This is a genomic window from Mycolicibacter algericus DSM 45454, from assembly GCF_002086455.1.
Lineage (GTDB): Bacteria > Actinomycetota > Actinomycetes > Mycobacteriales > Mycobacteriaceae > Mycobacterium > Mycobacterium algericum.
In genome coordinates, this window is sequence record NZ_MVHC01000026.1 from 1 (window position 1) to 50,202 (window position 50,202).

Consider the following 50,202-nt stretch of genomic DNA (forward strand, 5'->3'; position numbering starts at 1 on the left):
CGTCTGGACCAAAACCGCCGACCAAATCCTGGAATCCATCGCCAACTACTGCCGACGAATTAATGACTCAGGACACTAGCGGGTCGCCACCGAGATCAGCGCTTGCGACGGCCGGTGCCCATCGCGCCCCGCGTGATCTGCCCGACGACCACGGTGGTGACCGCACTCACCACCCGCTTGCCCTCCCGGGTGGACAGGAAGTGGCTGAGCCAGCGCCCGAAGCGTTGCCACCAGCGCAATCGCTTCGGCTCCGGCACTGCGGCGCCGTCACCTTGTGGGGGTCGGCTGCCCTGCCCGGCCGCCAGCTTCTCGGACAGCAATTCGTAGGCCGATTCCCGATCGACGGTGGGTCCGTAGGTGCTCTGCAATGAACTGGCTTTGGCGGCTGCGGCGACAGCGTCGGCGCCGATGGCCGCCATCAATGACCGGGGCGCCCGCAACCGGGTCCAAGCGACCGGGGTCGGAGCACCGCGTTCGGAGAGCACGGTAACGATCGCTTCGCCGATGCCCAGTGACGTCAACGCCGACTCCAGCTCGTACACCTTGGTTTTCGGATAGGTGCGCACCGTCTTGCTCAGCGCCTTCTGATCGTCGGGGGTGAAGGCGCGCAGCGCGTGCTGGATGCGTGCGCCCAGCTGTGACAGCACCGCGTTGGGCACATCGGTGGGCAACTGCGTGCAGAACAACACGCCGACGCCCTTGGAGCGAATCAGTTTGACGGTCTGCTCGACCTGTTCCAGAAACGCCTTGGAGGCATCGGTGAACAGTAGGTGCGCCTCGTCGAAGACGAACACCAGCTTGGGTTTGTCGAGGTCGCCGACCTCGGGCAGGAAGGTGAACAGGTCGGCCAGCACCCACATCAAGAAGGTGGAGAACAGCACCGGGCGCGCCGCCTGGTCGCCGAGTTCCAGCAGCGAGATGATGCCGCGGCCCTGCGAGTCGAGCCGGATGAGGTCCTTGGGGTCCAGTTCCGGTTCCCCGAAGAAGGTGTCGGCGCCCTCGGCTTCCAGATTGACCAGTGCCCGCAGGATCACCCCCGCGGTGGCCGGCGACACCGCGCCCAGCTGCTTGAGCGCCGGCTTGCCCTGATCGCTGGTGAGGTAGCTGATCACCGAACGCAGATCCTTCAAGTCCAGCAGCAGGTAACCGTTCTGATCTGCCCAATGGAAAATCAGCCCCAGCGTCGACTCCTGGGTGGCGTTGAGTCCCAGCACTTTCGACAACAGGATCGGGCCGAAGCTGGAGATGGTGGCCCGCACCGGCACACCGATACCGTCGGTGCCCAGTGACAGGAATTCGGTCGGGAACTCAGTCGGAGTCCACTCATCACCGGTATCGGTGGCGCGTTCGGTGATCTTGTTCCCCGACTCACCGGGCCGCGACAGCCCGGACAGATCGCCCTTGACGTCGGCCATCACCACCGGCACGCCGGCCGCGGACAGCTGCTCGGCGATGACCTGCAGCGTCTTGGTCTTGCCGGTGCCGGTCGCGCCGGCCACCAGCCCGTGGCGATTCAAGGTGGCCAGCGGGATGCGGACCTGCGCGGTGGGGTCGGCGGCGCCGTCGATGACGACCGTGCCCAATTCCAGGGCCTGACCCTCGGCGGTGTAGCCGGCCGCGATCTGCTGTGCGGCGTTCGCCGCCGAATCGGGACTCACAGGCCACGACATTACTTGGCCGCAGGGCACCGGTATGCGGCCACGGGGGCGGCGAACGGCTAACCTGGGCTACTTGTGAGCGCTGCGCGAGACGAACTGGTCTGGATCGACTGCGAGATGACCGGCCTGGATCTGGGCTCGGACAAGCTGATCGAGATCGCCGCGTTGGTCACCGACGGCGAGCTGAACATCCTCGGCGACGGTATCGACGTGGTGATCCACGCCGACGACGCCGACCTGGACGCGATGAGCGACGTCGTGACGGACATGCACACCCGGTCGGGTCTGATCGACGAGGTCAAGGCTTCGACCGTCGACCTGGCCACCGCCGAGAAGATGGTGCTCGACTACGTCCGAACCCACGTCAAACAGGCCAAGACGGCTCCGCTGGCGGGCAACTCGATCGGCACCGACCGCGGTTTCCTGGCCCGCGACATGACGGCCCTCGACGACTACCTGCACTATCGGATGATCGACGTCAGCTCGATCAAGGAGTTATGCCGGCGCTGGTATCCGCGGATTTACTTCGGGCAGCCGGAGAAGGGGCTGGCGCACCGGGCACTCGCTGACATCCATGAATCCATCCGCGAGCTCAAGTTCTACCGCCGCACCGCGTTCGTCGCCCCTCCCGGACCGCCTACCAGCGATATCGCCGTGGTCGCCGCGGAACTGGGACCGTCAGCGGAGGCGTCCGGGGTAATCGATTCGGTTGCCGAGCGCCCAAGCGGCTAGTATCGACGACGCTGCTCGCTTCGGCGGGCAGCAATGGTGGCTGTAGTTCAGTTGGTAGAGCACCAGGTTGTGATCCTGGGTGTCGCGGGTTCGAGTCCCGTCAGCCACCCCGCAGGTCAGGCCCCCTTTCGAGGGGGCCTGACTCGTTTTTGCAGAATGGCGCGCCCGACTCTCACGACGCGGCTGCGAACGCAACGAGCACGGCTTTCATCAGGCGGTTCCCCTTGACGGCGGTCAGCGAAGGGTGTCGGGGCAGATCGTGTGTTGTGCGATGGAGATGACCCTTGGGCCGTCGCCCCCTTGAAGCGCCGTAGCGCGTCGCGCATGTGCATGGATGAGTTCTTCGGTTCGCGGTAGCCGATCTCGACCTCCAACGGCTTCGGGCTGTCTCCACGTGGGAGAACTCGATCCGCCTTGTCAATGGCCAAGTTGAAGTATCTGCCCGACATCCGACGTCCTTGCCGCAGGACCAGCAGTCCCGCCACCATCAAGGGTCAACATCACCTACGCTCCCTGATCGACGCTGGTCAGCGCCCCTTGTCGGGGCTGCCGACACGGGCTCGAGTCCGGCGAGCCCGCCCCCAAAACGTGTCACTGCGGCGCCTTTTTGTAACGGCTCCTGGCGTGCCGGGTTTGGTATCGAAGTTACATTTTGGTTACGGTTCCCTGCGTGCTCACGCAAGGACTGCTTGATCTGCGCATGAAATCCACGGTGCTAGCGGCGACGGCTGTGTTGCCCGCCGCCGTTTTCTTGGCCGGCGGTGTCGGCGCTGAGCCGCCCAACAATGACGAGGCCCTGCCTGCGGGTGCCGCCGACGCGCCGCCGCCCCCGCCGCAGGACTGGGGGCCGCCGGCGCCCGACCTGGTGACCAACTGGTCCATGCCGGCGCCGCAGGCGCTGCCGCCCGGCATCGCCAATGAGCGCGGCATGCAGGTCAAGACGATCCTCCTGTCGCGCAGCATCAGCGAGGCGTTCCCGCAGGTGCACAACATGATCGGCGTACGGCCGGACGGGCAGCGCTGGCACCCGTCGGGCTTGGCGATCGACATCATGATCCCCAACCCGGGCAGCCCGGAGGGTATCGCCCTCGGCGATGAGATCGTGGCCTACGCACTGCGCAACGCCGGCCGGTTCGCGCTACAGGACGCGATCTGGCGCGGCACCTACTACACGCCCGCCGGGCCCAGCGGCGGAGGCAACGGCCACTACGACCACGTGCACATCACCACGTTCGGCGGCGGCTACCCCAACGGCAGCGAAGAGTACCTGCGCGAAGAAGGCGAACCGGCCCCTGCCTGACGCCCGCTAGGGCATCAGCGAACCGGATCCTGCGCGTTGCCGGCTTCCCACTGCGACCAGGGCACATTCCAGTCGCCCAGGCCCTCGGTGCCAGGCAGCAGCGGCCCGCTCGTATTGCTGATCTGCACCACGTCGCCACGCTTGACGTGGTCGTAGAACCACAATGCGTTGCTGGGACTGACGTTGATGCAGCCGTGGCTGGCGTTGGAGTAACCCTGGGCGCCCACCGACCACGGCGCCGAGTGCACGAAAATCCCGCTGTAGGAGATCTGCGTGGCCCAGTCCACATCGGTGCGATAGCCGTTGGGTGAGTTGACCGGCACTCCGTAGGTCGAGGAATCCATCACGATGTGCGGGAAACGTTCGCCGACGATGTAGGTGCCGTTGTTCGTCGGCGTGCTGTCCTTGCCCATCGACACCGGCATAGTCTTGACGATCTCACCGTTGATCCGCACCACCATCGATTTGGTGTTGTCGTCGATGGTCGTGATGACCTCGTCGCCGATGACGAAGTGACTCGAGGCGTCGTCCTGGCCGAACACGCCGTTGCCCAGATCCACGCCGTAGGTGTTGACCGCCACGTCGATCCTGGTCCCGGGCTTCCAGAACGACTGTGGGCGCCACCGTACTTCGCGGTTGTTCAGCCAGTAGAACGCGCCCGCCACCGGCGGATCGGTGGTGATCTTGATCGCCTTTTCGGCCGCCACCCGGTCGGCGATGTTCTCGTCGAACCGGATCGCCACCGGTTGACCGACGCCGACTACCTCGCCATCGCGGGGCATGACATACGGCATGGTCAGGTTCTGCGGCGAATGGGTCTGGAACGTCATCTGCCGACTGGTCACCCCGCCCAGCCCCAGCGATTTGGCGTTCATCGTGTAGCGCTTGTTGTAGCCGAGCGGCTCGGTCGTCGACCACGTCAACCCGTCGGGGCTGAGCTTGCCGTCGACCACCGCACCGTATTCGTTGACCATGGTGACCGAATCGAGCACGCCGTCTTCGGCGGTCACCGTCACAGGTGCGTCCACGGCCACGCCGACCGCCTTGTCGGTGACCGACGCGGTGACCTTGGGCACCAGCAGATCGGCGAACGGGGTGCCCTTGTCGGCGATGATCTTCGCCGCCTCCGCGTCGGCATTGCCGCCGCAGGCGCTCAACCCCCACACCGCAACCGGCACCATCAGCACTGCCGCCAGCCGGGACCGATACCCCCGGCAGCGCTGTGTCGAACGAACCTGCCCCATGCTTTTTCCCACCTGACCCAGCTCAAACTGCTCGCCCGCAGTGTAATGGGTAATCGGGTGTGCCGCTCCGCCGTGCAATCCCGGCCCCGTGCCAGGTGATTTTTCTCCGCGGTGCGGCGCCTGTTATTGTCGTCCTCGCGGTCGTGACCGCCCAGCGCCGTTAGCTCAGTTGGTAGAGCAGCTGACTCTTAATCAGCGGGTCCGGGGTTCGAAACCCTGACGGCGCACAGCTCAGAGGCTGTTTTCGGCCTCACCAGAGTAGCCAGATCCATTGGATGTTCATTCTTTATGAGCCGCGCGGAAAAGCTGTCACAGCACTCCCACGAAGTGGCCCGGCTTGAAGAGGCTTCCGCCAGCCAGCAGCGGGCCACCGCGAACGCTTCGCAGTCAGCGCCATTTGACCCGACGGGCAAACCGGACATGGGGCGAATCGATGGCGCTGACGACGACCGCGACCAGACTGGCTGACGAGAGACGCACCGGGTAGCGCTCCACCCGATCCACCAGCTCTCATCGCGGCCGTCGTAGTTCAGCGGGGAACGGGAACGTGGTCTCTCCAGAACGCCCCCGACCAAGACGGCATAGATGTTCACTGCAACGCGATCGACCTTTTCTCTAACGCAACCTCGGAGAAACGGGAAGTGAACTACTGTCCATGCAGTGAGCAAGCCCGTGCGAATCGCGCTCATCTCCGCCATCGCCTGCGCGGTCTTCTTCTTTGCCATCGTCCTGGCAACAGACCACGGATCGACCGCCTCCACCGTCGTCACATCGAACTATCCCACCACCTCACGCGCAGTCGCCGCCCCCAGCCCCGCCCTGGCGAAGCTCAACACCCTTCCCATCAAAGGCCGCGCACCCAAAACCCACTACGACCGCGCGCTCTTCGGAAAGCCATGGTCCGACGACGTCACCGTAGAAGGCGGCCACAACGGCTGCGACACCCGCAACGACATCCTCCGCCGCGACCTCACCGGCGCCGGCTTCAAGCCCGGACGCCAAACCTGCATCGTCCTGTCCGGAGCACTCCGCGACCCGTACACCGGCGACACCATCCTCTACCAGCGCGGGCCCGGATCATCGAGCCGAATCCAGATCGACCACATCGTGCCCCTCCTCGACGCCTGGCAGAAAGGCGCGCAATCCTGGGACTACATGACCCGCCGCAACTTTGCCAACGACCCCGTCAACCTGCAAACCACCACCGCAGCGGCCAACCGCCAGAAAGCCTCCGGCGACGCCGCCACCTGGCTACCACCGAACAAGACGTACCGATGCACTTACGCCACCCGCATCATCGACGTCAAAACGCGCTACGGACTCTGGGTGACTCAGTCCGAGCGTGACGCCTTGGCCCGCGTTCTTGCCAATTACTGCTAGCCCAGCAGCTTGCCCAACGACCGCTCGGTGAGCTGTCGCTCATATTCGATGGATCGTTTCGGGTCGCCACGAAATCCGTCGTCATTCATCCTTGATGGGCGTTAGCGACACATACCTAGCCACATCTACACCCCTCCGTTCCGGAGCATATGCGCTGGTAGTCCCAGGTTTCCGTTAGCCATAACAACCTGCCGGAGCAGCAGCAGTCGGCCAACACATTCGCAGACGCTCCTGCGTCTGCCTCACACTTGCCTCAGGCCTGGTGCGACAACCTGAACGGTAAGTGTATTCGCTGGCCTTCTCATTTGCTGCTGTGCAGGGGTCCGCGACTAACGCGGTCCGGAGCCGCCACCTAGCTGGCCTCCACACTTGCCTGGGGTTTCGGGCGAGGGCCGTGACGGCGTCGCCGCCCGGGTTTGCTCCGCCCAACTGAGCGCCTAAGCACTGGGCATATGCCAAGGCAATACCTCAGGCATACCTAATGTTCACCCAGCGTTTCGAGAGTTAGGTTAGCTTTCCCTATGGATCGCCGTTATTGTCGGGCTCGCAGGGTTCTGTACTCAAACTCTCGGGTACCGTACAGCAAATCGACAAGGAGCTAGCTGTGGAGTTCGTCCTACATCTCGATACGACCCGGCGCAGTGCCGGGCAGGCGACCCGGATCGCGGCCGCCGGCATCGCGTTAGCAGGAGCGGGCCTGATCGCCGTCAACCCGGTTGCGCCGGCCCTGCAGGACTTCCGGCACCACGCTGTGCAGTTGACGGGCTGGGAATCGCTGTTCGAGCGGACCAATGAAAGTATCGCCGCGCTGACGGAGAACTCCAACGTCAACGCGCTGCTGGACCAGTACGCCAGCAACCAGAGCGACTACCTTCAGCTGATCATGGGCATGGAAAACGTCCCGCTGGACATGCGTCCCCAGGACCTCCCAGATGGACGGACCATCACCTCGGGCTTCGCCGGCATCGAACGTGCGGTCGACCTCTTGATCAACGGGGACGGCGGCCAGGCAATGGCCGAAGGTCACTTCAAGTACCCGGGGTTGGAAGAGCTGATGAGCCAGATCAGCGGGAGCGAAAACAGCTTCGAGGCCTTCAACTACGTGAACATCTGGCTGCTGTACGGCATCGAGGAGGCAGGCAAAGCCCTGGGCCCGGTGCTGTCCATCCCCGCACTGGAGGCGATGAACCAGTCCAGCCTGCTGAACGAGTTCATCGGCCCCCTCGTTGGTTGGGCCTTCATCAAGCAGGCCAGCGATGCACTGATGGCGCCAACAATCGGTGCCATATACCAGCTGGTTGAGAACATCGGCGCTGCATCCGGCGGCGACCTGGAGGCACTGTTCAACCTGCCCGCGGACGTGCTGAACAGCTACCTCAACGGGTACGTCGTGCCCGAGACCGGCGACGTCTTCACAGGTCTGCTCACCGAAGGTGGCATCGTCGACCTGCTGACGAATGAATGGGCGGCACGGGCGGCCGAGGCGATCACGGTGGGCACCGCGCATCTGCCGGTCAACGCCGTGGACGTTCCCGACCCCGGGGAGGCCGGAGCCGACCTGTTTGATGGGGACTTCCTGTCAAGCCTGTTCGACGGCAGTATCTGGGGCGCCTGACAGTTACGGTGCACGACGGCCGGGAGGGACTTGGTCCTTCCCGGCCGTTTGCATTAGCGCAGCTGGGCTCAGCGGTTGCGGACCCGGCGAATCGCCAGGACCACTAGCAGGCCGCCGATGCCGGCCAGCGAGGCCATCACCGCGGGTTTGGTGACGATCTCGACCGCGCGGGTCTTGGCGCGCTCGGCCAGGTGCCGGGGGTTTGCCCGATCGGCGAGGATGTCGACCGTCGACGCCAGCTGCTCGCGCGCGGCATCGATGTCTTTCTTGATCGTGTCGGGATCGCGCTCCGCCACTGTCGTCCTCCCTGTCCGCCTGATGCTGGCCCTGCCGAACTACCCTAGAGCAGCCGGGCGTGGTCTCACGCTCCGGCGAGCAGAAAGGGGCTTTCAGTGGAGGACCGAGCGACCGAGTCCGTACGCCTGACGCCCGGCGACGAAGCGCCCGCGTTCAGCCTTCCCGACGCCGACGGCAACACCGTGTCACTGGCCGACTACCGGGGACGACGGGTCGTCGTCTACTTCTACCCGGCGGCCTCGACGCCCGGCTGCACCAAGCAGGCCTGCGACTTCCGGGACGATCTGGGTGACTTCAACGACGCCGGTCTCGACGTCGTCGGCATCTCCCCGGATAAGCCCGCCAAGCTGGCCAAGTTCCGCGACGCCGAAGGGCTGACGTTTCCGCTGCTGTCCGACCCGGACCGCACCGTGCTGGCGGCCTGGGGCGCGTTCGGTGAGAAGAAGATGTACGGCAAGACCGTACAGGGCGTCATCCGCTCGACGTTCGTCGTCGACGAGCAGGGCAAGATCGCCGTCGCGCAGTACAACGTGCGAGCCACCGGTCATGTGGCCAAACTGCGGCGGGACTTGTCGGTATAGCCACTGCTTGGCAAGGAGCAGCTCATGCCCGTGACGCGGACCAGTTTGTGGTTCGACACCCAGGCGTTGGAAGCCGCCGAATACTACGTCTCGATCTTTCCCGATTCGACGGTCAGCGACATCTCGTACTGGGGCCCGGAGAATCCCGAGCGCGACGGCACCCCGCTGGAGGTGTTGTTCGATCTGGACGGCCGGGCGTTCTCCGCGATCAACGGCGGACCGGACTTCACGTTCAACGAGGCCATCTCGATCCAGGTCTACTGCGCCGACCAGGCGGAGGTCGACTACTACTGGGAGAGGCTGGGCCGCGGCGGTAAGGAAGTTCAGTGCGGCTGGCTCACCGATCGCTACGGCCTGTCCTGGCAGGTGATCCCGCAACGGCTGTCGGAGTTGATGACCGATCCGGACCGCGAGCGCGTGCAACGGGTGAAGCAGGCCATGTACGCGATGGTCAAACTCGACATCGCCGGGCTGGAAGCAGCCGCCGCCGGGCCGTGAGTGGCCCTACCCGGTCGACGTGCCCAGCTTCGCCAGCAGTAGCGCCTCGGCGGTCGCGGCGCGTTCCAGCACCCCCAGGTGCAGGCTCTCGTTGATGCTGTGCGCCTGCGCTGCCGGATCTTCCACCCCGGTGACGAGGATCGTGGCCTGCGGGTAGGCAGCGGCGAATTCCGCGATGAACGGAATCGAACCACCCATACCCATGTCGACCGGTTCGACGCCCCATGCTTGCCGGAAAGCGGCCCTGGCGGCCTCGTACACCGGGCCGGTGGCGTCGATGGCATACGGCTGGCCGATATCACCGGGGGTGACGGTCAGCTGCGCGCCCCACGGGACATGTTGTTCCAGATGGGATTTCAGCGCGTCCAAATGCTTTGCCGCGTCACCTCCGGGAGCCACCCGCATGCTGATCTTGGCGCGCGCCCGTGGGATCAGCGTGTTCGACGACGCCGCGATGCTGGTGGTGTCGATACCGATGACGGTGATCGCGGGCTTGGCCCATAGCCGCTGCGGCACCGAGCCGGAACCGATCTCGGCCACCCCGTCGAGCAGGCCGGTGTCGGCCCTCACCCGTTCCGGCGGGTAAGCCGGGAAATCCGAAGGCCCCCGCCCTTCTTCGTGAAGTCCTGCAACTGCGACGTTGCCGTCGTCGTCGTGCAGACTTGCCAGCAGTCGGACCAGTACGCTCAGCGCATCGGGCACCACGCCGCCCCACAACCCCGAATGCAGGCCGTGGTCCAAGGTGGCAACCTCCACTACGCAGTCGGCCAGCCCGCGCAGCGACACCGTCAACGCCGGAACCTCGGTGCTCCAGTTGTCGGAGTCGGCGATGACGATCACATCGGCGCGCAGCGCGTCGCGGTGCGCGGCGAGTAGCGCGCCCAGTGACGGCGAGCCGGACTCCTCCTCGCCCTCGATGAAGACCGTCACCCCGACCGGCGGTCGGCCGTCGTGTGCCCGGAAGGCCGCCAGATGTGTTGCGATGCCGGCCTTGTCGTCGGCGCTGCCGCGGCCGTAGAGTCGGCCGTCGCGCTCGGTCGGTTCGAATGGCGGCGACGCCCACTGGGTCGCGTCGCCCTCGGGCTGCACGTCGTGGTGGGCGTAGAGCAACACCGTCGGCGCGCCTTCGGGCGCGGGATAGCGGGCGATGACCGCTGGTGCGCCACCCTCGGCGACGATTCGCACGTCGGGAAATCCCGCTTGGCTCAGCAGGTCTGCGGACAGTTGCGCGCTGCGCTGCACTTCGGGCCGGCGCACCGGGTCGGCCCACACCGATTCGATGCGCACCAACTCCTCCAGATCAGCCCGTACTGACGGCAGGATGTCGTGAACTCGCTGAACCAGATCGCTCATGGCGTCGAGGTTAGCGGCTACCCCGCCCGGCGCGAGCGTGCGCAGAATGCCGATTTCGCGCGGCGCGCCGTGTGCAAACACGCACGCTCGCGGCAAAGGTTAGGCCTCCAGGATGGCGACGGCGGCGGCGGTGTCGGCCTCATGCGTCAGCGACACGTGGATCGTCACGTCCGCCAGGTGGCGCGCGATGTCCCCGGACAGCCGCACCTTCGGGCGCCCCCACATGTCCGTCACGACCTCGATGTCGCGGTGAATCGCTTCCGGCAGCACCGGTTTCTGGGCGAACCGCGACCCCGACCACGCCTTGATCACCGCCTCCTTGGCCGCCCAGCGGGCGGCCAGGTGCCGGGCCGCCGACGAACTCTTGTCGGAGGCGTCCCGGCGCTCACCCGGGGTGAACGTCTCGGCGAATACCGTCCCGGGCTGGTCGACCTGCTCGGCGAAGTCGGGAATCGAGACAAGGTCGATCCCGACGCCAACGATGCTCATAACGGCCGAGGCTAACCGATGTAGACGTCGCCGTCGCCGAGCCGTGCCGCCGGGTTGAGCAGCATCGCCGACTCCTGACGCTTCTCCGACGTGTCGTGGTCGAACCGCCGGTCCGCGGGCCGCTCGTACATCGGGCGGCCGCCGGCGATCGCCGAGGCGAGCCGACGCTGACCGTCGAGCACACGGCTGGAAGCCTGCTCCAGGTACGCCTCGCGCTGGCTCGGGTCGAGCGCGGCCAGGAACGCCGCCGGGTGCACCAGCGCCACCAGACCGGAGACGTGACCGAAGCCGAGGCTGGTGACCAGCCCTGCCTTGAGCGGGAACTTCTCCCCGAGGTGCAGCGGCTCACGCACCCACACGAAGTGCCCGGCGGTGGCCAGCTCATCGTCGACGCAGTCCAGGCTGCGGTTGGGCGGGATGACCCCGTCGCGCAGCACTTGGCACAGGCCCATCAGCTGGAAGACCGCTGCGCCGCCCTTGGCGTGCCCGGTCAGGCTCTTCTGGCTGATCACGAACAGCGGCGCGCCGTCAGAGCGCCCCATCGAGTCGGCCAGCCGCTCGTGCAGCTCGGTCTCGTTGGGGTCGTTGGCCAGCGTCGAGGTGTCGTGCTTAGAGACCACCGCGACGTCGTCGGGCCCGACACCGAGCTTGGCCAGCGAGCGTGCCAGCAACGAGTCCTTGCCGCCCCGGCCGGCGCCGAGGGCCCCCAGGCCGGGGGCCGGGATGGAGGTGTGCACGCCGTCGGCGAAGCTCTGCGCGTAGGCCACCACCGCCTGCACCGGCAGGCCCATCTTGGCCGCCAGGTCGCCGCGGGCCAGCAGGATGGTGCCACCACCCTGCGCTTCGACGAAGCCCAGCCGGCGGCGGTCGTTGGCGCGGGAGAACTTCGAGTCGCTGATGCCCTTGGCGCGCATCATCTCGGTGTCGGCGGTGGCCGCCATGTCACCGAAGCCGATGATCGCTTCCAGGGTCAGGTCGTCGTAGCCGCCGGTGACCACCAGTTCGGCCTTGCCCAGCCGGATCTTGTCGACGCCCTCCTCGACCGATACCGCCGCGGTGGCACAGGCGGCCACTGGGTGGATCATCGCGCCGTAGGAGCCGACGTAGCTCTGCACCACGTGCGCGGCAACGACGTTGGGCAGGACCTCCTGCAGGATGTCGTTGGGCTTGGACCGTCCCAGCAGGTTGCCGTGATACATGGTCTGCATCGAGGTCATGCCGCCCATACCGGTGCCCTGCGTGCTGGCCACCAGCGACGGGTGCACCCAGCGCATCAGCTCGGTCGGGGTGAAGCCGGCCGACAGGAACGCGTCCACGGTGGCGACGATGTTCCACAGCGCCACCCGGTCGATGGAGGTGGCCATGTCCTGGCTGATCCCCCACACTGTCGGGTCGAACCCGGTCGGGATCTGCGCTCCCACGGTGCGCGACAGCTTGCTCTTGCGGGGCACCCGGATCTCGGTGCCCGCCTTGCGGATCACCTGCCAGTCGGACGAGTCCGGCACCGGACGCACCACGGTGTGCTCGGGGTCGAACTCGACGAACGCCCGCGCGTCGGCCTCGCTGGAGACAACGAACGAGAAGTCCTTGTCCAGGAAGACGCTGACCAGCAGCGGCGAGGCGTGATCGGGGTCGATCGCGCCGTCATCAACGAACTCGCGAATGCCCACCCGCTCCACCACGGTGTCGTGGTAGCGCTCGACGAGCTCGGATTCGTCGACGAGCTCACCGGTTTCGGTGTCATACCAGCCGGGGGTCGGGTCGTCTTCCCACTTGATCAGTCCGGTGGTCCAGGCCAGTTCGAGCACCCCGGCGGCCGACAGCTCGCCGGATACCTCCATCTCGAAACGGGTGCGCGACGAGCCCAGCGGGCCCAGTTCGGCGCCGCCGACGATGACCACCAGGTCGGCCAGGTCGACGTCGAGGTCGTCCCAGGCCGGCGGCGGCGCCGGGGTGTAACCGCGCGGCGGGCTCGGCAGTGCCGCAATGGTATTCGCGGACTCCGCGGCCTCGGCTGTGTCCTCTCCGGCAGCCGCCGTCATCTCCTCGCGGGCCTTGGCGGCCAGCTCGGCCATGTCCAGGTTCGCCTCGGCCAGCCCACCGGTGAGGTCTGCCTCGATCGGCGCGTTGGCCGCGGCCACCTTGGATTCGACGTCGCACAACCCCAACAGCATGGCCGCCATCTGCTCGGTCGAGTAGGTGGTGACGCCGGCTTCCTCGACCGCGTCGACGATGACGTCGTTGTGGCCCATCAGCCCGGTGCCGCGGGTCCAGCCGATCAGCGCGTGCGCCAGGCTGACCCGAGACGCCCACGACGACTCGGCTTTCCAGCGCGCCACCACCGCGTCCAGCGCGGCCTTGGCCTCACCGTAGGCGCCGTCACCGCCGAACATGCCGCGGTTGGGCGAGCCGGGCAGCACCACGTGCAGCCGGGAGGCGATGTCGCGTTCGGCGCCGATCTTCGACAGGCCGCCGATGAGCCGCTGCACCGCCCACAGCAGCACCTTCATCTCCATCTCGGCCCGCGCACCGGCCTCCGACAGGTCCCCGGCCACGCGCGGCGCGGCGAACGGGAACAGCAGCGTCGGGGTCTGCGCGTCCTTGAGGTGAATCGACTGCGGCCCAAGGTTTTCGGACTGCTCTGTGCCCACCCATTCGACGAGGGCGTCGATGTCGGCGTAGGAGGCCATGTTGGCCGGCACCACCCACAGCGCCGCCCCGAACCGGGCGTGGTCGCGGTAGAGGTTGCGGTAGAAGCCCAGCCGGTCGTCGTCGAGCTTGGAGGTGGTCGCGATGACGGTCGCACCGCCGTCGAGCAGTTGTCCGACCACCGACGCGGCGATCGAGCCCTTCGACGCACCGGTTACGACGGCGACCTCGTGGGCGTAACGGCCCTTGCCGGGGTTCTCCGCGCCCGCGGCGATGCGGGCGAACAGCGAGGCGTGAATCTGCCGTCCCGCCGCCAGCGCTTTGCCTTGCCACCAGGTCGCCTGGGTGGCGACGACGTGGCCGGTGCCTTCGAAGCGCTCGGCGAGCCGCGGCCAGTCGGCGTCGATGTCGCCCTCGTCGGTCAGCCACAGCTTGACCAGATCCTCGCGGGCGCTGGCCCAACGGTCGTCGAACAGCACCGCCTTGCGCCCGTCGAACACCGGCGCCACCAGCCGCGGCCAATCCGACCCCAGCTCGGCGCTGACCAGGTCGATCAGCTCGCTGTCGCTAGCGCTGTCCGGCGCGATCACCGCGTCATCCAGGCCAAGCTGCCCCAGCACCAACCGGGCCGCCGAGGCGAGCACGCCGTCGCGGCCGGTGATCTGCTCGGTGAACTCACCCAGCGCGGCGGCATCGACTGTCGCGGCGCCACCGCCGGCCGACGGCAGGCCGACACTGACGCCGTGCCGCGCCGCGACGGCAGCGACAGCACTGTCCACAACCTTGTCGACCGCGGCCGCGTCGGCCAGCGCGCCCTCGTGCAGGCCGCCCAGGGCACCGCCCCGCACACTGCTGCCTTCGCGGGTGCCCAGCGCCACCTCGACGGTGACGTGCTTGGCCCAGCCGTCGCCGAGCTCCCAGGTCTTCTTGACCCGTTCGGCGATGGCGGCCGGCCGCTTGCCCGACGGCCCGAGCACGGTGCGCAGCTGGTCGTTGATGGCGTCGGTCAGCACCGGGCCGTACGGCTTGTAGGTGCGCGCCAGCTTGGTCACCTGGGACTTCAAACCGGCCAGGTCGGCCTCGGCGGCACCGTCGATGGCGCCCAGGTTCAGCTCCGAACCCAAGTCCACCAGCAACTGGTTGCGCCGCGAGGATGCCCCGTCGGTGATGGATTCGATGGAGTCCAGCGCCTCGATCTGGTCGATACGCATCTTGGCGCTCAATGCGATCAGTGCCAGCGTGGCGTCGGCGGCGTCGAAGCCGATGTCGTCGGGACGCGGGCCGCCGGACGGCGCCGCAGGCGCAGCCGCGGCGACGGCGGGGGCGGCATCAGGCTCAGTCCGCCCTTCCGGCGCGCCGGCGTCGGAATCCTCGGCAACCGGCTCATCTTCCGGCTCCGGGTCTTCATCCGTGGCGAACAGCACCGCGGCGTCGCGCTCTGCGTTGAGCACTTCCACTGTGCTGTGGGCGTACTCGGGCAGCTTGAGGGTGTTGGTGGCCAGCCCGGCAACCGTCGGGGCCGACTTCACCCCGATCTCGACGAACCGCTCCACACCCAGACCGCCGGCGGCTTCCTCGATGAACAGCAGATCCTGGGTCTCGATCCAGCGCACCGGGCTGGCGAACTGCCAGGCCAGCAGCTCGATGACGACCTTGCGGCACAGCTCGGCAGGCTTCTCGTTGCGCCAGGTGTCGTAGTCGGCGAGCACCTCGTCCAACGGCTCGGCCGGCACCAGATCCCGGATCTCCTGGATGAACTCGCGGTCCAGGCTGAACGGCTTGGGCACCAGGTTGGGGATGTAGCGGCCGATGATCAGGTCGGGGTCCTTGTCCCGCGGCATGACCCGCTCCAGCGAACGCCGGAAGTCATCCACGCCGATACGCAGCACGCTGGAGTGGAACGGCACGTCGATACCGGGCACCAGGATGAAGGATCGCTTGCCACCGGAGATCTCACGACGCCGCTCCACCTCTTCCTCAAGGGCCTCCAAGCCGGCGACCGTGCCGGCGATCGCGTACTGCGAACCACGCAGGTTGAAGTTCACGATCTGCAGGAATTCCCCGGTGCGCTCGGCGATCTCGGCGACGAACGCGGTGACGTCGGCGTCGTCGAGGTCGATCTGCGAGGGCCGGATGGCGGCCAACCGGTAGTTGGAACGCCCCAGGGCATCACGCGGCACGATGTCGTGCATCTTCGAGCCGCGGTGGAACACCACCTCCAGCAGCGCCTCCAGTTCGTAGACACCGCTGACGCAGGCCAACGCGGTGTACTCACCCACCGAGTGGCCGCAGGCGATCGCGCCTTCGACGAACGCACCCTGCTCACGCATCTCGGCGACCTGCGCGGCCGCCACCGTGGCCATCGCCACCTGGGTGAACTGCGTCAGGTACAGCACGCCCTCGGGGTGCTGGTAGTGCACGCCGGAGGCGATCAGGGATGTCGGGTTGTCGCGCACCACGTGCAGCACCGAGAAGCCGAGGGTCTCGCGGGTGAACTTGTCCGCGGAGTCCCAGACCTTGCGGGCGGCCTTGGAACGGGCCCGGACCTCCATGCCCATGCCCTTGTGCTGGATGCCCTGTCCCGGGAACGCGTAGACGGTCTTCGGGGCGGTCAGCCGAGCGGTCGCCGACATCACCAGATCCGAGCCGATCCTTGCCGACACCTCCAAAACCTCGGCACCCAGGTCGATTCCGACCCGGTCGACCCGGAAGTCGACGTCGTCGCCGGGCTTGACCATGCCCAGGAAGCGCGCCGTCCAGCCGACCAGCCGGGCCGGCGGGCGGGCCTGGCCATCGGTGGCCGTGACCACGTGCTGAGCCGCGGCCGAGAGCCACATGCCGTGCACGATCGGGCCCCCCTCACCATTGGCACCGCCCAGACCGGCCAGCAGCGCGGCGGCCCGGTCGGTGTGGATCGGGTTGTGGTCACCGGAGACCACCGCGAACGGCCGCATGTCGACCGGCGCGGTCACGGTGACATCGCGGCGGCGACGACGCGGGGTGTCGGTGGCGTTGTCGGAAACCGCACCGCCGGCCCGGACCGGGTCGGTCAGTTCCGCGGCGCCGGTGCGCCCGCGGATCGCGAACCGCTCCTTGAGGGTCGCCAGCACCGTCCCGTCGGCTGCGGCAACCCTCACCGAGACCGGGACGACCCGACCGACCTCGGTGTCGGTGGCCGCCGAAGCCGTTGCGGTGACGGACAATTCGGCCGGCTCGGCCGGCAGCGCGGCCAGCAGATGCGCGGCGTGGTCCAGGTGCACCAGCGACAGCAGACCCTCGACGACGGGGAACCCGGCGTCGGTTGTCGCCGCGCCGATGGCGGCGAACACCGCGGGCCAGCACCGGCCGACCAGCGCGTCGGGCACGGTGGACAGTCCGGGCGCCAGCGGTGCGCCGAAGGTGGCGGTCACCCCGGTGTGGTCGGCGACCTGCTCCGGGTTCCACTCCACCGTCACGGTGGCGGCGCCATCGACCACTGGTGGCAACGCCCCCGGTCCGTCGACTCCGGCCGCGATGGCCAGCACCGCGCGCATCGCGGCGGCAGCGTCCTCGGTGGAGACCAGCGGGGTGGCGCCGTCGGCGACCGATGGCGGCACGGTGAAGCGAATGGTGATCCAGACGCCGGACAGCGGCACGCTGAGCTCGACGTTGCGGTCCGAACTGACCTCGAGACGCGCCCCGGTCGTCGGGTGGGTGGCCGCCCGGTTCTCCTGCACCTGCCATTCATCGGAGGCGCCGATCCGGTGCACCGGGTTGGTGGCGGTACGGCCCGCCCACAGCACGTCGGGCGCGTCGAGCAGTACGGCCAGCGGGCCGGTCACGTCGAGGCGGCCCTGACGGCGCGCGGTCACCGGTCGGGGCTGCACCCCGTCGTTCTTCGAGGCGGCCAGCACCTGGTCGATCGCCGCCTGCTCGAAGCGGTCCAGCAGTTCGCCGACCGGCTCGTCGACCCGGGTGATACCGGCCACGGCGGTGATGCCGGGGATGATGCAGACCTGCTCGGCGGTGTAGCGGGCGTCGTGCGCCTGCCACAGCGAGTCACTGCGCCACCAGCGGCGCACGTCCTTGTCGATCACCGGCACGAAGTTGACCGGCTTGCCCGGGGTCTTGCACAGCTGGGTGAAGAACGGCGCGTCGGCCGGGTGCAGCACGACGGTCTCGGCGTCGGGGTAACGGGCCACCAGTGCGGCGATGGCGTCAGCCGGACGCTCCAGGAGCGCGGCGTCGCCGACGGTGAACAGCGTCTCGATCGGGCCGGACTCAACCTCGTTGAGCCGGGCTTCGGCGCGCTGCAGCATCGAGCCGAACCGCTCCCGCCAGGTGTCGGCCAGCCAGGGGCTGCCCGGCGACGCGGTGTCAGCGGTCGAGTCGCCGTCGCCGATCGCCAGCTCCACGTACCGGCGCAGCCATTGCGCGTACGTCATCTCGGTGACGTCACCGAAGTAGGGCTTGGCAGTGTCGGCCAGCGCGGCGATGATCTCGTCACGGCGGGCGGCGACCGCGTCGCCGTCACCGGCGACCTCATCGAGCAGCCGGCCGCACCGTGAGGCGGTGTTGTCGATCTCGTGGATGTCGGCGCCGAGCTGGCTGCGCGAGGAGGCCATGCCGCCCTGGGCTTTTCCTGCGCCGATCCAGTGGTCGGTGCCGGTGGTGTCGACGAGCATCTGCTTGACCGCGGGCGAGGTGGTGGCCTCCTTGGTGGCCATCGCCGCGGTCCCCACCAGGATGCCGTCGACGGGCATCAGCGGGAAGCCGTGGTCCTGCGACCAGCGTCCGGACAGGTATTCGGCGGCACGCTCGGGGGTGCCGATTCCACCGCCGACACACAGCGTGATGTTGGGCTGCGAACGCAGCTCGGAGTAGGTCGCCAGCAGCAGGTCGTCGAGGTCCTCCCAGGAGTGGTGACCACCGGCACGGCCGCCCTCGACGTGTGCGATCACCGGGGTGGTGGGCACCTCGGCGGCGATGCGGATCACCGACCGGATCTGCTCGACGGTGCCGGGCTTGAACACCACGTGGCTGATGCCCGCCTCGTTGAGCTCGCCGATCAGCTCGACGGCTTCCTCGAGTTCCGGGATGCCGGCGCTGATCACCAAGCCGTCGAACGGGGCGCCCGACTGACGGGCCTTCTGCACCAACCGCTTTCCGCCGACCTGCAGCTTCCACAGGTAGGGGTCGAGGAACAACGAGTTGAACTGTACGGTGCGGCCCGGCTCGAGCAGCGTGGTCAGTTCGGCGACCCGGTCGTTGAAGATCTCCTCGGTGACCTGCCCGCCGCCGGCCAGCTCCGACCAGTGCCCGGCGTTGGCGGCCGCGGCGACGATCTTGGCGTCGACGGTGGTCGGCGTCATACCGGCCAGCAGGATCGGCGACCGGCCGGTCAGCCGGGTGAACTTGGTGTCGAGCTTGATCCGGCCGTCGGGCAGCTGCACCACCGACGGGGCATAACTCGTCCACGGCCGGGCCACCTCCGGCACGGCGCCGATGGTGAACAGATTGCGCTGCCCGCCGCGGGTGGCCACCGGCACGATCCCGATGCCCAAGCCGCGGATCACCGGTGCGGTCAACCGGGTCAGGATGTCGCCGGGGCCCAGGTCCAGGATCCAGCGGGCGCCGGCGTCGTGCAGCGCGGTGATCTCGTCCACCCAGTCGACCTGGTCCACCAGGATCGACTCGGCCATCGAACGCGCCAGGGCGACGCCGTCGGCGTCGAAACCGATCTGGGCGGCCCACTTACCGACGATCTCGATGCCGTCGGACAGCCGCGGCGAATGGAAACCGACCTCGACCTGCACCGGTTCGAAGACCGGCGCGAAGACCGCGCCGCCGCGCAGCTTGTTCTTGCGCTCGGCGGCCTCCTTGTCGGCGATCTGCTCGCAGTACAGCTCGAACCGTGACAGCTGTTCGGGGGTGCCGGTGATGACGACCGCACGCCGGCCGTTGCGGATGGACAGCACCGGCGGCAGCACGGTGCGCACATCGGTGGCGAACTCTTCCAGCAGTTCCTGGATGCGTTCCGGGTCGGCGTTGTTCACCGACACCATGGGCGGGCGGTCCCCGAGGATCGAGATGCCGCGACGGCGGGCCACCAGCGTTCCGGCGGCCCCCACCAGCTGGGCGATCGCCAGCAACTGGACGTCGGCGGTGCCCCCGGCTTTCAGCGACTCGACGGCCAGCACGCCCTGCGAGTGGCCGGCCGCGGCGACCGGCGGGGCGGCCGCCAGGTCCAGGCCCTGGCGTTCCAGTGCCCGCACCGCGGCGATCTGGGTGAGCAACACGCCCGGTACCGACACCGCGGCCGAGGTCAGCTGCTTGGCCGACGGGATCGGGTCCTCGGCGGCCAGCGCACGCACCCACTGCAGCGGCTCGAAGCCGATCGGCCGGACCACGACGAGTTCCTTGGCGACCGGCTCCAGCAGCAGGTCCGCCTCGCCGGCCAGCGTGGCCAACTCGGTCTCGATGCCGGCGGAGGAGACCAACTCCTCAAGAGACTCCAGCCAGGCACTGCCTTGGCCGCCGAAGGCCACCGCGTACGGCTCGCCGGCCGTGAGGCGATCCACCAGGGCGGACGAGGCGTTGGCGAACGGGCCCGAGCCGGTCCCGCCAGCGGACACCCGGTCATGTTCGTGGATCGTCACGTTAGATATCTCCCCTGCTCTGGAACATCGCGTCTTTGTTGTGCCTGCCGGCATGACCGGCTTGGCCCCGATCGGGCAGCGGGCTCTCGCGTCGTCGCGGCCGCGCTACAGCAGTAAGAGTGTCATAAGAACCTGTGCCGTTTCTGCAGCTAATTGGTTACTCGTGAGTTCTACGCTCGGGTAACCCACCTGCGGATATCACGCGCTCCGACCACGCTTCGATCGTCGGCGACCAAACGTCCTGCATGCGCGGGGTTACGGTCGAGTAGCCACAACAGCGCTGATCAAGGCTGCATTGTTATCTAATCGTTATGTTTGAATCCGGCCGGGTCAGGCGTCGTAGACAGCCACTGACGCAGTGTCAACCCGGCACCGTGATCCGCGCCACCCGACGAGCCGCCGCCGGGCCGCCCAGCCCGTGCCCTGTCGCCCCGGCGCGGGTCAGGCCCACTGACCGAACCGGGGCGTCAGGATCTGATTGATGTCGACACCGACGTCGCCGACCTTGCGCTTGTCGACCTCGACCTGATGCAGGTTGGCCACCTGGTGCGCGATACCGCCCGGCGAGCCCCAGTTGTGCTGCCAGAAGTAGGAACCCAGGCCGTCTTGCACGGCCCACTCGATGGTCTTGGAGTTGGCGTACACACCGGTACGGTGCTGCCCGATCACCGATTCCCAGCCGCGAAGGTAGGGGGCCACCTGCGCCCGGTACTGCTCGTAGGACGGGTCATCGTCGATGGAGGCGTAGATCGGGGCGTCGTCGGGGCCGCCCGCCGCGGCATGCAGGTGCGAGCCGCGTTGGGCGTGCTCGGCGCCGGCCTGCTGACCACCCAGCCAGTCGGCGGTCGCCTGTTTGCCGTACTGGTAGCAGGACACGATCTGCAGGCCGTTCTGGTGCAGATCGTGCGCCTCGGCCGGCTGGATCGGCTTCCCGAGCATCCAGTCGGCACCGGGCCGGCGATCCGAGACGTAGCGGATGGCGCCGACGGCGCCGGCTGCCCGGATCTCTTCGGCGGTCAGGACGCCGGCCGAGTAGTCCAGCAGGATGCCCAACGGCTCCGCCTGGGCCGTCGTGGCCGACACTGCCGATGCCGCGGCGCCCAAACCGATCGCGGCCGGGGCGGCCGCAGCGAATTTGAGCACGTCGCGCCGAGAAACCAACACGCGCCAAACGATACGGCAGCACCCCGTCGATCACGGGCGTCTCACCGCCGCAGGGCAGGATGGCCGGGTGACACAGGCACGGATCGCAGGTCGCTCATGGCGTCCTTGGGCGGTGTGGGGCACCGGCTTGTTGTCCTATGTGGTCGCGGTGCTGGACCGCACCACCTTCGGGGTGTCGGGCCTAGACGCCGCCGACCGGTTCAGCACCGGGCCGAGCACGCTGTCGTCGTTCGTGATCCTGCAGCTCATCGTGTACGCCTCGATGCAGATTCCGGCCGGAGTGCTGCTGGACCGGTTCGGCCCCAAGGCGATGATCGCCGCCGGCGTCGCGGTGCTCTCCGCGGCCCAGTTGACGCTGTCACTGACCCATTCGCTGCCGATCGCGATCGGGGCGTACGGCGTCGTCGGGTTGGGCGACGCGTTCGTGTTCATCTCGGTCATCAGATTGCTGCCCAATTGGTTTGCGCCGGACCGTGTCCCATTGTTGACCCAGCTCACCGGGATCTGCGGCCAGTTCGGCCAGTTGCTCTCGGCCGTACCGTTCCTGGCGATTCTGCTGCACCAGGGCTGGACGGCGGCTTACCTGTCGGCGGCCGCCCTTGGGGTGCTGGCGGTCGCGCTGACCCTCGCGGTGTGCCGGGACGCTCCGCCCGGGGCGCCGATCACCATGCAGCCGCGGACGTTTCGGGCGGCGTTCGGTGAGGTGAAGACGGTCTGGTCCCGGCCCGGCACCAAGCTGGGCTTCTTCACCCACCTGGGCACGCCGTTCTCGGCGAACGTCTTCGCGCTGATGTGGGGCGTGCCCTACCTGACTACTGCACAGGGGCTGTCACGCGCATTGGCCGGTGCGTTCCTGACGCTGTCGGTGGCAACCTTCGTCGTGGTCGGCCTGTTGGTGGGGACGCTGTCCGCGCGCCGGCCCCAGCACCGGACGGGTCTGGTGCTGGCGATGATCGCGCTGACCGCCTGCACCTGGGCCGTGCTGCTGGCGTTGCCCTCCCCCGCACCACACTGGTTGCTGGCGTTGCTGATCGTGGTGATCTCGGCGGGTCAGCCGGTGTCGATCCTGGCATTCGACTTCGCCCGCACCTACAACCCGCCGGCCGCGCTGGGCACCGCGCAGGGCATGGTCAACACCGGCGGTTTCATCGCCACGCTGGTGATCATGCAGGCGATGGGGATCGTCATCGCGATGGCGGGCGGCTTCTCGTTCTCGGCCTTCCGGGTGGCCTGGACCGTGCAGTACGTCATCTGGGCGCTGGCCGCGGTGGGCGTGGTGGTCAATGCCCGCAAAGCCCGCGACTCCGGGGCCCTCGGTGAGGCGCAGGCGAGGATTGTTGCCGGCGAGCCGTGAGGCTCACGCAGTCTTGGTGTACGGGTCCGGCGATTGCGGGCAATAGGCGTGCCGGGCCGCGGTGATGACGCCGTGCGCTTCTGCGGGTGTCACCTGCAGGTGCGCGATCACCGAGATCGGCACCAGCCGCGGCGCGCCGCTCAACGCCGAACAGACCGCATGGCCTTCTTGCACCAGCAGATCACGCAGCGACTCGCACTTGGCACTGCCGCAGATCTGTTTGGCGTAGTCGGGGTGAAGTCCCTCGTGTTCCAATTCGGCGAAAAACACCTGGTCCTCATTGCTGGGATCGTCGGCGAACGCCGTCGGCGGCGGGTTTGCGATGACACCGGCCAGCACCGCGCTGAAGGTGACCAAGACTGCTTTTCTGTTCATGATGCTGCACCAATCCCGCGAGGACGATGACGTCCATTCTCGCACCGGCGAGGCACTGGCGACATGGCCTTATCCGGGAAAAATTTGTGCGGGCGGAGGGACTCGAACCCTAATTTCTATGCAGGTAGCCAACCTATATACCGCGCTGACCTGCTGATTAAGGTGTATCGAGATAGCCCCAGATAGACGCTGCTAGACCCAGGATGTGGGGGAAATGTGGGGGCAAATCGGTACGCTGGTAACTATGACCGGAACCGAGGCCACCAGCGAACGAGGCTTGACACCCGGCTAGGCCGCCCGGCGTCTGGGCGAGGACGTCAACACCATCCGCCGGTGGGTCCGCACCGAGCAGTGTCCAGTGATCCGCGACGGACGCAAGGTCCGCATCCCTGCGGCGTGGGTTGACGACCCCGGTGGGTGGCTGGCCGGACTGAGCGGGGGCTAGCGCGGGTTCGGCCCCCGGCGCGTCGAACACTCAGTGCACCAACAATTTTGTCGTTTGTGTGTTACTTGCTGGCGCCCAACTTTGCGACGACTACAGGATGGCCTGGCGGAGTGACGCGAGGCACGACGGTCGCTGGCCTGCGCTGGGAGGCCGATCAAGTCGGAAGACTCACGGTTTCACCGCTCCCGCACACCGAAACGAAGCGGCACCAGACCGAGACGATCCTGGTGGGCATCTCCCACCGCCGAAGAGCGGCTAGATCGCCGTCAGGCCGCCCCGAGGGGTGTACGGGTTCTGACCGCCTCGAATCAGCTCGTCGATCAGGGTGCTGTCGGTTCGCCTCGGTACCCTGAAGGGGCTTCATGAGTGCCGTCGCGAAGCTCCGACTGGACGGCACCTGGACGGCACGCCAACCCCACGCTCGTGGGTGGCTCGGATGACGAAGCGGCCCCCACCGGCCGGTGTCGGGCAAGAGCGCCTCCGCAGCTGGGGCCGTGGAACAACCGCGACAGGAGCCGAACCTGATGACCGCCGAGAAGGGCTGGATCGGTGAGCCACAGCCGCCAAAGCAGTGGCACGAGTCTCGTGCCTCCGCCGCACGTCGCTGGGTCCAGGATGAGAAGCGTCGCCGCCAGGAACGCGGAGACTACAGCCCGGTGACGGTGGAGTGGTGAGGTCTCGCGGCCACAGGGTCAAGGTTGCGGCATGGGGAGTTGGCTGACGAGTTCGCCAGGATCGATGTCGAGTCCTGCGGCGATCTTGACGATGGTTTCTAGCCGCAGGCTGCGCTGGCCGCGTTCGACTTTTCCCAGCTGTGTCCAGTGAATACCGCAGCGGACGGCAGCGGCCTCTTGGCTCAGGCCAAGTACCGTGCGGCGGTCTCTGACCCGTTCCCCGAAAACACGGGTGGTCTCGTTGAGGGCAGGGTTGGGCTGGTCGTCGGGCACGGTGTCCAACGACATACGGCTCAAGCGAAATCGGCCAGAGCGCAACGCGCCCATGCATGTTGCACCCATGCGTATCCGGCCTGTATTGTCAGCGGACCCGTTCACGATTCGTCATGTGGACTTGCTTCCATAAAACAGGTCAACTAGTCAATTATAGAAACTTCAGATAGTTTTAATGAAACTGTGAACTAGGTCGGGAGTTCCGTCGACTTCACGACCTCGTTTCTGGCAGGCAAGTGGTTCTAGGTTTGACTCCCCCAGCAAGGAGCTGTGCATGAGCGGTCGCCGTACTGTCGAACAACGTCGTTCGTCGAGTCGGTACAGCAGGGTGCAGCATCGTGTCCTGGGAGCTGGAAGTGCGGCCAGCGCTTTCTTGGCTTTTGGGATGACGCCGCTGACCGCGCCCACCGCGCAGGCCGACGTTGGTGACGTGATCATCGATACGGTGGCCTCGCTGTTCGAGTCCTCGACCTGGTCAGACCCCGACGCCCTCGGCGCGGCATGGGACACCCTGATCCTGCAGGACAATTGGGATGCCCTGCTTCTGAACTTGGACGACCCCGGCTTCGGAGCGGTCGTGTTCAACGAGTACTTCTACACCCCGCTGCATGACTCCATCGACACCTGGATCAACAGCTCTGACGGCCAAGTCTTCGCCAACTTCGTCAACTCCGCATCGGGGCAGTATCTGATCGGAGACGGCGCTCACGGAACCGCCGACAACCCCGATGGCGGGAACGCCGGGTTACTGTTCGGCGACGGCGGCAACGGATACGGCTACAGCGGCAGCGGCGGCAACGCGGGGTGGCTCTTCGGCAACGGCGGACACGCCGGGTCGGCCGAAGCAGGCAGCATTCACACGTCGATCACTACCTTCGCGACCGAAAATTCGGGTCCGATCAACGGAACCGCCGGTGTTGGTGGCAACGCCGCATTCCTGTTCGGCAACGGAGGCAACGGTACCGATGGCGGCGATGGACAGTTCGGGGGCAACGGTGGAGCTGGTGGCGCTGGTGGTAGCGGCGGCTACTTCTTCGGCAACGGTGGCAACGGCGGCAACGGCGGTAACGGCGGCGACGGCATTCTTGGTGTTCACGCTGGTCTCGGCGGCGATGGCGGGACGGGTGGCGCTGGCGGTGCGGGCGGGCTGCTATTCGGTGCTGGCGGCCAGGGCGGCACGGGCGGAAGTGGTGGGGCCGGTGCCAGCGCCGCCGTGGTAGACGGTGCACTAAGTGGTGTTCATGGCGGCTCGGGCAGCGCTGGCGGAGACGGTGGTGCGGGCGGTGTCGGCGGTGCTGGCGGTCAACTCTTCGGTGCAGGTGGCCACGGCGGTGAGGGCGGAACGGGTGGTCGCGGCGGCGACGGAGCCGACGGCTCGGCCGGACTCTCTCAAACAGGTGCAGTCGCCGGAGACGGGACCAACGGAGGTAGCGGCGGCAACGGTGGCAATGGCGGTTTAGGCGGAGGCGGCGGGCGGGGTGGGCTGCTGGCCGATGACGGCCGGTCAGGCGATCAAGGAACGGGCGGAGTAGGCGGTAACGGAGGAAACGGAGGTGTCGGCGGTCAGGGCGCACACGGTGCCGACGGCTTCTCCTACGGAGGCGGCGCTGTCGTGATCGGCGCGCCTGAGCCGCACCCAGATGGCTACGCGGGTCAAGACGGCGGCAACGGAGGTAACGCCGGTGCAGGGGGCGCGGGCGGGAAGGGCCTCGGTGGTGTCCGCGCTGCTGATGGGATTAACGGGATCGCCGGTCGGGGCGGCAATGGCGGCGACGGCGGTACGGGCGCGCACGGAGTCGACATTTTCACCCCGCCTGGTAACGGTGGCGCCGGGGGCAACGGCGGCCGAGGCGGGCTTGAAGTCGATGGCATCACTCGCGCCGTGGACGGCGACGGCGGTGATGGTGGCAGCGGTGGTGTCGGCCGGGCTGGTGGACCGGGTGCTGACGGAAGGCAAGGTGGTTGGTACCTCATGGGGACTTATATCCCCTATGACCCCAATGGTGGAAACGGAGGCGATGGCGGCCTCGGCGGCACGGGCGGCGATGGCGGAAACGGCTACGTGGCAGGGAACGGCGGCACCGGTGGTCAAGGCGGAAGCGGTGGCTGGGGCGGTAACGGTGCCGATGAGAGCGACACCTACCCGACGGGCCCAGCGGGTACTGGAGGGCAGGCCGGTCATGGCGGGACTGGCGGGCAGGGCGGTGCGCCAGGGCAGGGCCAGATAGCTGGCCACCATGGCGCAGCCGGTGACGGTGGAAGTGGCGGGCAGGGCGGCAACGGCGGGCTCACCCCCGACAGTCAGCGTGCGGCAGGTGGCGACGGCGGCAATGGCGGTGCGGGCGGCGATGGTGTCGGCGACGGCCCTGGCGGCAGTGGCGGCAGCGGTGGCACTGGTGGCATGGGTACGCCAGCAGGCGTTGACGGTACAGACGGGCCAGACGGCGATGGCCGCTGAGTCCCGCGCGTCAACCACGGTCGTCGACCTGGTCCCCGAACGGAAGCTGGATTATGAAACTGATCGAAAGGCTGTTCATCGGCACCGTGCTGGCTGCCGCAACGGCGGGTGCCGCACTAAGCCTTTCGTGCGCGACGTCGGTGGCGGGCCCCAACGACAAATATGTTCACCCGACAAAGCCGATCACCGACCCCATGGAGCAGATGGCATTCGTCTGCGCCAGCTTTGACTACTACGGGGTGCGGGACGACGTGTACGATGGCGTCCTTGAGGATCTGACCAGGTGGTCTAGGTACGCCACGCAGTTGAAGGGCCGCATGAACGCTGCGATGGTGGACTGCCCCGAACACATTCCCGCTTTCACCGCCTTACTTAAGACGAAGAACCAATTACAGCAACGCGGGTCAGCTCCGACTAATACCGCGACGGGCGTACCGAACGTCAGGAGCGGAGCAGTCGCCCGAGCTGCATGCACGCCTCGTCGACACTTCCCATTCGGCTTCGATGTTGACGGCAATACCTACATCTGTTTTGTGGTTTACCAAAAGCCATCGCAGGGGCATTGGGTAGCCGTACCACCGCTAATCGGGGTCCGAGACCCCGAAACGCAGTGCGGCACCAGCGGTGGCGTCGCGCAGTCCCCGGAAGGACTGCCACTGTTGTGTAACGACAGCGGCCGCTGGTACGAAAACACCGATGGCCTGCCCAACTGACATGACACGAGCACAGTCACGGAATCACAGCCCCAACGACCTCACGGAACCGGCATCCCCACCGGTTCCAAAACACGACACATAGCGATGACCAGAACCACTCGCCTTGGGCTCGCGATTTGCGCGGCCCTGACCTCAGGCCTGCTCGGAGCCGGAATCTGCTCAGCAGAACCGGGTCCCATGGATCCCGGCTACTGCGGTGCACGCCAAGATCCACTCGACTGCGTGCCCTATGACGGCCCGACCCCACCACCGCTGAGCAGAGGCGAGGCTACGTATCTGACCCTCGTCCGCCCCGGTTACTCCGCCGACGACGCCACCCTGCTACGCATCGGACGCGGCACCTGCAACATGCTCCGAGGCGGGACGTCGTCCAACTATGTGGTCAAGGATATCGCCAGCCACTTACAGACCCCACAAGCGGACGCGGCTCACCTACTCAACGCCGCGAACGCTCAGATCTGCCCCGACCTCACCATCGGACCAGACGGAGTAGCCAGACGGTTCTCGGACCGCTCGGACTCCTACAACATCGGTTATCGCGAGGGAGTGGAGCCAAAGTTCTTGGAATATATCAACGAGTTCGGGGAAAGTCCCGAACATTTATGCAGGGAAATGTCGGATACCCGACGTGATGTCAAGCTCGGTGGCAATCCCAATATCGACCCGGCCGACTACGTGCGGGGCTGCCTTGCCGGTATCCGCGACGCGAGAAAGTCGACTGAACCACCCCACAGGTAGGCCTCGGGGTCAACTAGCGCGGAGGCCCCCATCTGAGGCCGATCGGCGGCCCGCACCGGCCCAACAGGCACCGCTACCAACGGTAGCGCGGCAACCAATCGTCGGCAGACCCTACTGATGAGCCACACCACCTAGAAAGGAAACCGCATGGAGGGCACGCCATTCGGGCGATATCGATTGGTCGAGGTGCTGGGCCGTGGCGGCATGGGAGAGGTCTGGCGGGGCTTCGACACCGTCACCGAGCGGACCGTGGCGGTCAAAGTGTTGCCCGCCCATCTGGCTGGTGACGAGGGGTTCCAGCAGCGCTTCCTGCGAGAAGCCAAGGCGGCGGCCAGCCTCAACGAACCGCACGTCGTGCCGATCTACGACTTCGGCGAAATCAACGACCGTCTGTTCGTAGCCATGCGCCTCGTCGACGGCCACGACCTCCAAACCCTGCTCGCCGACGGTCCGTTAGCACCCGATCGGGCCGTGGCCATCATCGAGCAGGTCGCATCAGCGTTGCAGGCCGCCCATGGCATTGGCCTTGTCCACCGTGACGTCAAACCCTCCAACGTCCTTGTCGGCGAAGACGACTTCGCCTACCTGATCGACTTCGGGATCGCCCGCCTTGCCGGGGAGACCGGATTGACCAGCACCGGCATGACACTGGGTACATGGCCGTACATGGCCCCAGAACGGTTTCGGACCGGCACAGCCGACGCCCGCTCCGATGTCTACGCGCTGACCTGCGTACTGCACCAAGCGCTGACCGGACAACAGCCGTTTCCAGGGGAGAGCCTGGAGCAGATCGCAACGGGCCACATGTTCGACCCACCTCCCCGACCTTCGGCTATCCGGGGCAGCGTTCCCGCAGCACTGGACGACGTCATCGCCACCGGCATGGCCAAGGACCCCGACGAGCGCTACGCCACCGCCAGGGAACTTGCCCAGGCAGCTCGGCGAGCGGCATTGCCAGCGACGGTCAGCCACGCAACAATCGCCGCCGCCGGGGCAGCGACGCTCGCGGCTCCCGCACCCGAACTCAACTACGTCCCGACCCAGGTGGCCCCGGCCTCGGCCGTGCTTGATGGTGCGCCGTCGGAACGGCCCGATCAGGTGCAGGAACTAGATGAACAACGTGCCGAGACGCGCCGAAGCCGTTGGGCGATCTCGTCTTTCATCCTAGGATTGATCGGGGGGATTGGAGTCGGGTTCGGACCACCGGGCTGGGTCTTCTATGCCTTCACAGCTGTTGCACTAGCAGGGGTGGCGTTTGGAGTCGTCGCGCTGGCGAATATTCGCCAGACGCATCAGCGTGGCCGTTGGTTAGCGGTCTCAGGGGCAGCGTTCGGGGCAATATGGCTGTTGTTTGCCGTCTTCGTTGGTCTGACTGTCTCGCCCGGTCTGCCCTCGGGCCACTCGGACTCTTACAAGACCGGATATCACGACGGGTCGGACCCGACGTTCTTGGACGAATTGATCAATGAGGGCGGCATGAGCCCCGAAAAGATATGCCGAGACAGCCTGGATGCCCGACAGGATGTGAAACTTGGCGGCGATCCCAAGATCGACTCAGGCGACTACATGCAGGGCTGCCTCGACGGCATCCGAGACGCGAGAAGGCCAGCTGCCGGGCACAGCACGTCGGCCGCCCCATCGACACACACATCACACCCTGCAAACGAAGCGGATCGGCGTCCCGTCCCCGCCCAGCCAGCGCCGCCCGACCCCGATGTGGTCTTCGTGCAGCGATTAATAGACGCCGGGCTCACGATCAAAGACCGCGCCGGGGTGATCCAGATGGGGCACAACGTCTGCGACTATCTGGGCGATCACTCGAAGCAGCAGACCATCGACGACATGTACCGGGACCAGGAGGAACGCTGGGACAAGCCCAGCAAGGAGAAGGTGGCCGCCATGGTCGAAAGCTCGATCGCCGTCTACTGCCCGCAATACAGTGGACGGTAGTGAACCCGGATGGGCCACTTCCCCGTCTAGGCGATGAATAACGTCGGTACCACCGGGGGGTGCCAGGCCGCGAGCATCGCTGCAGGCTGCGCGTCAGTGACGAGCGTGCCAACTGCCATGCTCCCGATCGGTGTCTCGATTCTTTAGTTCCGAGACGCCTTCGCCACCCGGTCCTGCTCGCGCTGTATCCGCAGGTGGCCGTTCTTGAAAGTTGTCTCGTATCAGAAGGGTGATTGTCCGACTTTCGAGATACGATAATGGGCATGACCATCACCGCCTCCCCAGTCACCGGCCAGCTCCTGGGATACGCCCGGGTGTCCACCGGACACCAGTCCCTGGACGCACAGGCTGATGCGCTCACCGCCGCCGGAGTCGACGGAGACCGGATCTACACCGACAAGCTGACCGGCACGTCGACCAAGGAGCAGCGCCCTGGTCTGGCCGGACTGCTGGACTACGCCCGGCCCGGGGACGCCATCGTGGTCGTCGGGATCGACCGGCTGGGTCGCAGCGCCGCCGAGGTCATGCTGACCATCAAGGAGCTCCTCGACCGCGAGGTCGTCATCAGGTCGCTGCGCGAGGGGGTCGACAGCTCCACCCCCACCGGCAGGGCCGTCCTGGGCATCATGGCCAGTCTGGCCGAGCTGGAGCTGGAGCTGGGCCGCGAACGTCGAGACGCGGCCAAGGCGGCCCGCAAGGCCCGCAACCTGCCGATCGGGCGGCCCCGGGCGCTGTCCCCCGACCAGATCGCGCTGGCCGAGCGGATGCGGGCCGCAGGTGAGCCGGTACCGGAGATCGCCAAGACTCTCGGGGTGAGCCGCCCGACGATGTACCGGCTGCTGGCGTCAGGGGGACCGTCGGCATGAACAGGCTCGACCCCGCGCTTCAGCACGCCAGGCGGATTAAGAAGCAACTCGACGCGGAGATCAAGGCATGTGACTTGTGCCCCGGGCTGAACATCACCGGCGTTACCGAGTCCGCGCCGGGCTACGGCAGCCTGACCTCCCCGGTGGCGCTGGTCGGTCAAAGCCTCTGCGAGCAGTGCATGGCCGTCCAAGAACCATTCTTCGAGAAGTCCGGGAACGTGCTGCAAGCCGCCATAGACCGGGCCCAGGTCGACAAATCCGATCTGTTCATCACCAATGCCGTGCACTGTCATCCACCCAAGAACCGTCCTTCGCGGTCCTATGAGATCGAAAATTGCCGCCCTTTTCTGCGCCGCGAGTTGGAGCTGGTGCAGCCCCGACTGGTAGCCGCGCTGGGCAACGACGCACGCGATTCGGCGGTGGCCATCTACCCAAAAGCCCGGATTGTGTGGTGGGAGGATGACGGCTTGCCCACCCGCAGGCCACGCCGAGGGTCGCCGATCGTGTGGTGCACACACCACCCGGGTTCGTTGTGGCGCAACCGCACTGCTTACCAGCGGCGGGAAGTCACCGAGGCGTGGACGGAGGCGCTGGCGCAGGCGATTGCGTGGGGGTTCGGCGCTCGACGTTAGTCCTAGCCGCTGAGCAGATGGCCGCCAGCAGAACCCAGCGCACCGATCGCCACCTTGGAAGCGAACGACCTAAGGTTGCCCGCGAGCTGCTTGAACTTGCCCCGCTCTTCGACACCACGGTCATCGTCGTCACCAGCCGTGTCCAGGGCGGTGATGAGCCGTTCGAGGAGTTGTTCCGGTGATGGCCAGGCACCGGCGACTTGAAGCGCATGCCTGGTCGGCGGCCCAACCATAATGATCATGCCGCCGAACGCCGCCGTCACCTTCTCGAAAAACGACGGCTCGGTGTTGAGTCGTCGCAGTGCACGTTGGACGGCACCGGCATCCAGGCCGGTCGCTGCCTCGATCGCAGACACCTTCGTGAGGTAGGTGCCCGTCTCTTCGTAGATGTCGACGACAGCCTGCAGCACCGGCAGGTCGCGGTCGATCCAGGTGTCCTGGGTCATGGCGATCAGTATGTCCGAGCAGGCCGACATACTGCGGCCACCGCAGCCCGGTGCAGCGGGAAGCGGGGACGCCACGGCAGGGCGCTGGCTAGAACATGCGACCTCGTCCCGGACGTTCGGGGTAGCTTCGCTCTGACTGGAACTCGACTGTAGGGAGCGGATCAAGGACATGGCGCAGACCAACGCGCAGGCCCAGAACCACGCCAACCTGATCTGGAAGATCGCCGACCTGCTGCGGGGGCCGTATCAGCCCAACCAGTACGGCGACGTGATCTTGCCGTTCACGATCCTGCGCCGCCTGGACTGCATCCTGGAACCTACCAAGGACCAGGTGCTTGCCGAGTACAAGAAGATCGCCGCGACCAAGGTCGACCCCGACGTGCTGCTCAAGGCCAAGTTCAAGCTGCCGTTCTACAACACCTCCCGGTGGAGCTTCGCCTCCCTGATCAGCGACCCCGAGGGGGTGGCCGACAACCTCATCGACTACATCGAGCACTTCTCCCCCAACGTGCGCGATGTCTTCGAGGGCTTCGGCATGCTCGACGAGATCGCCAACCTCGCCAAGACCGACCGGCTGTATCTCATCGTCAAGGAGTTCGCCGCCGTCGACCTGCACCCGGACGTCGTCACCCAGCACGACATGGGCTACGTGTTCGAAGAGCTGATCCGCAAGTTCGCCGACTCCAACGCCACCCAGGCCGGTGATCACTTCACCCCCCGCGAAGTCATCGCCCTCATGGTCGACATCTTGTTCCTGACCGAGGACGACGCCCTGACCAAGCCGGGCACGGTACGCACCATCTACGACCCCGCCGCCGGGACCGGCGGCATGCTCTCGGTCGCCTACGACCATCTGGTCGCGATGAACCCCAAGGCCCGCCCGGTCCTCTACGGCCAGGACGTCAACCCGCGCTCCTACGCCCTGTGCAAGTCCGACATGATCGTCAAGGGCCAAGACGTCGACAACATCTACCTCGGCGACACCCTCACCGACGACGGCCACCGCACCAAGACCTTCGACTTCCTGCTGTCCAACCCCCCGTTCGGGGTGGACTGGAAAACCCAGCAGAAGAAGGTCACCGACGAACACGAGCAGCGCGGCTTCGCCGGACGCTTCGGCCCCGGCCTGCCCCGGGTCTCCGACGGGTCGATGCTGTTTCTGCTGCACCTGATCTCCAAGATGCAGCCCGTCAAGGGTGGCGAGGGCGGCAGCCGCCTGGCGATCGTGCTCAACGGCTCTCCGTTGTTCACCGGTGGGGCCGGGTCCGGGGAGTCCAATATTCGGCAGTGGATCATCGAGAATGATCTGTTGGATGCGATCATCGCGCTGCCGACCGACATGTTCTATAACACCGGGATCGCTACCTACATCTGGGTGCTGGACAACAACAAGCCCACCAAGCGGCGCGGCAAGGTACAGCTCATCAACGCCGTGGAGATGTACGGCAAGATGCGCAAATCGCTGGGGTCCAAGCGAAAGGAGTTACGGTCCAAGGACATCGAGCGGATCTGTCACCTCTATGAGGGCTACCGCAACGAACACGGCACCGTCGAGCGCCCGGCCCACTCGAAGGTCTTCAAGGGCGAGGAGTTCGGCTACTCCACCATCACCGTGGAACGCCCCCTGCAACTGCGGTTCACCCCCAGCGCCGACAACGTCGAAGAAGTCTTGGCGCAGAAGGGCATCACCAAGCTCAAGACCAGTGAGCAGGCGGCGATCCGCAACGCCCTGACCGGGCTGATCGGCTGGGAGTGGAAGGACCGCGACGAGTTCGTCACGGAACTCCGAGATGCCCTCCACAAGGCTGGGTTGGCCAAACCCCCGGCCCCGCTGATCAAGACGATCTGGTCGACCGTCGGCGAGCACGACGACACCGCCAGCATCGTCACCGACCGCAAGGGCAACCCCGAACCCGACACAGCCCTACGTGACACCGAGAACGTGCCGCTCACCGATGACATCGAGGACTACTTCACCCGTGAAGTCCTACCTCACGTCCTCGACGCCTGGATCGACCACGACAAGACCAAGATCGGCTACGAAATCCCCTTCACCCGGCAGTTTTACCGCTACACGCCGCCCAGGCCGCTGGAGGAGATCCAGAAAGACTTGCGGGTCCTCGTCGGTGAGATCCAAGGCATGCTCGCCGAGGTCGGGGCATGACCTGGTCAACGGATCGCGTCTGTCGCGATTCGGGGATCGACTGGCTGGGTCGCGTGCCGACAGGCTGGAAACTCGATCGGTTGAAGTACGCATTCAAACGGCTACAACGCCCGTACTCCGCCGACGCGGAGACTGTCACGGCTTTCAGGGACGGAGTTGTGACTGCCCGGTCAAATCGGCGCGTAGACGGGTTCACTGAAGCGGACAAGTACATCGGGTACCAGGGCATCGAGCCGGGCGACTTAGCTATCCATGCGATGGATGGCTTTGCCGGTGCGGTTGGTGTTTCGGACTCGTCTGGAAAATGTTCTCCGGTGGTCTCGGTCTGCCGTCCCGAAGCCGGAGTCGACCCCCATTACTATGCGCACATCCTCCGACACGTCGCTAGGTCCGGGTATCTCACGTCGATAGCGAAGGGAATCCGCGAGCGCTCGACGGATTTCCGTTGGGCTGATGCACGTGAACTCATGGTCCCCTTCCCGCCCCACACTGAGCAGCAGTCGATCGTCAGGTTTCTCGACCACGAGACGGCGAAGATCGACGTACTGATCGCCAAGCAGGAGCAGCTCATCGCCACCCTGCGCGAGGACCGCACCGCCACCATCACCCACGCCGTCACCAAAGGACTGGACCCTGACGTCGAGATGAAAGACACCGGCGTCGACTGGCTCGGTGATATCCCGCAGCACTGGACTGTGACGCGTCTTGGTCGACTCTGCCGTTCGATTTCTGACGGGCCACACTTCTCTCCGTCGTATGTCGATGAGGGCGTGATGTTCCTGTCTGCACGGAATGTCAGGGTTGACGGTTGGTCCCTCGATGATGCGAAATTCATCTCCGAGGCAGACTTCGAGGAGTTCTCTCGGCGTGTCGTCCCCGAGGTGGGAGACGTCCTGTACACAAAGGGGGGAACAACAGGCATCGCGCGAGCTGTGGACCTCACCCAACGGTTCCAGGTCTGGGTCCACGTGGCGGTACTTAAACTTCATCGCGACCTCATCAGCCCCGAACATCTGGCGTACTCCCTGAACAGCAGTGGATGCTACGAGCAGTCCCAGCTGTACACCCGGGGTGCCACTAACCAAGACCTCGGTCTTACTCGGATGATCCGAATCTTGCTTGCGCTGCCGCCAATTGATCAGCAGCGAGAGATAGTCGACTTCCTAGATCAGCGGTGCGAGAAGATCGACACCCTGATCGCCAAGGCCAACGAGGTGATCGACACTCTGCGGGAGTTCCGCTCGGCGCTGATCACTGATGCGGTGACCGGCAAGATCGATGTGCGGGGGGCAGCGTAGTGGTGGCGCGGGCGCAGACGATTCAGATCTACTTGCCGTCGGGTGATCCTGCGGGTGTTCGGGTGGCAAACTTGACGACGCGCACGGTGCGGGTGTTTGAGGTCCCCCGGTCGCTGCTCACGCAGTTCCTTCAGCGCCCTGAGGCTGGGCAAGTCGGCGTTTACTACCTCTTCGGCTCCAACGACGACGACACCCCACAGTGCTACATCGGCCAGTCAGGAAACGTGGGTGCCCGCCTGCAACAGCACACCGCCACCAAGGACTTCTGGACCAAGGCGATGGTCGCAGTGTCGTTGACCAACGAGTGGACCTCGACACACGTGGCCTACCTGGAGTGGTTGTCGATAGCGCGGGCGAAAGCTGCTGGGCGTTATGCCCTGGTCAATGGCAATCAGGCGTCGAACCCGTTCACACCGGAGCCGCTGGAGGCTGACTGCCAGGAGTTCATCGACACCATCACCGTGCTGCTAGCCACATTGGGGGCCCCTGTGCTGGAAGCGATCAAGCCGGTGTCGTCTCGCGCCGCCGGTTCGGGGTCGGGGACTGGTGACGAACCGGAGCTGTTGTTCTTCCAGGAGGCCGGGTGCCAGGCCAGCGGGTACCAAACGGCAGAAGGCCTGTTGGTGCTCGCCGGATCGAAGGGCCGCGCCGCGCTACGCCCCTCGGCACCGAGCCGTGTAGCCCGTCAGCGTGACGGGTTGGAGGCGGAGGGCGTCATGGAGATAGCTGGTGATGACCTGATTTTCCGCAAGGATCACTTGTTTACCAGTCCTTCAGCAGCAGGGTGCGTCCTCGTCGGGGGCACCAACAACGGTCGCATCAGCTGGCGCAACGAGCACGGACAATCCGTCGATGCCATCGAACAACTCGCATTGGCCTCGTCCGCCGGGGTGGTGCCGGAATGACCCAGCACCATGAGTCCGCCTTTGAGGCCGAGATCTGCGAGTACCTCGCCGCGCACGGCTGGCTGTACTCACCGACCGATGACGGGTATGACCGTGAGCTGGCACTGTTTCCGGAGGATGTGTTCGGGTGGCTGGCCGACACCCAGCCGCAGCAGTTGGCCAAACGGGTCAAGCCGGAGCTGACCGGTGAGGCGTTGGCCAAGGCACAGGCTGGGGTGTTGGTCACGCTGGTGAAGGCGTTAGGAGCTGATCCGAAGGCCAACGGCGGCACGTTGTCGGTGCTGCGGCGGGGGTTTAAGGACCTCAACGCCCAGTTTCAGATGTGCCAGTTCAGGCCGAACACGACGTTGAACGAGACGACAGCCAAGAAGTATGCGGCGGTGCGCCTTCGGGTGATGCGCCAGGTGCAATACTCGACGCAGAACCACAACAGCATCGATCTAGTGTTCTTCGTCAACGGCATCCCAGTAGCGACCGCCGAGTTGAAGACCGACCTCAGTGTCCAGAGCATTGCCGACGCTGTCCTGCAGTACAAACACCACCGGCCTCCCAAGGGCGAGCCCCTGCTGGCGTTCGGGTCTCGGGCGCTGGTGCACTTCGCCGTCTCCAACAGCGAGGTACAGATGACCACCCGGCTCGCGGGCAAGGACACTGTGTTCTTGCCGTTCAACCGGGGCGATCACGGACACGCGGGTAACCCGCCGAACCCCCACGGGTCTCGTACCGCCTATTGGTGGCAGCAGATCCTGGCCCGCGACACCTGGCTGGACATCCTGGGCCGGTTCATGCACCTGCAGATCGACGAGACCATCGACCCGGTCACGAACAAGAAGGTCCGCAAGCAGACCATGCTGTTCCCGCGCTTCCACCAGTGGGAGGCCGTCACCCGTCTCGTCGAGGCCGCCCACGAGCAGGGGCCGGGAAACCGTTACCTGATCCAGCACTCAGCCGGATCGGGGAAGACCAACTCGATTTCCTGGCTGGCGCACCGGCTTTCCGTGCTGCACAACGACGCCAACACGGCGGTATTCGACTCGGTCATCGTGATCACCGACCGCACCGTGCTCGACACCCAGTTGCAGGAGGCGATCCGACAGATCGACCGAACCCCAGGGGTCGTCGCCCACATCGCCGGTCTAGGCGGGGCGAAGTCCCAAGAGCTGGCCGACGCCCTCGGTGGTGGGACAAAGATCATCATCGTCACCATCCAGACCTTCCCCTACGCGCTGAAGCTGATCCAGGAACAATCCGACTTGGCGGGTAAGAATTTCGCGATCATCGCCGACGAAGCCCACTCCTCGCAGGCCGGGGAGGCATCCAAGCGCCTGAAGGCGGCCCTGAGCGATACCGAGGTCGATGAACTCGAAGACGGTGGCACCGTGGATGCCCAGGACGTCCTCGCAGCGGAGATGGCTGCTCGGGCCGAATCGAAGAACTTGTCGTTCTTCGCGTTCACCGCCACCCCGAAGGCCAAGACCCTGGAGCTGTTCGGGCACAAGGGTATCGACGGAACTCCGCACCCGTTTCACCTGTACTCGATGCAGCAAGCCATCGAGGAGGGCTTCATCCTCGATGTGTTGCGCAACTACACCCCGTACAAGACAGCGTTCCGGCTGACCCACAACGGCCAGACCTATGAGAGTGAGGACACCGCCAACGCCGGGACGGTCGCTGTGACCGGCAGTGCCGGTGGGGAGTTGGTCGACAAGAGCGCGGCGATCAAGTCGCTGATGAACTGGGTGCGCCTGCATCCGACCAACATCTCCCAAAAAGTCGCGATCATCGTCGAGCACTTCCGCGCCAACGTCGCACCCCGCCTGGATGATAGAGCCAAGGCGATGGTGGTGACCTCGTCACGCAAGGCAGCGGTGCGCTACAAGATCGCCATCGACAAGTACGTGACCGAACAGGGCTACACCGATGTGGCGGCGTTGGTGGCGTTCTCCGGTGAAGTCACCGACGCCGAGTCCGGGATCGAGAAAGTCACTGAGACTTCGACACTGATGAACCCGGGGCTTAAAGGCCGTGACTTGCGTGATGCGTTCGCCACCGACGAGTACAACGTGATGTTGGTGGCCAACAAGTTCCAGACCGGCTTCGACCAACCCTTGCTGGTGGCCATGTACGTCGACAAGAGACTGTCCGGTGTGGCGGCCGTGCAGACGTTGTCGCGGCTGAATCGGACCGCGCCGGGCAAGGACCAGACGTTCGTGTTGGACTTCGCCAACACCGCCGAGGACATCGTCGAAGCCTTCGAGCCGTACTACGAAGCCACGACGCTGGCCGATGTGACTGACCCGAACATCGTGCACCAGACGATGAGCAAGCTTGATTCGGCGGGGATCTATGAGGAAGCGGAGATCGATGGCCTGGTCGTCGACTACCTCAAAGGCAAGGGCCACGAAGCGCTGAACAAGTGGGTGGCCCCAGCCCAGGATCGCTTCCGGGACCGGGAACGAACCGCTCGCGACCACGGTGACCAGCTCGGCCTCGATGAGCTGGAGCTGTTCCGCAAGGACATCGGCACGTTCCTGCGGCAGTACGACTTCCTCTCCCAGATCATCAACTACGAGGATGTCTCGCTGGAGAAGTTGTCGATCTATCTGCGCCACCTGGCCCCGGTGATCAGCGCCGAGCAGCTGCACCACGAGATCGACCTGTCCGGGGTGGATTTCGACTACATCGCCCAACACCAGCAGGCCACCACCTCGGCCAAGCTCACCGGCGACGTACCGCTGGAACCGCCCAAGGAGGCGGGCACCGGTGTCGCCCGCGACCCCGAGATGGTGGCCCTGGACGAGGTCATCGCTCAGATCAACGACCTGTTCTCCGGCGATCACCCGGATTCGAGCGTGCGCAACGTCGTCACCCACATCCGGGATCGGCTGGAGGAGAGCGAGACGCTGCAGCAGCAGGCACAGAACAACACCCTGGCGCAGTTCTCGGCGAGCCCGGATCTGCAGAACGAGTTCGTCGGCGCGGTGATCGGGGCCATGGCCTCCTCAGAAGACCTCTCCGCTCAGATCCTCAACAACCCTGAGCTGTCGCAGAAGCTGCTTGGTGAGCTGGTGCCGTTGATCTACAAGGGGTTGAAGGTGACAGCGTGATCGAGTTCATGAGCGGCGGACAACACCGGTGCGCTTCGACAGCTAAGCGTCGTTACGGTCCTGCGAGGGACTAGAACTCGGCAATGGTGACGACCGGAATCCCAAGCGCCCGCCGGAAGTTGGAGCGTGCACAGATCCATGCAGACGCGCTGCGCACCGCGATTGACTTGTTCCGGGAGCAGTCGCCGTATGAATTTGAGATGAAGTCGCTCGGTAACCCACGGGGACGGCCCGACTTTCGCGTTATCGTGAAGGTCACTGAGGCACCAGCGGTTCCGGACTCGTGGCCACTGATCATGGGTGACATCCTTACCAACGTGCGTGCTGCGTTGGACCACGCCATCTTCCCACATGTGCGAGATCGGGCCCCTGACGTCAAGCCCCGGCGCATTCAGTACCCGATTCTCGACAGCGCCGAGGCATTCGAACAAAGGGTGGGCACGTGGTTCTCCGGGGATGTTCGGCGGATCGTCGAGGATTCGCAGCCGTATGTGTCCGATAACCCCAACGGGCACCCGCTGCGCATTCTGCGAGAGCTGGTGAACATCGACAAGCACCGCAGCCTGATATTGACGAACTACTCCGTGGGTGACTTCCAGATAGCGCCGAACGACCTGTTCGAGACCGTGTCACCGCCGACGGTTCGCAAGACACCGATGGTGACGGGGGCCGTGGTGGCCCGGGCACACCTGCGGCTAGTACGAAAGGTCAGCGGTGACCAGTGGATGCACTTCCCGTGCAATGTCGGCTACGGGGAAACCATCGAGATCCCGGGAATCGCCGAACCTGCAGGCCTCCTGCAAGCCGCCGAGGGCATCACCAAAGCCATCGGGCCACACCTGGATAATCTGGAGGAAGCAGGATGCTGAGGCCTTGGCGGACAGCGACTGTCGTGCTCACCGTCGCGACGCTGATGCTTGGCGTAGTCGTAGCGGTCCAGGCCGCGATGTTGCACGCCCGAGGTTGGCGAATCGCGTTGGGATCGGTACCTGAGTGGCTGGCCGCGTTCGGTACCTTCGCGGCGTTTGGCGCACTGCTTATCGCTGCGCGGGAATGGCGAGCCGGACAAGACGAGCGGCGGTCGTTAGAGGATGAACGGCGGGCGGCTGACGCGGAACGCCGTGCTCTGGCCGCCACACGAGAGGCCGAGCGCCAGGACAACGAGGTCAGCCAGGCCCGCCTGATCATCGTTGAGCACGTGCCGTATGAAGATCGGACGTGGGGCGGCAGCGATCCACCGCCACCATCCCAGCGCCAGGTCGTCATCCGCAACCGCAGTACCGCACCTGTCTTCCACCTCCATATCGAGGACCATCCCAGCGGAAACGACGATGTGTACGTGTTCCAGAACTTCGCACATGCACGCGGTCGGCCTGCAGACATTCCGGTACTTGCCGCTGACGACGCGACGGCTGCGATCACCGTTGCAGGCAATGCCGGGGAAGCGCCTAGCACGGAGTACGTCGAATTCACGTTCACCGACGCACGGGGCACGAACTGGCGGCGAATCGGAAGCAACCAGCCAGTACGTCTCATCGGAGACTGATCGCGGGCGCAGAAAGGCCGTCGTGGGCGCTATCCCCACCAACGACGACTCGCGCCAGCCGAACATCATCAATACTTCTTTCGAAGACTATTCCTTTGAAGTAGTATTGTGTCCATGTTGGATCTGGCCTCTATACGCCGAGTAACCGGTCTGACCCAAGTCGAGCTGGCCGCCACCCTCGGTGTCGGGCAGGCACAGATCAGCAAGATCGAGCGCCAGTCCGACATGTTGCTGAGCACGCTGAGTGCCTACCTGACGGCCCTCGGGGTGACTGCTCGGGTTGTCGTCGAGGTCGACGAGCAGACGCTGCTCTACAGCCTCACGGCGGACGGGGCTGGCCGATGACCACCCAGGTGCAGGTGGAGATCACCCAGCGGAACCACCGGCGGGCGGTCCGGTTCTTCTGGTTCATGCTGGGCGGGGCCACCGTGGTCAGCCTCTTCGGAAACATCGCCCACGCGGTGCTGCCGTACCTTCCGCCCGTCGCGATCCAGATCGGTGCTGCCGCCGTGCCACCCATCGTGCTGCTGGCCGCCGTGCATGGTGTCGCCCTCGCGGTGCGGGCCGGGGCATCCGGCGCGGTGTACCGGTGGGCGGTCGCCGCCGTGGCGGCCATCGGCGTCGGCGCGTTCGCGCTGAGCTTCATCGCGCTGCGCGACCTGATGCAGACCATCGGGTACAGCCCGGCGACCGCCTGGATCTTCCCCGCCATCATCGACACCGCCGTCGCCGTGGCGACGCTGATGCTGGTCGCGCTCGGGGACAAACCAGCACGGCGCACCCGCACTAGACCAGCACCCGCCAGTACACGTCCTGTACCGGCGCAGACGGCGGCACAAGCACCGGCGCAGGGTGCAAAGACACAGGCCAAGCCGGTTGCACGGGGTACGTCCCGGATGCAGCCCGCTCCGATGCAACCAAGCACGGCACAGCCCGTACAGGCGGTGTTGCACGGAGGCGCAGATCCCGCCGACGCAGATCTCGCCGCCGAGCTGGTTGCCGCCGGTACAACTACCCAGCCGGTCGAGACTGTCATCGCAGTGCTGACTGCAACTCGTGGGGGCATGTCGATCAACGCCGCCGCCAAGGCCTCGTTGATCAACTACCGGACCGCACAGCGGATCGTGGAGGGTGCCGCGAAATACCACCGGCAGCTCGCGGCGGTCGGCTGACCAAGTGCAGTCACCCAGCACGTCGACGAGCCGTACCGCATTGTCGTGAAACACGACTGGCACCGAAAACAGTCGTTGCCGGGGCCAGCGTCCGACGGATGGAAACTGACCCCGGCAATGCGGTCACACCACGGACCGATCTGCCGGGCGGCGACCCATGTTGGCCACGTCCCGAGGAGTCGGAGTCGAGCTGCGCGAGGGTTGTTGACCCTGCGTGACGTGAGCCGCCGAACACTCCGGCCCGGTGCAGTATCCGCGCTCGGCGGCGTGTCCGACTGTCAGCTCTGCGCCACAGAAACGGCAGGCAGCGACAGAGGTTCCCGAGCCATCCCCGTCGTCCCCGTTAGACCCGTCCCCGCAGGTCAGAGCGATTTCTCCAGACCCGTCTCGCGCCAACCCAGCCCCGTCTCTGGCCGGGTGCACCTCCGTCAGTTCGTTGACGATCTCCGGTGACAGGGCTGCCACGGGGATGGATTCCACCCCAGACGGGGCTAACGAAATAGTGTTGACCTGCGGGGACGGGTCTGACGGGGATGAAGGGGCTGGTCTTTCGGCCTTGGAATTTTCACGCGACGGCGCAAGGATCGTGAATTTCTTGGTCCCCGCTTCGTTCTTGCCCTTGTCGTCCTCGACTGTCCAGCCGAGTTTCCGCATGCTCGGCGCCGCGCCCTTTAGCTGATTCGACGCGGCACGCGCGTCGTCCGGCCAGGCCCAGCTCTGCTTACCGTCCCCCTTGGCGAATGCCATGGCGTTCAAGATCTGCCCTGCCGTGGTCGCCTCGAAGTCTCGCCGACCGTTGACGATGGCCCTGGCGAGTGAATACTCGGCCAGCGTGTCCCGGGCGGCCCGCACAGCCGCGTCTTGGTACCGGTCCGCGCCGCTCGTGCCCTGAACATCGTCGATCGCGGCGACCACCTGGTGGAAGTCAGCCATCCGCGAGAATCCCTCCGGCGTCACGACATCTGGCAGGCGGTGGTGCACCTTGGCGGCGAGGTCAAGCAGCCCAGCCAACACCCGTGAGCGATCCCGCTCCCAGGACGCCTCCACCTCCTTCTTCAACCGGCGCTTACCCGGCGGGATAGCGGACAGCTCGATCCGAACCATCCTGTCCTCCAGGTCAGGCTGCACCCCGGTCAGATTGATCGCGGTGATGATCAGTGGCCGGTACGCTTTCGTCGCCGACGCTTCGTCGGTGGTGTACAGGACGCGCCGAACGATGGTGTCGCCGGTGCTCAGCTTGCACAGACCGTCATTCATCCCCTTGGACAGCTCGCTGAGGTTGTCGAAGGTCAACGCCCACCCCTGCCGCACGGTGGCCACCCAGACCCCTTCGTCACTGGGCAAGTTTCGAGTGTCCGCCGTTGTCGGGTCGACCAGGGACTGAAGCACACGAGCGGCACTGGTTTTGGCCGTGCCATGCTCGCCGCCGAGATACAGGACCGGGTGCGGAACATTCTCCAAGACCAGGGCCGCCACCACCCAGCCGAGCACCAGCGGACGGTCGTCAGGATCGACGTTGAGGTGGTCCCACAGCAGCGCCAGGTCGCTCTCGCCCTCTGGGACCGGATATGGCAGCGAGAAGGTCGAGCGGCGAAAGACAACCGGCACGTCCTCGTCGGCAACCCTCCAGCGACCGCTGTCGATGACGATCACCCGATTCTGCTCGTCGGCACAATCGAGGTAGATCGTGCCGTCGTGGTCAGCGATCCTCATGTGGACCGGAGTGACCGGATTTCGTCGAGCGCCCCAGTCGAGGGTGCCCATCGCGTCGGTAGCCGCCGCTCCTGGGGCGACCCTCCCGCCGCTAGCCTCGCTCCACTGGTCGAGTAGTCGAGCCTTCAGCCCGCCCCGAGAGTTGTTTGACATCGACAGCGCGACGTGAGGGAGCGCGTTGTCGCAGGCGAAAGTCTCGCCGTTCTCGTCCACCCCGAAGGTGTAGAACTCCCGGGCCATCACCGCCAGCTGGGTCGCGATTGACGGACGTGATGTGTCGTTGTCGTTCTCCTCGTCGTCGACGACCTCTTCCTGCGCGGTCACCGTCGCCTCCTCGGCGACCTGGGCGACCTCTGGCTCCTCGGGCGGGTTGCGGTAGGCATGCATGTCAGGGATCTCGTCGTCGTAGGTGGTGGTGGTGAGTTCGTCGCCGTCGTTGTTCGTCATCACGTGCTCCTTCCAGCCTCACGGCTTCGTTTCTTGCGTAATTTCTTGGCGGCGACGCGCAGGTCGCCGTCGGTGTTGAGTACGGCATAGGCCCGGAACTTCGTGTAGCCGTGTGGATCCCCGGGAGTGGTCGCCTCGAACTCGGTCGACGTCGAGTAGACGAACAGGCAGCCATACCGCACGGTCGCTGACGTCGCCGCCGTGGCCGCTGGGTGCCGCCACTGCGCGCCCTCGTCGTGGTCCGGGTCGCCCTCGTAAACGCATTCCCATCCGTGCGGCTCAAGGATTTCCGACCATGTGGCGGTGTTGGCGAACCAGTCGGCGATGCTGTTGCCGCCCATGCACTTGGTCACCCAGTCGGCACGAGGACGCGCCGGGCGTTCTGCCCGCGCCGCTGGCCGCGTCAGGTCGACGAACCACTCCGGCAGCGGTGCAACCGGCCCGCCGGTTCTCGTGTAGGGCCTGCCTGTGGCCGGGTGAATCGACGGCGGCAGCACGACATAGCCACCGTGCGTCTTCAAGTCGATACCCGGACCGAGCCGCTTCGCCGTCAGCTTGCCGGGCGGGCGCTGGAAAAACAGGTGCCGCCCGCCGTCACCCCGGCCCGAGTAGTGAGTGAGGGTCTTCGGCAGCGCGCCGTACTGCGCCACCAGTCGGGCCAGCGACTCCTCGCCGCCGTTGCGGGGGTCCGTGTCGATAACGAGGACGCCCTCAGGCACCCGACCGCCGATATTGCCACCGGCGTACCGCCCGCCCCACCAATCGAGGACCTGGCCGAGGTCCGATGTCGCGTCCCGGACCCCGTGACGCGTGGCTGGGACCTTGTCGCCGCGCTTGAGCGGGTGCACCTCCCAGCCGCGCCGCACGTAGTCGAGAGCTGCCGCGCCGAGTACATAATCCAGATCCGTGTTAGCCGCGAGGCCGTCGAAATCACCCGAACCTCCGGTATGGTCAAGGATGACGGTTTGCTTTGTGGTGAGGCTGTCGCCGTCGTCGGAGGTGCCCCCGGCGTGACCGGGGGCTTCCTCGTTTCCCGGGCCGATCACGTCGTCGGCCAGGCATTGACCACGTCAGGCGCTGCGCGACGAACAGGACCAGGTGGGTGTGGTTTCTTGTGGCTACTACGTCGATCAATCACGGTGTCGTAGCCGCAGAGCGTGACCAGGACGACCACGCTCAACAGCAGTGCAAGCGTGAGCAAGTCGGCGATCATTGGACCACCTCCTGCCCGATGCGGGCGGCCCGCCGAAGCCGACCGGCAAGGGAGCGTTCCTCGCACCGACTGCAGGCGCTACGGTGCTGGGCCACCGCAGCCTTGATCTTGCGGTGCGAGTCCCCATGGGAGACCCCGGGGTCGACCGTGATATCCGCAGCTGTAAGCCCGCACCACGTCGTGCCAGTGAGGCCGTATTCGGTCTTCGCCCACCGGTAGACGATGCCGATCAACGGGTCGGCCTCCGGATTGATCCATCGACCGTGCCCGGCCAACCACAGCGCCTGCTTCAGACTCCTGGCCGCGACCTGCACCGTCCGGCCCTGGTACCGCACGAGCTTGTTTGTGAAAGTGCCCATGTACGGGTACAACTCGTAAATCTTGACCGGCTTCTTCCTGCCCGCTTTCCGGCTCACCGCGCGCTACCGCCCGGGCGAACCGTATTGGCATCCAACCAGGCGATCAGCTCAGACCGGCGGTAGCGGATTGCCCTTGATCCCACCGTCAGCCAAGCCGGTTGGTTCTTGTTCCGACGATTTCGCCACGCCGCCAGGGTCCCAGGTGAAACCCCGATGAACTCCTCGGCCTCCGCATCCCTCCAGACGGGGTCTTCCGTATAGCTCAATTTTCCTCCTAGATCCCTTCGCAGCAAACTCACGTTGCGATCAGTGTCGGAGAATGGATGAGTGGATGCAACCCCGTAAGACCGCGTCACCTAAGAACACTTTCACGCGACTAGAGGATGCCTAGAGCCTGGGGGCCAAGTACTTTCATGCAGCTATACGACAAAACTGGCGTAATTACAACCGGAAGCGACACCCCTTGTGACATCCCCACAACACCAATCAGCAGCAGCGTCGCCGATGCTTCCAGCAAATACAGTCAGATTCACAGGAATGCCGCTGAAGGATCAACTGAGGACGACTCCGTCCCGAGGTCGACCCCGAGACGTGCCAACGGACAGTGGCGGGTGTTACGTGCGCGCGCCGACGGGCTTCAGCGGGCATTGGTGAAGGGTTCCCTCACCTGCGAAGGGCGGGTGTAGCGGGCATCGCGGGTACGAACCCGCGACCTCTCATGTGCCGCACGGGAACAGCAGTACCTACTGCTCCGGATCCAGGCCCAGCCCGAGGGTGTTCATCGCCGTACCGACGGCGTCCAGATCCGAGTCGAACAGGTCCGAGTACTGGTCCAGCGTCATGGCTGCGCTCTTGTGCCCCATGGATCGACTCACGGCCAGGACGCTGGCCCGGCTGGAGTGCGCCAGCGAGGCGAAGGTATGCCGCAGGCCGTACAACGTCACCCGTTCGACCTCGGCGCGTTTCACGGCGGCTTCCAGCCACCCACTGCCGGTCTTCGGCTGGCGGAGGTAACCACCGTCCGGCCCGGGGAACACCAAGGCCTCACGCCCCTTACCGGAAGACTCGGCTTTGATCCGGTCCAGGACGAACTCCGGCACCGGCACAGAGCGGCGGTGGTAGGTCTTGGTCGGTCCGACATCGAAGGTGTTGCCCAGCTCCACCGCGTTGGAATGGATCTGCAGCCGCCTGCGATCGAAGTCGACGTCACCCACCTTCAGAGCCACCGCCTCGCCGGGACGGATGCCGGTGTAGGCCAGGGTCAGAATCAGGGTCTCGTGTTCGCCGCACTCGGCGGCCAGCCGCGCCACATCCTCGGCGGTCATGTACACCCTTCGGCGTCCGGTCTTGCGCGGCAGCGTGCCCCGGTCTAGGCCCCTGGCCGGATTGACTGAGATCCGCCCGGCCTTCACCGCGTCGTCGAGGATGCCGCACAGGACGCCGTGAGCGCGTTTGACGACCGTCGCGCTCAGCTCAGCACTGCGCATACCGGCGACCCATTCCTCAACGCCGAGCCGGTCCACCCTGGCCACCTGGACCTTGCCCCACGTCGGCGCGACATGGTTCTTCCAGGCCGACGGCAGGGTTCGGTAGTAGCTGGTGCGAGTGGTGGCTTCCTTGCGTTCCAGCCAGGCCGTGACCAGCTCCCCAACCGTGACCTTGCCCAGCGACGGGGCCACGTACTCGCCCTTAAGTTTCGATACCTCGACGGTAGCCGCGAACGCCTGAGCCTCACGCTTGGTCTGGAATCCCCACTTGTCGGTCTGACGACCGTCAGGCTTGCGGTAGCGCACCCGATACCGCCTGCCGCGTTTGGTTTCGTATGGGGAGATTGAAGCCACGCACACCAGGTTAGCCCCCACATTCCCCACAATGTGGGGGGAATGTGGGGGAATCAGCCCCAAAACACCGTCTGACCTGGTGCGGGCGGAGGGACTCGAACCCTCATGCTCTTTCGAGCGCCGGCACCTAAAGCCGGTGCGTCAGCCAATTGCGCCACGCCCGCAAGGGCACTCAGTTTAGCCCGCCTACGGAACGACGAAATTGTCGGTAGCACCTCCTAGCGTGTGACCGTCCGGGAGGTAAGCGCATGCGGTCAACCAACGAGTTCAACATGGTGCAGCGGCTCATTGCGTCAGGGATGAATGACTGCGCGATTGCCCGTCAGACCCGCATTCCCCGGAGCACGATACGCGGCTGGCGGCACAACCCATCGCATCGACGACGGGCAGGTGAACCTCACATACATGATTTCGCTACATTGCCTGCCGTCGTCTACTGCTATCTCCTGGGCCTCTACCTTGGTGACGGCTGCATCTCGCGTCAACCTCGGACCTGGCACCTGAGGATCACCCTCGACTCGAAGTACCCCGAAATCATCAAACGCTGCCGCCAGGCAATTGACATCTTGATGCCCGGTCAATGTGCAGGCGCGCTACGGCGCCCCGACAACTGCACCGATGTCTACCTGTACTCCGAGCACTGGCCGTGCCTCTTCCCGCAACACGGCCCCGGCAAGAAGCACCACCGGCCGATCCGGCTGAAGCCTTGGCAGGAAGACCTCGTCAACCAGGCCACCGAGGAATTCATCCGCGGCCTGATCGACAGCGATGGCTGCCGCGTCGTCGCCAACGATCGTGGCGTCCCCAGGCGGTACCGTCAAGGGGTGTCCACTACACGGCGTCGGAGACCGGCACTGATCGTGCTGGTGATCGTCGCCGCCTGCGCGTGCCTGGCGCTGGGGTGGTGGCAGTGGACCCGATTCCAGGAGATCAACGGCAACTTCCAGAACCTCGGCTACGCCCTGCAGTGGCCGCTGTTCGCCTGGTTCTGCGTTTACGCCTACCGCAAGTTCGTCCGCTACGAAGAGGCGCCGCCCGAGCCGCACCGACCCGATACGGTGACCGAGATACCGGCCGGGCTGCTGCCGGAACGTCCCGGGCCCGCCGCCACCCCGACCGACGACGCCGCACTGCGCGACTACAACGCCTACTTGGCCGAGCTCACCGAGAACGACCGGAAGAACAGGAACACCGCATGACCGAGACACCCGCCCAGGCCGCCCCCGCCGAGAAGATCCGCAGCGCGCTGCTGCCCTACCGGGTGCTGGCGTGGGCGACCGGTGTCTGGCTGATCGCGCTGTGCTACGAGATCGTGGTGCGCTACGTGGTCAAGGTGGACAACCCGCCCACCTGGATCGGCGTGGTGCACGGCTGGGTGTACTTCGCCTACCTGTTGGCCACGTTCAATCTGGCGGTCAAGGTGCGCTGGCCGCTCGGCAAGACCATCGGGGTATTGCTGGCGGGCACCATTCCACTGCTCGGCATCATCGTCGAGCACTTCCAGTCGCGAAACATCAAGGCCCAGTTCAACCTCTGACACACCGGCTCAGTTTGCCGGCGGGTTCACCCAACGCTCCACCCCGCCGTGGCGCGAGCAGGAACCGCTGCGGCGCTTACTGAATGAATAGGTGCCGTCGCGGCAGACGGCGCTGGCCCCGGCCGGCGGCGCCACGACCTCGATCGACGTCGCCGGCGGTGCCACGACCTGGATCGATGTTGGCGGTGGCGGCACAATCGTCTGGGAGGGCACCGGCGCGGGCGGGGACATCAGCGGAGCCGGCGGCGAGGGAGACTCTGTCACGGTGACGGTCTGTGTCGGATGCACGGTGGTGGTCGGCGGGGGTGAGACCACGCCGGGGTGCTCATCACCGCTGTCGGCGACCCCGAGCACCCCGGCCACCCCCGCCAGCAC

39 protein-coding genes, 3 tRNA genes, 1 pseudogene and 1 riboswitch are annotated in these 50,202 nt (G+C 65.9%); of the genes and pseudogenes, 26 read left to right on the forward strand and 17 right to left on the reverse strand.

From position 1 onward, the window contains the following. Positions 1-95: 95 nt before the first annotated feature. The gene (locus BST10_RS17905) at positions 96-1,658 is read right to left on the reverse strand and encodes a helicase HerA-like domain-containing protein (protein ID WP_083039559.1); all 1,563 of its coding nucleotides are present in this window, start codon (positions 1,656-1,658) and stop codon (positions 96-98) included. Positions 1,659-1,733: 75 nt separating this feature from the next. On the opposite strand from BST10_RS17905, the gene orn reads away from it, so the two are divergent. From orn to BST10_RS17920, 3 genes are all read left to right on the forward strand, one after another. Beyond that, positions 1,734-2,390 carry an oligoribonuclease gene (gene orn / locus BST10_RS17910; protein WP_083039561.1) on the forward strand — a complete coding sequence of 219 codons (657 nt, stop codon included), beginning with the start codon at positions 1,734-1,736 and terminating at the stop codon, positions 2,388-2,390. A 36-nt stretch (positions 2,391-2,426) separates the two neighbouring features. Further along, a tRNA-His gene (locus BST10_RS17915) sits at positions 2,427-2,499 on the forward strand. A 591-nt stretch (positions 2,500-3,090) separates the two neighbouring features. Further along, on the forward strand, positions 3,091-3,690 hold the full coding sequence (locus BST10_RS17920; protein WP_083039609.1) for a VldE C-terminal domain-containing protein: 600 nt from the start codon (positions 3,091-3,093) through the stop codon (positions 3,688-3,690). Between the two features lie 14 nt (positions 3,691-3,704). On the opposite strand, the gene BST10_RS17925 is transcribed toward BST10_RS17920, so the two are convergent. After that, complete coding sequence (locus BST10_RS17925) at positions 3,705-4,934, reverse strand: L,D-transpeptidase (RefSeq protein ID WP_041317548.1); 1,230 nt, start codon at positions 4,932-4,934, stop codon at positions 3,705-3,707. A 154-nt stretch (positions 4,935-5,088) separates the two neighbouring features. On the opposite strand from BST10_RS17925, the gene BST10_RS17930 reads away from it, so the two are divergent. The 3 genes from BST10_RS17930 to BST10_RS17945 all read left to right on the forward strand — a co-directional run bounded on the left by BST10_RS17930 (position 5,089) and on the right by BST10_RS17945 (position 7,929). Next, a tRNA-Lys gene (locus BST10_RS17930) sits at positions 5,089-5,161 on the forward strand. Between the two features lie 433 nt (positions 5,162-5,594). After that, complete coding sequence (locus BST10_RS17940) at positions 5,595-6,314, forward strand: HNH endonuclease family protein (RefSeq protein ID WP_371869084.1); 720 nt, start codon at positions 5,595-5,597, stop codon at positions 6,312-6,314. Positions 6,315-6,918: 604 nt separating this feature from the next. Next, positions 6,919-7,929 (forward strand): hypothetical protein, encoded by a 1,011-nt coding sequence (locus BST10_RS17945; protein ID WP_013828325.1) that lies wholly within the window; start codon positions 6,919-6,921, stop codon positions 7,927-7,929. Between the two features lie 68 nt (positions 7,930-7,997). Here the strand turns inward: BST10_RS17945 and BST10_RS17950 are convergent, their stop codons facing one another. Beyond that, positions 7,998-8,225 (reverse strand): DUF3618 domain-containing protein, encoded by a 228-nt coding sequence (locus tag BST10_RS17950; protein ID WP_013828324.1) that lies wholly within the window; start codon positions 8,223-8,225, stop codon positions 7,998-8,000. A 96-nt stretch (positions 8,226-8,321) separates the two neighbouring features. Here BST10_RS17950 and bcp point away from each other — a divergent pair, with 96 nt between their 5' ends. Together bcp and BST10_RS17960 are read left to right on the forward strand one after the other, a co-directional pair. Continuing rightward, positions 8,322-8,807, forward strand: coding sequence for a thioredoxin-dependent thiol peroxidase (bcp, locus tag BST10_RS17955; RefSeq protein WP_013828323.1), 486 nt, complete (start codon positions 8,322-8,324; stop codon positions 8,805-8,807). A gap of 24 nt (positions 8,808-8,831) precedes the next feature. Next, positions 8,832-9,305 (forward strand): VOC family protein, encoded by a 474-nt coding sequence (locus tag BST10_RS17960; protein ID WP_041317545.1) that lies wholly within the window; start codon positions 8,832-8,834, stop codon positions 9,303-9,305. 6 nt (positions 9,306-9,311) lie between these two features. Here BST10_RS17960 and BST10_RS17965 read toward each other — a convergent pair whose 3' ends face one another. The 4 genes from BST10_RS17965 to BST10_RS17980 all read right to left on the reverse strand — a co-directional run bounded on the left by BST10_RS17965 (position 9,312) and on the right by BST10_RS17980 (position 21,598). Next, positions 9,312-10,658: a dipeptidase gene (locus tag BST10_RS17965; protein ID WP_083039565.1), complete on the reverse strand. Its 1,347-nt coding sequence runs from the start codon at positions 10,656-10,658 to the stop codon at positions 9,312-9,314. 99 nt (positions 10,659-10,757) lie between these two features. Then, on the reverse strand, positions 10,758-11,147 hold the full coding sequence (acpS, locus tag BST10_RS17970) for a holo-ACP synthase AcpS (protein WP_013828320.1): 390 nt from the start codon (positions 11,145-11,147) through the stop codon (positions 10,758-10,760). 11 nt (positions 11,148-11,158) lie between these two features. Beyond that, positions 11,159-20,434 carry a type I polyketide synthase gene (locus tag BST10_RS17975; protein WP_083039568.1) on the reverse strand — a complete coding sequence of 3,092 codons (9,276 nt, stop codon included), beginning with the start codon at positions 20,432-20,434 and terminating at the stop codon, positions 11,159-11,161. Positions 20,435-20,875: 441 nt separating this feature from the next. Beyond that, positions 20,876-21,598, reverse strand: a complete 723-nt coding sequence (locus BST10_RS17980) for a DUF1906 domain-containing protein (RefSeq protein ID WP_083039570.1) — start codon at positions 21,596-21,598, stop codon at positions 20,876-20,878. Between the two features lie 112 nt (positions 21,599-21,710). Between BST10_RS17980 and BST10_RS17985 the strand changes: the two genes are divergently transcribed. Further along, positions 21,711-22,952 (forward strand): MFS transporter, encoded by a 1,242-nt coding sequence (locus BST10_RS17985; protein WP_013828317.1) that lies wholly within the window; start codon positions 21,711-21,713, stop codon positions 22,950-22,952. Positions 22,953-22,955: 3 nt separating this feature from the next. Here the strand turns inward: BST10_RS17985 and BST10_RS17990 are convergent, their stop codons facing one another. Both BST10_RS17990 and BST10_RS17995 read right to left on the reverse strand, forming a co-directional pair. Next, positions 22,956-23,327: a DUF732 domain-containing protein gene (locus BST10_RS17990; protein WP_041317539.1), complete on the reverse strand. Its 372-nt coding sequence runs from the start codon at positions 23,325-23,327 to the stop codon at positions 22,956-22,958. An 803-nt stretch (positions 23,328-24,130) separates the two neighbouring features. After that, positions 24,131-24,253, forward strand: a riboswitch (SAM riboswitch). A gap of 211 nt (positions 24,254-24,464) precedes the next feature. Next, complete coding sequence (locus BST10_RS17995; protein WP_275987440.1) at positions 24,465-24,734, reverse strand: helix-turn-helix domain-containing protein; 270 nt, start codon at positions 24,732-24,734, stop codon at positions 24,465-24,467. Positions 24,735-25,104: 370 nt separating this feature from the next. On the opposite strand from BST10_RS17995, the gene BST10_RS24210 reads away from it, so the two are divergent. The 6 genes from BST10_RS24210 to BST10_RS18025 all read left to right on the forward strand — a co-directional run bounded on the left by BST10_RS24210 (position 25,105) and on the right by BST10_RS18025 (position 32,079). Further along, the gene (locus BST10_RS24210) at positions 25,105-27,177 is read left to right on the forward strand and encodes a PE family protein (RefSeq protein WP_163762308.1); all 2,073 of its coding nucleotides are present in this window, start codon (positions 25,105-25,107) and stop codon (positions 27,175-27,177) included. Between the two features lie 53 nt (positions 27,178-27,230). Then, positions 27,231-27,890 (forward strand): hypothetical protein, encoded by a 660-nt coding sequence (locus tag BST10_RS18005; RefSeq protein WP_083039572.1) that lies wholly within the window; start codon positions 27,231-27,233, stop codon positions 27,888-27,890. Positions 27,891-28,070: 180 nt separating this feature from the next. Beyond that, positions 28,071-28,631, forward strand: a complete 561-nt coding sequence (locus BST10_RS18010; RefSeq protein WP_163762307.1) for a DUF732 domain-containing protein — start codon at positions 28,071-28,073, stop codon at positions 28,629-28,631. Between the two features lie 147 nt (positions 28,632-28,778). Further along, on the forward strand, positions 28,779-30,581 hold the full coding sequence (locus BST10_RS18015; protein WP_083039576.1) for a protein kinase domain-containing protein: 1,803 nt from the start codon (positions 28,779-28,781) through the stop codon (positions 30,579-30,581). A 263-nt stretch (positions 30,582-30,844) separates the two neighbouring features. Then, positions 30,845-31,447, forward strand: coding sequence for a recombinase family protein (locus tag BST10_RS18020; protein ID WP_083039579.1), 603 nt, complete (start codon positions 30,845-30,847; stop codon positions 31,445-31,447). Then, on the forward strand, positions 31,444-32,079 hold the full coding sequence (locus BST10_RS18025) for a uracil-DNA glycosylase (RefSeq protein ID WP_083039581.1): 636 nt from the start codon (positions 31,444-31,446) through the stop codon (positions 32,077-32,079). Before BST10_RS18020 ends, BST10_RS18025 begins: the two co-directional genes overlap by 4 nt. 2 nt (positions 32,080-32,081) lie before the next feature. Here the strand turns inward: BST10_RS18025 and BST10_RS18030 are convergent, their stop codons facing one another. Next, the gene (locus BST10_RS18030; RefSeq protein ID WP_235673568.1) at positions 32,082-32,525 is read right to left on the reverse strand and encodes a hypothetical protein; all 444 of its coding nucleotides are present in this window, start codon (positions 32,523-32,525) and stop codon (positions 32,082-32,084) included. A gap of 169 nt (positions 32,526-32,694) precedes the next feature. Between BST10_RS18030 and BST10_RS18035 the strand changes: the two genes are divergently transcribed. The 8 genes from BST10_RS18035 to BST10_RS18070 all read left to right on the forward strand — a co-directional run bounded on the left by BST10_RS18035 (position 32,695) and on the right by BST10_RS18070 (position 42,717). Beyond that, positions 32,695-34,689 (forward strand): type I restriction-modification system subunit M, encoded by a 1,995-nt coding sequence (locus tag BST10_RS18035; RefSeq protein WP_083039584.1) that lies wholly within the window; start codon positions 32,695-32,697, stop codon positions 34,687-34,689. Continuing rightward, complete coding sequence (locus tag BST10_RS18040) at positions 34,686-35,987, forward strand: restriction endonuclease subunit S (RefSeq protein ID WP_083039586.1); 1,302 nt, start codon at positions 34,686-34,688, stop codon at positions 35,985-35,987. The genes BST10_RS18035 and BST10_RS18040 overlap by 4 nt, the downstream gene beginning before the upstream one ends. Positions 35,988-36,049: 62 nt before the next feature. Then, the gene (locus BST10_RS18045) at positions 36,050-36,892 is read left to right on the forward strand and encodes a GIY-YIG nuclease family protein (protein ID WP_235673567.1); all 843 of its coding nucleotides are present in this window, start codon (positions 36,050-36,052) and stop codon (positions 36,890-36,892) included. Continuing rightward, positions 36,889-39,999, forward strand: a complete 3,111-nt coding sequence (locus BST10_RS18050; protein ID WP_083039590.1) for a type I restriction endonuclease subunit R — start codon at positions 36,889-36,891, stop codon at positions 39,997-39,999. The genes BST10_RS18045 and BST10_RS18050 overlap by 4 nt, the downstream gene beginning before the upstream one ends. An 83-nt stretch (positions 40,000-40,082) precedes the next feature. Then, entirely contained in the window at positions 40,083-40,868 is a 786-nt protein-coding gene (locus tag BST10_RS18055) for a hypothetical protein (protein WP_083039593.1), read from the forward strand. Positions 40,869-40,891: 23 nt separating this feature from the next. After that, positions 40,892-41,545, forward strand: a complete 654-nt coding sequence (locus BST10_RS23055; RefSeq protein WP_133054444.1) for a hypothetical protein — start codon at positions 40,892-40,894, stop codon at positions 41,543-41,545. Between the two features lie 114 nt (positions 41,546-41,659). Then, positions 41,660-41,890 carry a helix-turn-helix domain-containing protein gene (locus BST10_RS18065; RefSeq protein WP_083039597.1) on the forward strand — a complete coding sequence of 77 codons (231 nt, stop codon included), beginning with the start codon at positions 41,660-41,662 and terminating at the stop codon, positions 41,888-41,890. Then, positions 41,887-42,717: a DUF2637 domain-containing protein gene (locus tag BST10_RS18070; protein ID WP_083039599.1), complete on the forward strand. Its 831-nt coding sequence runs from the start codon at positions 41,887-41,889 to the stop codon at positions 42,715-42,717. The genes BST10_RS18065 and BST10_RS18070 overlap by 4 nt, the downstream gene beginning before the upstream one ends. Positions 42,718-42,840: 123 nt before the next feature. Here BST10_RS18070 and BST10_RS18075 read toward each other — a convergent pair whose 3' ends face one another. The 6 genes from BST10_RS18075 to BST10_RS18095 form a co-directional block, all read right to left on the reverse strand. Further along, positions 42,841-44,877, reverse strand: a complete 2,037-nt coding sequence (locus tag BST10_RS18075; protein ID WP_133054445.1) for a hypothetical protein — start codon at positions 44,875-44,877, stop codon at positions 42,841-42,843. Beyond that, entirely contained in the window at positions 44,877-45,923 is a 1,047-nt protein-coding gene (locus BST10_RS18080) for a bifunctional DNA primase/polymerase (RefSeq protein ID WP_235673566.1), read from the reverse strand. Before BST10_RS18080 ends, BST10_RS18075 begins: the two co-directional genes overlap by 1 nt. Then, positions 45,920-46,090, reverse strand: a complete 171-nt coding sequence (locus BST10_RS23375; protein ID WP_163762306.1) for a hypothetical protein — start codon at positions 46,088-46,090, stop codon at positions 45,920-45,922. The genes BST10_RS18080 and BST10_RS23375 overlap by 4 nt, the downstream gene beginning before the upstream one ends. Further along, positions 46,087-46,506, reverse strand: a complete 420-nt coding sequence (locus tag BST10_RS18085; RefSeq protein WP_083039604.1) for a hypothetical protein — start codon at positions 46,504-46,506, stop codon at positions 46,087-46,089. Before BST10_RS18085 ends, BST10_RS23375 begins: the two co-directional genes overlap by 4 nt. A gap of 686 nt (positions 46,507-47,192) precedes the next feature. Then, entirely contained in the window at positions 47,193-48,290 is a 1,098-nt protein-coding gene (locus BST10_RS18090; RefSeq protein WP_234825584.1) for a tyrosine-type recombinase/integrase, read from the reverse strand. 77 nt (positions 48,291-48,367) lie between these two features. Then, positions 48,368-48,454, reverse strand: a tRNA-Leu gene (locus BST10_RS18095). Positions 48,455-49,114: 660 nt separating this feature from the next. Between BST10_RS18095 and BST10_RS18100 the strand changes: the two genes are divergently transcribed. Both BST10_RS18100 and BST10_RS18105 read left to right on the forward strand, forming a co-directional pair. Next, positions 49,115-49,489: a hypothetical protein gene (locus BST10_RS18100; protein WP_193374449.1), complete on the forward strand. Its 375-nt coding sequence runs from the start codon at positions 49,115-49,117 to the stop codon at positions 49,487-49,489. Then, complete coding sequence (locus BST10_RS18105) at positions 49,486-49,827, forward strand: DUF3817 domain-containing protein (RefSeq protein ID WP_013828284.1); 342 nt, start codon at positions 49,486-49,488, stop codon at positions 49,825-49,827. Before BST10_RS18100 ends, BST10_RS18105 begins: the two co-directional genes overlap by 4 nt. A gap of 9 nt (positions 49,828-49,836) precedes the next feature. Here BST10_RS18105 and BST10_RS23920 read toward each other — a convergent pair whose 3' ends face one another. Next, positions 49,837-49,992, reverse strand: a complete 156-nt coding sequence (locus tag BST10_RS23920; protein ID WP_242665676.1) for a DUF3761 domain-containing protein — start codon at positions 49,990-49,992, stop codon at positions 49,837-49,839. Here BST10_RS23920 and BST10_RS23925 point away from each other — a divergent pair. Then, positions 49,919-50,202: pseudogene (locus BST10_RS23925) on the forward strand (hypothetical protein); the annotation flags it as partial. The gene BST10_RS23920 and the pseudogene BST10_RS23925 overlap by 74 nt on opposite strands.

What these genes read in the sequence shown, in the direction of transcription:
- BST10_RS17920 (WP_083039609.1), top strand. Translation starts at nt 3,091, where the DNA reads ATGAAATCCACGGTGCTAGCGGCGACGGCTGTGTTGCCCGCCGCCGTT.
- BST10_RS17925 (WP_041317548.1), bottom strand. Translation starts at nt 4,934, where the DNA reads ATGGGGCAGGTTCGTTCGACACAGCGCTGCCGGGGGTATCGGTCCCGG.
- BST10_RS17960 (WP_041317545.1), top strand. Translation starts at nt 8,832, where the DNA reads ATGCCCGTGACGCGGACCAGTTTGTGGTTCGACACCCAGGCGTTGGAA.
- BST10_RS17965 (WP_083039565.1), bottom strand. Translation starts at nt 10,658, where the DNA reads ATGAGCGATCTGGTTCAGCGAGTTCACGACATCCTGCCGTCAGTACGG.
- acpS (WP_013828320.1), bottom strand. Translation starts at nt 11,147, where the DNA reads ATGAGCATCGTTGGCGTCGGGATCGACCTTGTCTCGATTCCCGACTTC.
- BST10_RS17990 (WP_041317539.1), bottom strand. Translation starts at nt 23,327, where the DNA reads ATGAACAGAAAAGCAGTCTTGGTCACCTTCAGCGCGGTGCTGGCCGGT.
- BST10_RS17995 (WP_275987440.1), bottom strand. Translation starts at nt 24,734, where the DNA reads ATGTCGTTGGACACCGTGCCCGACGACCAGCCCAACCCTGCCCTCAAC.
- BST10_RS24210 (WP_163762308.1), top strand. Translation starts at nt 25,105, where the DNA reads ATGACGCCGCTGACCGCGCCCACCGCGCAGGCCGACGTTGGTGACGTG.
- BST10_RS18005 (WP_083039572.1), top strand. Translation starts at nt 27,231, where the DNA reads ATGAAACTGATCGAAAGGCTGTTCATCGGCACCGTGCTGGCTGCCGCA.
- BST10_RS18010 (WP_163762307.1), top strand. Translation starts at nt 28,071, where the DNA reads ATGGATCCCGGCTACTGCGGTGCACGCCAAGATCCACTCGACTGCGTG.
- BST10_RS18015 (WP_083039576.1), top strand. Translation starts at nt 28,779, where the DNA reads ATGGAGGGCACGCCATTCGGGCGATATCGATTGGTCGAGGTGCTGGGC.
- BST10_RS18020 (WP_083039579.1), top strand. Translation starts at nt 30,845, where the DNA reads ATGACCATCACCGCCTCCCCAGTCACCGGCCAGCTCCTGGGATACGCC.
- BST10_RS18025 (WP_083039581.1), top strand. Translation starts at nt 31,444, where the DNA reads ATGAACAGGCTCGACCCCGCGCTTCAGCACGCCAGGCGGATTAAGAAG.
- BST10_RS18030 (WP_235673568.1), bottom strand. Translation starts at nt 32,525, where the DNA reads ATGACCCAGGACACCTGGATCGACCGCGACCTGCCGGTGCTGCAGGCT.
- BST10_RS18035 (WP_083039584.1), top strand. Translation starts at nt 32,695, where the DNA reads ATGGCGCAGACCAACGCGCAGGCCCAGAACCACGCCAACCTGATCTGG.
- BST10_RS18040 (WP_083039586.1), top strand. Translation starts at nt 34,686, where the DNA reads ATGACCTGGTCAACGGATCGCGTCTGTCGCGATTCGGGGATCGACTGG.
- BST10_RS18050 (WP_083039590.1), top strand. Translation starts at nt 36,889, where the DNA reads ATGACCCAGCACCATGAGTCCGCCTTTGAGGCCGAGATCTGCGAGTAC.
- BST10_RS18055 (WP_083039593.1), top strand. Translation starts at nt 40,083, where the DNA reads ATGGTGACGACCGGAATCCCAAGCGCCCGCCGGAAGTTGGAGCGTGCA.
- BST10_RS18065 (WP_083039597.1), top strand. Translation starts at nt 41,660, where the DNA reads ATGTTGGATCTGGCCTCTATACGCCGAGTAACCGGTCTGACCCAAGTC.
- BST10_RS18070 (WP_083039599.1), top strand. Translation starts at nt 41,887, where the DNA reads ATGACCACCCAGGTGCAGGTGGAGATCACCCAGCGGAACCACCGGCGG.
- BST10_RS18075 (WP_133054445.1), bottom strand. Translation starts at nt 44,877, where the DNA reads ATGACGAACAACGACGGCGACGAACTCACCACCACCACCTACGACGAC.
- BST10_RS23375 (WP_163762306.1), bottom strand. Translation starts at nt 46,090, where the DNA reads ATGATCGCCGACTTGCTCACGCTTGCACTGCTGTTGAGCGTGGTCGTC.
- BST10_RS18105 (WP_013828284.1), top strand. Translation starts at nt 49,486, where the DNA reads ATGACCGAGACACCCGCCCAGGCCGCCCCCGCCGAGAAGATCCGCAGC.